At 69.6% G+C, this 56,040-nt stretch carries 51 protein-coding genes (2 of these 51 only partly in view); 22 read left to right on the plus strand and 29 right to left on the minus strand.

Annotated features, from left to right (window positions below):
- The 10 genes from bioA to ASD35_RS12390 form a co-directional block, all read left to right on the plus strand.
- Nucleotides 1-762: the 3' portion of an adenosylmethionine--8-amino-7-oxononanoate transaminase gene (bioA, locus tag ASD35_RS12350; RefSeq protein ID WP_056875237.1), read on the plus strand. Its footprint begins 531 nt before the window's first position; 762 of the gene's 1,293 nt are visible here — the last part of the coding sequence; its start codon lies off the left edge, out of view; its stop codon occupies nt 760-762.
- Complete coding sequence (gene bioF, locus ASD35_RS12355) at nt 749-1,963, plus strand: 8-amino-7-oxononanoate synthase (protein ID WP_056875238.1); 1,215 nt, start codon at nt 749-751, stop codon at nt 1,961-1,963. The genes bioA and bioF overlap by 14 nt, the downstream gene beginning before the upstream one ends.
- Nucleotides 1,960-2,652 (plus strand): dethiobiotin synthase, encoded by a 693-nt coding sequence (gene bioD, locus ASD35_RS12360; protein ID WP_056875239.1) that lies wholly within the window; start codon nt 1,960-1,962, stop codon nt 2,650-2,652. Before bioF ends, bioD begins: the two co-directional genes overlap by 4 nt.
- Nucleotides 2,649-3,689: a biotin synthase BioB gene (gene bioB / locus ASD35_RS12365; RefSeq protein WP_056875240.1), complete on the plus strand. Its 1,041-nt coding sequence runs from the start codon at nt 2,649-2,651 to the stop codon at nt 3,687-3,689. Before bioD ends, bioB begins: the two co-directional genes overlap by 4 nt.
- Nucleotide 3,690: 1 nt before the next feature.
- On the plus strand, nt 3,691-3,897 hold the full coding sequence (locus ASD35_RS12370) for a hypothetical protein (protein ID WP_056875241.1): 207 nt from the start codon (nt 3,691-3,693) through the stop codon (nt 3,895-3,897).
- Nucleotides 3,898-3,989: 92 nt separating this feature from the next.
- On the plus strand, nt 3,990-5,972 hold the full coding sequence (locus ASD35_RS12375; RefSeq protein ID WP_056875242.1) for an acetyl/propionyl/methylcrotonyl-CoA carboxylase subunit alpha: 1,983 nt from the start codon (nt 3,990-3,992) through the stop codon (nt 5,970-5,972).
- Nucleotides 5,973-5,982: 10 nt separating this feature from the next.
- Nucleotides 5,983-6,180 (plus strand): hypothetical protein, encoded by a 198-nt coding sequence (locus ASD35_RS27170; protein WP_157275522.1) that lies wholly within the window; start codon nt 5,983-5,985, stop codon nt 6,178-6,180.
- Nucleotides 6,125-6,577, plus strand: coding sequence for a nucleotidyltransferase (locus tag ASD35_RS12380; protein WP_056875243.1), 453 nt, complete (start codon nt 6,125-6,127; stop codon nt 6,575-6,577). The genes ASD35_RS27170 and ASD35_RS12380 overlap by 56 nt, the downstream gene beginning before the upstream one ends.
- The gene (locus ASD35_RS12385) at nt 6,574-7,482 is read left to right on the plus strand and encodes a hydroxymethylglutaryl-CoA lyase (protein ID WP_056875244.1); all 909 of its coding nucleotides are present in this window, start codon (nt 6,574-6,576) and stop codon (nt 7,480-7,482) included. Before ASD35_RS12380 ends, ASD35_RS12385 begins: the two co-directional genes overlap by 4 nt.
- 133 nt (nt 7,483-7,615) lie before the next feature.
- The gene (locus tag ASD35_RS12390) at nt 7,616-8,074 is read left to right on the plus strand and encodes a YciI family protein (RefSeq protein ID WP_056875245.1); all 459 of its coding nucleotides are present in this window, start codon (nt 7,616-7,618) and stop codon (nt 8,072-8,074) included.
- A 19-nt stretch (nt 8,075-8,093) separates the two neighbouring features.
- On the opposite strand, the gene ASD35_RS27175 is transcribed toward ASD35_RS12390, so the two are convergent.
- The 5 genes from ASD35_RS27175 to ASD35_RS12410 form a co-directional block, all read right to left on the minus strand.
- Nucleotides 8,094-8,264: a hypothetical protein gene (locus ASD35_RS27175; RefSeq protein ID WP_157275523.1), complete on the minus strand. Its 171-nt coding sequence runs from the start codon at nt 8,262-8,264 to the stop codon at nt 8,094-8,096.
- A gap of 7 nt (nt 8,265-8,271) precedes the next feature.
- On the minus strand, nt 8,272-8,739 hold the full coding sequence (locus ASD35_RS27780; RefSeq protein ID WP_056875246.1) for a hypothetical protein: 468 nt from the start codon (nt 8,737-8,739) through the stop codon (nt 8,272-8,274).
- A 3-nt stretch (nt 8,740-8,742) separates the two neighbouring features.
- Nucleotides 8,743-11,067, minus strand: coding sequence for a hypothetical protein (locus tag ASD35_RS12400; RefSeq protein ID WP_157275524.1), 2,325 nt, complete (start codon nt 11,065-11,067; stop codon nt 8,743-8,745).
- Between the two features lie 190 nt (nt 11,068-11,257).
- The gene (locus ASD35_RS12405; protein WP_056875247.1) at nt 11,258-12,484 is read right to left on the minus strand and encodes a 6-phosphofructokinase; all 1,227 of its coding nucleotides are present in this window, start codon (nt 12,482-12,484) and stop codon (nt 11,258-11,260) included.
- Nucleotides 12,485-12,541: 57 nt separating this feature from the next.
- Complete coding sequence (locus tag ASD35_RS12410; protein WP_056875248.1) at nt 12,542-13,105, minus strand: hypothetical protein; 564 nt, start codon at nt 13,103-13,105, stop codon at nt 12,542-12,544.
- 179 nt (nt 13,106-13,284) lie between these two features.
- Between ASD35_RS12410 and ASD35_RS12415 the strand changes: the two genes are divergently transcribed.
- Nucleotides 13,285-14,883, plus strand: a complete 1,599-nt coding sequence (locus tag ASD35_RS12415; RefSeq protein ID WP_056875249.1) for a cell wall metabolism sensor histidine kinase WalK — start codon at nt 13,285-13,287, stop codon at nt 14,881-14,883.
- Nucleotides 14,880-15,593 carry a response regulator transcription factor gene (locus tag ASD35_RS12420; RefSeq protein ID WP_056875250.1) on the plus strand — a complete coding sequence of 238 codons (714 nt, stop codon included), beginning with the start codon at nt 14,880-14,882 and terminating at the stop codon, nt 15,591-15,593. The genes ASD35_RS12415 and ASD35_RS12420 overlap by 4 nt, the downstream gene beginning before the upstream one ends.
- A 6-nt stretch (nt 15,594-15,599) precedes the next feature.
- Here ASD35_RS12420 and ASD35_RS12425 read toward each other — a convergent pair whose 3' ends face one another.
- From ASD35_RS12425 to ASD35_RS12440, 4 genes are all read right to left on the minus strand, one after another.
- Nucleotides 15,600-17,813: a bifunctional diguanylate cyclase/phosphodiesterase gene (locus tag ASD35_RS12425; RefSeq protein ID WP_056875251.1), complete on the minus strand. Its 2,214-nt coding sequence runs from the start codon at nt 17,811-17,813 to the stop codon at nt 15,600-15,602.
- 124 nt (nt 17,814-17,937) lie between these two features.
- The gene (locus tag ASD35_RS12430; protein ID WP_056875252.1) at nt 17,938-20,187 is read right to left on the minus strand and encodes a YgiQ family radical SAM protein; all 2,250 of its coding nucleotides are present in this window, start codon (nt 20,185-20,187) and stop codon (nt 17,938-17,940) included.
- A gap of 84 nt (nt 20,188-20,271) precedes the next feature.
- Nucleotides 20,272-20,478, minus strand: coding sequence for a cold-shock protein (locus ASD35_RS12435; RefSeq protein WP_056875433.1), 207 nt, complete (start codon nt 20,476-20,478; stop codon nt 20,272-20,274).
- A gap of 133 nt (nt 20,479-20,611) precedes the next feature.
- Complete coding sequence (locus ASD35_RS12440; protein ID WP_082580114.1) at nt 20,612-20,833, minus strand: bacterioferritin-associated ferredoxin; 222 nt, start codon at nt 20,831-20,833, stop codon at nt 20,612-20,614.
- A gap of 115 nt (nt 20,834-20,948) precedes the next feature.
- Here ASD35_RS12440 and bfr point away from each other — a divergent pair, with 115 nt between their 5' ends.
- On the plus strand, nt 20,949-21,425 hold the full coding sequence (gene bfr / locus ASD35_RS12445) for a bacterioferritin (RefSeq protein WP_056875253.1): 477 nt from the start codon (nt 20,949-20,951) through the stop codon (nt 21,423-21,425).
- A 53-nt stretch (nt 21,426-21,478) separates the two neighbouring features.
- On the opposite strand, the gene ASD35_RS12450 is transcribed toward bfr, so the two are convergent.
- Both ASD35_RS12450 and ASD35_RS12455 read right to left on the minus strand, forming a co-directional pair.
- On the minus strand, nt 21,479-21,952 hold the full coding sequence (locus ASD35_RS12450) for a DUF1854 domain-containing protein (protein WP_056875254.1): 474 nt from the start codon (nt 21,950-21,952) through the stop codon (nt 21,479-21,481).
- Nucleotides 21,949-24,204, minus strand: coding sequence for an ABC transporter ATP-binding protein (locus ASD35_RS12455; protein WP_082580115.1), 2,256 nt, complete (start codon nt 24,202-24,204; stop codon nt 21,949-21,951). The genes ASD35_RS12450 and ASD35_RS12455 overlap by 4 nt, the downstream gene beginning before the upstream one ends.
- Before the next feature lie 101 nt (nt 24,205-24,305).
- Between ASD35_RS12455 and cphA (ASD35_RS12460) the strand changes: the two genes are divergently transcribed.
- Genes cphA (ASD35_RS12460) through ASD35_RS12475 form a run of 4 tightly spaced genes read left to right on the plus strand, consistent with a single transcriptional unit; the run spans nt 24,306 to nt 31,362 of the window.
- Nucleotides 24,306-26,480 (plus strand): cyanophycin synthetase, encoded by a 2,175-nt coding sequence (gene cphA / locus ASD35_RS12460; protein WP_056875256.1) that lies wholly within the window; start codon nt 24,306-24,308, stop codon nt 26,478-26,480.
- A gap of 13 nt (nt 26,481-26,493) precedes the next feature.
- A complete protein-coding gene (gene cphA, locus ASD35_RS12465; protein ID WP_056875257.1) occupies nt 26,494-29,055 on the plus strand; it encodes a cyanophycin synthetase in 2,562 nt (853 codons plus the stop codon).
- Between the two features lie 2 nt (nt 29,056-29,057).
- A complete protein-coding gene (locus ASD35_RS12470) occupies nt 29,058-30,065 on the plus strand; it encodes an MBL fold metallo-hydrolase (RefSeq protein WP_235538330.1) in 1,008 nt (335 codons plus the stop codon).
- Between the two features lie 43 nt (nt 30,066-30,108).
- Nucleotides 30,109-31,362, plus strand: a complete 1,254-nt coding sequence (locus tag ASD35_RS12475) for an NRAMP family divalent metal transporter (protein WP_056875258.1) — start codon at nt 30,109-30,111, stop codon at nt 31,360-31,362.
- Between the two features lie 12 nt (nt 31,363-31,374).
- Here ASD35_RS12475 and pyk read toward each other — a convergent pair whose 3' ends face one another.
- The 3 genes from pyk to ASD35_RS12490 all read right to left on the minus strand — a co-directional run bounded on the left by pyk (nt 31,375) and on the right by ASD35_RS12490 (nt 33,977).
- Nucleotides 31,375-32,805: a pyruvate kinase gene (gene pyk / locus ASD35_RS12480; protein WP_056875259.1), complete on the minus strand. Its 1,431-nt coding sequence runs from the start codon at nt 32,803-32,805 to the stop codon at nt 31,375-31,377.
- An 82-nt stretch (nt 32,806-32,887) separates the two neighbouring features.
- Nucleotides 32,888-33,367 (minus strand): GNAT family N-acetyltransferase, encoded by a 480-nt coding sequence (locus ASD35_RS12485; RefSeq protein WP_056875260.1) that lies wholly within the window; start codon nt 33,365-33,367, stop codon nt 32,888-32,890.
- Nucleotides 33,368-33,383: 16 nt separating this feature from the next.
- Nucleotides 33,384-33,977, minus strand: coding sequence for a helix-turn-helix transcriptional regulator (locus tag ASD35_RS12490; RefSeq protein ID WP_056875261.1), 594 nt, complete (start codon nt 33,975-33,977; stop codon nt 33,384-33,386).
- Nucleotides 33,978-33,997: 20 nt separating this feature from the next.
- On the opposite strand from ASD35_RS12490, the gene ASD35_RS12495 reads away from it, so the two are divergent.
- The gene (locus ASD35_RS12495) at nt 33,998-34,915 is read left to right on the plus strand and encodes a DMT family transporter (RefSeq protein ID WP_235538331.1); all 918 of its coding nucleotides are present in this window, start codon (nt 33,998-34,000) and stop codon (nt 34,913-34,915) included.
- 199 nt (nt 34,916-35,114) lie between these two features.
- Here the strand turns inward: ASD35_RS12495 and ASD35_RS12500 are convergent, their stop codons facing one another.
- The 11 genes from ASD35_RS12500 to def form a co-directional block, all read right to left on the minus strand.
- Nucleotides 35,115-37,445: an NADP-dependent malic enzyme gene (locus tag ASD35_RS12500; protein WP_056875263.1), complete on the minus strand. Its 2,331-nt coding sequence runs from the start codon at nt 37,443-37,445 to the stop codon at nt 35,115-35,117.
- A 139-nt stretch (nt 37,446-37,584) separates the two neighbouring features.
- Entirely contained in the window at nt 37,585-38,778 is a 1,194-nt protein-coding gene (locus ASD35_RS12505) for a phosphoglycerate kinase (protein ID WP_056875264.1), read from the minus strand.
- 193 nt (nt 38,779-38,971) lie between these two features.
- A complete protein-coding gene (locus ASD35_RS12510) occupies nt 38,972-39,301 on the minus strand; it encodes an AzlD domain-containing protein (RefSeq protein ID WP_056875265.1) in 330 nt (109 codons plus the stop codon).
- Nucleotides 39,294-40,013 (minus strand): AzlC family ABC transporter permease, encoded by a 720-nt coding sequence (locus ASD35_RS12515; protein WP_056875266.1) that lies wholly within the window; start codon nt 40,011-40,013, stop codon nt 39,294-39,296. Before ASD35_RS12515 ends, ASD35_RS12510 begins: the two co-directional genes overlap by 8 nt.
- 25 nt (nt 40,014-40,038) lie before the next feature.
- Entirely contained in the window at nt 40,039-40,791 is a 753-nt protein-coding gene (locus tag ASD35_RS12520; protein WP_162254453.1) for a head GIN domain-containing protein, read from the minus strand.
- 115 nt (nt 40,792-40,906) lie between these two features.
- Nucleotides 40,907-41,260 carry a hypothetical protein gene (locus ASD35_RS12525; protein ID WP_056875268.1) on the minus strand — a complete coding sequence of 118 codons (354 nt, stop codon included), beginning with the start codon at nt 41,258-41,260 and terminating at the stop codon, nt 40,907-40,909.
- Between the two features lie 36 nt (nt 41,261-41,296).
- Nucleotides 41,297-42,142 carry a zinc metalloprotease HtpX gene (htpX, locus tag ASD35_RS12530; protein WP_056875269.1) on the minus strand — a complete coding sequence of 282 codons (846 nt, stop codon included), beginning with the start codon at nt 42,140-42,142 and terminating at the stop codon, nt 41,297-41,299.
- A 76-nt stretch (nt 42,143-42,218) separates the two neighbouring features.
- On the minus strand, nt 42,219-43,400 hold the full coding sequence (locus tag ASD35_RS12535) for an ABC transporter substrate-binding protein (RefSeq protein ID WP_082580117.1): 1,182 nt from the start codon (nt 43,398-43,400) through the stop codon (nt 42,219-42,221).
- A gap of 17 nt (nt 43,401-43,417) precedes the next feature.
- A complete protein-coding gene (locus ASD35_RS12540) occupies nt 43,418-44,458 on the minus strand; it encodes a cytochrome-c peroxidase (RefSeq protein WP_082580118.1) in 1,041 nt (346 codons plus the stop codon).
- 147 nt (nt 44,459-44,605) lie between these two features.
- The gene (gene fmt, locus ASD35_RS12545; protein WP_056875272.1) at nt 44,606-45,547 is read right to left on the minus strand and encodes a methionyl-tRNA formyltransferase; all 942 of its coding nucleotides are present in this window, start codon (nt 45,545-45,547) and stop codon (nt 44,606-44,608) included.
- A 13-nt stretch (nt 45,548-45,560) separates the two neighbouring features.
- Complete coding sequence (def, locus tag ASD35_RS12550) at nt 45,561-46,097, minus strand: peptide deformylase (RefSeq protein ID WP_056875273.1); 537 nt, start codon at nt 46,095-46,097, stop codon at nt 45,561-45,563.
- A 115-nt stretch (nt 46,098-46,212) separates the two neighbouring features.
- On the opposite strand from def, the gene ASD35_RS12555 reads away from it, so the two are divergent.
- The 3 genes from ASD35_RS12555 to ASD35_RS12565 all read left to right on the plus strand — a co-directional run bounded on the left by ASD35_RS12555 (nt 46,213) and on the right by ASD35_RS12565 (nt 49,006).
- Nucleotides 46,213-47,373, plus strand: a complete 1,161-nt coding sequence (locus ASD35_RS12555) for a LysM peptidoglycan-binding domain-containing protein (protein ID WP_235538332.1) — start codon at nt 46,213-46,215, stop codon at nt 47,371-47,373.
- Nucleotides 47,373-48,467 (plus strand): DNA-processing protein DprA, encoded by a 1,095-nt coding sequence (dprA, locus tag ASD35_RS12560; RefSeq protein WP_056875275.1) that lies wholly within the window; start codon nt 47,373-47,375, stop codon nt 48,465-48,467. Before ASD35_RS12555 ends, dprA begins: the two co-directional genes overlap by 1 nt.
- An 86-nt stretch (nt 48,468-48,553) precedes the next feature.
- Nucleotides 48,554-49,006 carry a DUF494 family protein gene (locus ASD35_RS12565; RefSeq protein WP_056875276.1) on the plus strand — a complete coding sequence of 151 codons (453 nt, stop codon included), beginning with the start codon at nt 48,554-48,556 and terminating at the stop codon, nt 49,004-49,006.
- Between the two features lie 27 nt (nt 49,007-49,033).
- Here the strand turns inward: ASD35_RS12565 and ASD35_RS12570 are convergent, their stop codons facing one another.
- From ASD35_RS12570 to yajC, 4 genes are read right to left on the minus strand one after another with little or no spacing between them, the layout of a single operon-like run.
- Nucleotides 49,034-51,490, minus strand: a complete 2,457-nt coding sequence (locus ASD35_RS12570) for a DUF1631 family protein (protein WP_056875277.1) — start codon at nt 51,488-51,490, stop codon at nt 49,034-49,036.
- A 45-nt stretch (nt 51,491-51,535) separates the two neighbouring features.
- Complete coding sequence (gene secF / locus ASD35_RS12575) at nt 51,536-52,570, minus strand: protein translocase subunit SecF (protein ID WP_056875278.1); 1,035 nt, start codon at nt 52,568-52,570, stop codon at nt 51,536-51,538.
- Nucleotides 52,571-52,579: 9 nt separating this feature from the next.
- On the minus strand, nt 52,580-54,460 hold the full coding sequence (secD, locus tag ASD35_RS12580; RefSeq protein WP_056875279.1) for a protein translocase subunit SecD: 1,881 nt from the start codon (nt 54,458-54,460) through the stop codon (nt 52,580-52,582).
- A 43-nt stretch (nt 54,461-54,503) separates the two neighbouring features.
- Nucleotides 54,504-54,827, minus strand: coding sequence for a preprotein translocase subunit YajC (gene yajC / locus ASD35_RS12585; RefSeq protein WP_056875280.1), 324 nt, complete (start codon nt 54,825-54,827; stop codon nt 54,504-54,506).
- A 133-nt stretch (nt 54,828-54,960) separates the two neighbouring features.
- On the opposite strand from yajC, the gene ASD35_RS12590 reads away from it, so the two are divergent.
- Nucleotides 54,961-56,040, plus strand: partial view of a DNA glycosylase AlkZ-like family protein gene (locus tag ASD35_RS12590; protein ID WP_056875281.1) — the 5' portion only. The gene runs 12 nt beyond the window's last position; 1,080 of the gene's 1,092 nt are visible here — the first part of the coding sequence; it begins with the start codon at nt 54,961-54,963; the stop codon falls past the right edge of the window.

The following is a 56,040-nucleotide window of genomic DNA, read 5'->3' on the forward strand; positions in this document are numbered from 1 at the left end:
TCGCCGGACGCGCGGCTGGGCAACGAGGCCGAGGCGCTGGCGGCCATGCGCGCGCTGCTGGCGGAACGCCACGCGCAGATCGCCTGCGTCATCGTCGAGCCGCTGGTGCAGGGCGCGGCCGGCATGGTCATGCACGCGCCGAGCTACCTGAAGGGCCTGCGCGAGCTGACGCGGGAGTTCGGCGTGCACCTCATCGCGGACGAGATCGCCGTCGGCTGCGGGCGTACTGGCACCTTCTTCGCTTGGGAGCAGACGCAAGCCGAATGGCCCGACTTCATGCTGCTGAGCAAGGGCATCACCGGCGGCACGCTGCCGCTGTCGCTGGTGCTGACGACGGACGACGTCTTCGCCGCCTTCTGGAGCGAGGACGTCACGCGCGGCTTCCTGCACTCGCACTCCTACACCGGCAACCCGCTGGCCTGCGCCGCGGCCAATGCGGTGCTGGACCGCTTCGACGCCGGGCAGCTCGAGGACAACCAAGCCCAGGCGGCTCGGCTCTCCCGCGCCTTCGCACCTTTGACCTCGCGCATGGCGCACCTGCGCCAACGCGGCATGATTCTGGCCTTCGACGTGCCAGAGGCGCCACCGCGCTTCGCCGAGCGCTTCCACCTCGCGGCGCGCGCACATGAGCTGCTGATCCGACCCATATCCACAAATTCGGGCAGCACCGTCTACCTGATGCCCCCTTACCTGATCGACGATGCGACCGCGGCCTTCCTGGCCCGGGCCGTGACGGCGACGTTGAACGATGTCCTTGCTTGATCACCTGAGCGCCAAGCTCGCCGCCCTCTCGGCCCAGAGCCTGACCCGCACGCTGCGCCGCGCCGACTCGCGTGCCGCCCCGCGCCAGACCATCAACGGCCGCGAGCTGCTGATGTTCTGTTCCAACGACTACCTGGGCCTGGCGGCCGAGCCGGCCATCGCCGACGCACTGGCCGAAGGCGCACGCCGCTGGGGCGGTGGCTCCGGTGCGTCGCCGCTCGTCAGCGGCCACAGCGCCGCGCACCAGGCTGTCACCGACACGCTGGCGCGCTGGTATGCGCCGCACATCCCGCAGGCCCGCGCCATCGGCTTCTGCACCGGCTACATGGCCAACCTTGCCGTCGTCACGGCGTTGGGCGACGAGCACACCGAGATCTTCTCGGAGCAGCTCAACCACGCGTCGCTGATCGACGCGGCGCGCCTGGCCAAGGCCAAGGTCACGCGCTACGGCCATGCCGACGTGGCCGGCCTGCGCGCGCTGCTGGCCGCCAGCACGGCCAAGGTCAAGCTCATCGTCACCGACGCGGTGTTCAGCATGGACGGCGACCTCGCGCCGCTGCCCGGCCTGCTGGCGCTGGCCGAGGAGTTCGACGCCTGGCTCGTCGTCGACGACGCCCACGGCTTCGGCGTGCTGGGCGACAAGGGCCGCGGCTCGCTGGAGCACTTCGGCCTGAACAGCGAGCGCCTCATCCTCGTCGGCACGCTGGGCAAGGCCGCCGGCCTGGCGGGCGCCTTCGTCGCGGCACACGCCACCATCGTCGAGTACCTGCTGCAGGCGGCGCGCAACTTCATCTTCTCGACCGCCTCGCCGCCGGCCGTGGAGCATGCGCTGCTGACCAGCTTCGAGTTGATCGAAGGGCCGCTCGGCGCCGCGCGGCGCGCCAACCTCGTCGCACTGCAGGCCCGGCTGCGCGAAGGCCTGACGGCGCTGATCGACCGCCACCCGCGCCTGGGCTGGTCGCTGACCGACGCCGCCACGCCCATCCAGCCGCTCATCGTCGGCGGCAACGCCGAGGTCATGGCCCTGGCCGCCGCACTGGAAGGCGCCGGCCTGCGCGTGCCGGGCATCCGCCCGCCCACCGTCGCGGCGGGGACGGCGCGGCTGCGCATCACGCTGTGCGGCACGCACACGGCGGCCGATGTCGACGACCTGCTGGCGGCGCTCGAACGCGCCGCGGCCGCGCAGGAGCAGGCGGCGTGAGGAAGGGCTTCTTCATCACCGGCACCGACACCGAGATCGGCAAGACCGCCGTCACGGCCGGGCTGGCCCATGCATTCGCACAGACCGGCCGGCGCGTCGCCGCGCTCAAGCCCATCTCGGCCGGGCAGGACTTCATCGAAGGCCACTGGCTCAACGACGACGTGGAGCGCCTGCGCGCCGCCGGCAACATGGGCCTCACGTCGGCCGAGGTCGGCGCGCTGCAGCTGCGCACCGCCTGCGCGCCCCACATCGCCGCCCGCATCGAGAACGAGGCCATCGCGCGCGAGCCCGTGCTGCATGCGCTGCGCAGCGTGGCCTTCCGTGCCGACGTGGCCCTCGTCGAAGGCGTTGGCGGTTTCCGCGTGCCGCTCAACGACGACTGGGACACCGCCGACCTCGCCGCCGACCTGGGCCTGCCGGTCATCCTCGTCGTCGGCCTGCGCCTGGGCTGCATCAACCACGCGCTGCTGACGGCTGAAGTCCTGCGCGCCCGCGGCCTCACCTTGGCCGCCTGGGTGGCCAACACCGTGGACGAGCACATGCCCCATGTCGCCGACAATCTGCAGGCGCTGCAACGCGGCCTCGCCGCCCCCTGCCTCGGCCATGTGCCGCGCCTGGCCCACGCCGACCACGCCACGATGGCCCGCCATCTGTCGCTCGAACCCCTGCTTGAACACCTCCCCGCATGAACCAGATCCAGACCCTCACCCCGACCACCGACGCTGAACGCCGCCAGGCCAAGCCCTGGACCGTGGCCGAGATCGCGGCGCTGTTCGAGCTGCCCTTCAACGACCTGCTGTTCCGCGCCCAGCAGGTGCACCGCGAGCACTTCGATGCCAACGCGGTGCAGCTGTCCACACTGCTGTCCATCAAGACCGGCGGCTGCGAGGAGGACTGCGCCTACTGCCCGCAGTCGGCGCACTTCGACACAGGGCTAAAGGCCGAGAAGCTGATCCCGCTGGAAGAGGTCATGGAGGCCGCGCGCGCGGCCAAGCAGAACGGCGCGACGCGCTTCTGCATGGGTGCGGCCTGGCGCTCGCCCAAGCCCCGCCACCTGGAGGCCATCGGCACGATGATTTCCGAGGTCAAGGCCCTGGGCCTGGAGACCTGCCTGACGGCCGGCATGCTGGAAGACGGCCAGGCCGAGCAGTTGAAGGAGGCGGGCCTGGACTACTACAACCACAACCTCGACACCGCGCCCGAGTTCTACGGCCAGATCATCACGACGCGCACGTATCAGGACCGCCTGGACACGCTGGAGCGCGTGCGCCATCAGGGCCTGAAAGTCTGTTCGGGCGGCATCGTCGGCATGGGCGAGACGCGCCGCCAGCGCGCCGGGCTGATCGCGCAGCTCGCCAACCTGGACCCGTATCCGGAGAGCGTGCCCATCAACAACCTCGTGCAGGTGGAAGGCACGCCGCTGGCCGGCACCGCGCCGCTGGACCCGCTGGAGTTCATCCGCACGATTGCTGTCGCCCGCATCACGATGCCGCGCGCCATGGTGCGCCTGTCCGCCGGCCGCGAGGAAATGCCCGAGACCATGCAGGCGCTGTGCTTCCTGGCCGGCGCCAACTCCATGTTCTACGGCGACAAGCTGCTGACGACCAGCAACCCGCAGGCCGAGAAGGACCGCGCGCTGCTGGAGCGGCTGGGCATGCGCTGCTCGACAGAGGCCGAACTGACGCCGTCGGACGCCGCTGCCAAGGTGCAGGTCTGCACGCACTGACATGAAGCACGCCCTCCTGCTGATCGCCGCACTCTCGCTGTCTGGTTGCGCCTTCATCTACGACCAGGTGCAGGACGTCGCCCAGGCCAAGTGCGCTAACAACGGCGACGCCCAGGCACAGCGCGCCTGCGAAAAGCGCGACGCGCCCGCCTACGACGACTACGAGGCGCGCCGCAAGCGGCTGCAGGAAGGCAACAGGCCGGGCTGATCGCCCTCACCTGCTGCTCCCATCAGCGCCAGTGATCCTGGCCATGCCTGAACAACCCTGTAGAAGGTTCACGAGACCGGAGACAAGAAGAAATGTTCAAGAAGATCCTGATCGCCAACCGGGGTGAGATCGCCTGCCGGGTGGCTGCGACCGCGCGTCGCCTCGGCATCCAGACCGTGGCCGTCTACTCGGACGCCGACCACGATGCACAGCATGTGCAGGCCTGCGACGAAGCCGTCCACATCGGCGGCTCCGCGCCGCGCGACTCCTACCTGCAGTGGGAGCGCATCCTGGCCGCGGCGAAGCAGACCGGCGCGCAGGCCGTGCACCCGGGCTACGGCTTCCTCAGCGAAAACGAGGCCTTCGCCCAGGCCTGCGCCGACGCCGGCGTCGTCTTCATCGGCCCGCCGCCCAGCGCCATCCAGGCCATGGGGCTGAAGGCGGAGTCCAAGCGGCTGATGGAAGCGGCCGGCGTGCCGCTGGTGCCGGGCTATCACGGCGCCGATCAAGACCCCGCGCTGCTCAAGCGCGAGGCCGGGCGCATCGGCTACCCCGTGCTCATCAAGGCCAGCGCCGGCGGCGGCGGCAAGGGCATGCGGGCCGTCTACAGCGCCGAGGAGTTCGACGCGGCGCTGGCCTCCTGCAAGCGCGAGGCCATCAGCAGCTTCGGCGACGACGCGGTGCTGATCGAGCGCTATGTGCAGAAGCCCCGCCACATCGAGATCCAGGTGTTCGGCGACACGCAGGGCGACTGCGTCTACCTGTTCGAGCGCGACTGCTCCGTGCAGCGCCGCCACCAGAAGGTGCTGGAGGAGGCGCCTGCGCCCAGCATGACGCCGGAGCGCCGCGCGCAGATGGGCGAGGCCGCCGTCGCCGCTGCCAAGGCGGTGGGCTACGTGGGCGCCGGCACGGTGGAGTTCATCGCGGAGCAGGACGGTCGCTTCTATTTCATGGAGATGAACACGCGGCTGCAGGTCGAGCATCCGGTGACGGAAGCGATCACCGGGCAAGACCTGGTCGAGTGGCAACTGCGCGTCGCCTCGGGCGAGCCGCTGCCGCTCAGGCAGTCCGAGCTGCGCATGCAGGGCCACGCCATCGAGGCCCGCATCTGCGCCGAGAACCCGGACGCCGGCTTCCTGCCCGCCACCGGCTCGCTGGACGTGGCACGCTGGCCCGAGCATGTGGCCTTCCAACGCGGCGACGTGCGCATCGACGCCGGCGTGCGCGAGGGCGACGCCATCAGCCCGTTCTACGACTCGATGATCGCCAAGCTCATCGTCTGGGGCGAGGACCGCGCGCAGGCGCTGTCCCGGCTGGACGCGGCACTGCGCGACACGCACATCGTGGGCCTGCAGACCAACGTCGCCTTCCTGCGGCGCTGCGCGGCTACTGCGTCATTCGCCAATGCAGACCTCGACACGGGGCTCATCGAACGCGAGCGTGCGGCGCTGTTCGACCAGCCGGGCCTGCCGCTGCGCATCAGCGCAGCGGCTGTCGTGGCGCACACGCTGGCGGTTGAAGGCGCAGCGCAGAGCACCGACCCGTGGAGCGCACGCGACGGCTGGCGCCTGTTCGGCTCGGCCACGCGCCGCTTCGACCTGGAAGCCGGCGGCGCGCATCACGAGGTGCTGCTGTCCCGCCACCACCGCGGCGGCATGACGCTGACGTTCGAGGGCGAAGCCATGGACTTCGCCGTGCAGTCGGCCGACATCGAGACGCACGAACTTTTCCTCGACGAGGGCCGCATCCGCGTGAAGACCTATGCCCAGGGCGAACGCGTCGCCGTCTTCACCGCGGACGGCTCGGCCGTGCTGACCGAAGTGGACCTGATCGCCCACGCCGGCGACGGCCCCACCGAGGGCGGGCGCCTCACCGCGCCCATGCCCGGCAAGCTCGTCGCCTTCCTCGCGAAGGCCGGCGACACCGTCACCAAAGGCCAGCCGCTGGCCGTCATGGAGGCGATGAAGATGGAGCACACCATTTCGTCGCCGCGCGACGGCAAGGTGGCGGAACTGCTGTTTGCGGTGGGCGATCAGGTGGGCGACGGTGCAGAGCTTTTGAAGCTGGAAGCGTGACAATCCAGCCATGCTGCGCACGCTGAAGATCACCAACCGCAAGAACCAGGCTGCCGACGACCTGGCCTTCTGGCGTTCGCGTCCGATGGCGGAGCGCATCGCTGCAGTAGAAACGCTGCGCCAGCAAATGCTGCCCCCTCACGAGTCCGGCGATGCTGAACCAAGACTTCAAAGAGTTTGCCGAATTACTCAACGCACGCGGCGTTGAGTATTTGGTGGTGGGCGGCTACGCGTTGGCCGCCCATGGCCACCCACGCTACACGGGTGACATCGACTTCTGGGTTCGGAACACGCCAGACAACATTGCGCGGCTCCTCCACGCTTTGGCCGCGTTCGGTTTTGAGTCGCTGGGGCTGGGTGCCGACGACTTCGGACCCGACACGATCATCCAGTTGGGCCAGCCCCCGCGTCGCATCGACCTGCTGACCGGTATTGACGGCGTGGACTTCGAGACTTGTTTTCAGCGTCGTGAATCGGCCGTACTCGGCGGCGTGCGGCTCGATGTCATCGGTCTGACCGACTTCATTGCCAACAAGAAGGCTAGCGGTCGCTTGAAGGATCAGGTCGATCTCGAAAGCCTGGACTCGCCGAAGGACACCCAGTGACACTTTCCACCCACGTCAAGCTCCTCGACGTCGGCCCGCGCGACGGGCTGCAGAACGAGAAGGAGAACGTCTCCACCGAGCACAAGGCCTGGCTCGTCGCGCTGCTGCAGGACGCCGGCCTGAAGGAGATCGAGGTCACCAGCTTCGTCAGCCCGAAGTGGGTGCCGCAGATGGGCGACAACACCGCGGTGATGGCCGCCATCCCGCGCAAGCCCGGTGTGCGCTACTCGGTGCTGGTGCCCAACCTCAAGGGCCTGGAGCCGGCGCTGGCGTCGAAGCCCGACGAGATCCTCGTCTTCACGGCCGCCAGCGAGGCCTTCACGCAGAAGAACATCAACTGCTCCATCGCCGAGAGCCTGGAGCGCTTTGCGCCCGTCATCGAGGGTGCGCATGCGGCCGGGGTGAAGGTGCGCGCGGCGCTGTCCTGCGCGCTGGGCTGCCCCTACGAAGGCGACATCACGGCCGACCAGGTGGAGGCCGTCGTGAAGCCGCTGCGCGCACTGGGCGTGGACGCCATCGACATCGCCGACACCATCGGCGTGGGCACGCCGCGCAAGGTGCAGGCGGCGATGGAACGCGCGCTCAAGCACTTCCCGCTGGCGGAGGTGTCGGGCCATTTCCACGACACCTACGGCCAGGCGCTGACCAACATCTACGCCAGCATGGAACTGGGCATCCACAGCTTCCACGCCAGCGTGGCGGGCCTGGGTGGCTGCCCCTATGCCAAGGGCGCGACGGGCAATGTCGCGACCGAGGACGTGGTGTTCATGCTCGACGGGCTCGGCATCGACACCGGCATCGCCCTGGACAAGCTGGTGGATGCCGGCGCCTTCATCTCCAACGTGCTGGGCCGCCCGCCGGTGTCGCGCGTGGCGCGGGCGGTGCTGGCCAAGCGCGCGGGCTGATCGGCCGAGCGCCGCCGTCGGCCGCATGACGATGGTTTCGCCATGGCGCCGGGTGGGGCGGGTTTCATCGCGGTCACTCGGGAGCGCGGCCGCGGTTCAATGCGCGCATCCCGACTCCAGCACCGCCAGCACCATGAAACACCTCGCCACCGCCTGCGCCCTCGCCTTGTGCTGCGCCTTCCCGGCCCACGCCCAGGAAGCCCCTGCCGCCTACGACGCCGCCAAGGCCCAGGCCTGGGGCGCCAACGAGCAGGGGCTGCGGGGTTATGTCTTCGTGCTGCTGAAGACCGGCCCCAAGCGCATGCCCGACGGCCCGGCCCGCAATGAGATGTTCCAGGGCCATTTCGCCAACATGACGCGCCTGGCCAAGGAAGGCCTGCTGGTCTATGCCGGCCCGCTGGATGGCAAGGACGGGCTGCGCGGCCTGTTCATCTTCGCGACGTCCGACATGGAGGCCGCGCGCAAGGCGGTGGACACCGATCCCGTCATCGTCAACGGCGAGATGGTGGCCGAGTTGCACAAGCACATGGGCTCGGCGGCGCTGCTGGCCGTCAACGAGTGGCATCCGAAGCTGATCAAGCCCAAGCCGTGAGCGGCGTTGCGAACGCGGCTCAGGCCTGGCGGAAGAAACGCGTCGCCAGCAGCGCCTGCGCGTCGGCCCGCGCGACCGCCTGCACCGGCCGCTCGGCCGAGAACACATAGGCCCGGCCGCTCGCGGCGCCGACCACGCGCACGGGCGAACGCTCGGTGTAGCGCAGCAAGGGCTCGCCGTGCGCATGCACGGCAGGCTCAGGCGCGCGGGCCGTCGAAGCGGGTGGCGGCGTCGGGCTCGGCCGTGGCGGTGCCGCGGCGTAGGGCATGGGATGCGGTGTCGGGCGGCTCAGGCTCGCGGCCTGCGGGCTCGGCGCCGGGGCGCGGGCCTGTCCACAGCAACTCATCGGTTTCTCCTTGAAGGGCTTGCAGGGTGACGGGCGGCTCGGTGGCGCGGTGGGCCAGGCCGGCCGCGCCCGAGAGCGCCAGCCAGACGGCCCACCACAGGCCGGGCTCCGTCGTGACGAAGCAGGCCAGTGGCGCGGCCAGCCACAGGCTGGTGCAGTGGATGCAGTCCAGCGCACGGCCCAGCGCACCGGCGCCAAGGCCGGCGCGCAGCCGCGCAGCGAGGTCGAAAGGCCCGTCCTCGACGACCAGCAGATGCGCCAGCCGCCAGGTGGCGAGCGCGGCCACCAGCAGGCGCCACCAGGCGATCTCGGCGTCCATCGCTCATTGCCCGGGTAGCCTGGCGCACGTGGTCTCGTCGGCCCCTGGCGGGCAGGGCAGGTCGTTGCAGATCTTGATCGGCCAGCTGTCGTGCGCCCAGTGCACGCCGCTGGAAGTGATGGTGCGGTCGTAGACCCACAGGTCGAACTGGTAGACGCAGCATTCCTGGCGGCGCAGCGTGAAGTTGGCCGGCACCGGATAGGGCACCTGGCTGCTGCAGACGGCGTCCAGCGCGCGCAGGTCGAACATCGCCAGCGTGCCGATGGTGGCGCTGGCCGGCAGGCCGTGCGGCACGCAGGGCGTGCAGTCCGCTCCGGGGTTGCCGACGCGCTGGGTGCCGTAGAAGCACGCCCCGCCCGGGCCCATCACCGGCAGCTGCAGCGTGCCGCCGCCCTGCTTGGTGAGGGTCAAGACGTAGTGGTCGAAGTTGTCGTTGGGCCGCGCAAACGGCTGCATCGGGTCGATCAGCTCGTCGTAGGCGATGCCCGAGACCGGCAGCGTCCAGGGCACGCTGCAATCCGGCGGCGTGGCGAACTGGCTGATGAAGAGGTCGGCGCACTTAGGCACCGCGTCGATGCGGATCATGGCGCAGGGGGTCTTGTTGTCGATCCAGACCCGCTGCGTGTCGCAGTAGCTGGAGCCGTCGGTCGCCTCGACCAGCAGGCGCAGCGTGAACAGGCCGCTCAGCCCGCAGGTGGAGACCTTGCTCTGCCAGCAGCTGGCGATGAGCAGCGCATCGGGCACGCTGCGGAAGGGCGGCGGGCCGCACAGCGGCAGCGGCGGCGGCGCCACCATGCAGTCGGCGGCCCAGACGCTGGTGAGGGTGGAGAAATCGGTGCGCCGGTTGATGAAGCGGTTCTGCACCGGCGTGCTGTAGTCGACCGACCAGAAGTTGACCCAGCCGCCGCTGCTGCAGTCGGTCTCGAAGCCGGGCTTGTAGTCCAGCGTGTAGCGCTTCACGGTGCGCTGCTCGCAGCCGCCGACGAAGGCCCCGCCCTGCACCGACAGGCAGCCGCCGAAGGACACCTCGCTCGTCGACGCCGGCCGCGCGCACAGCGCGGGAACGGTCTCGATGAAGCGCGCGCCGGGGTCGACCCAGCTGGTGTCCATGGCCGAGTAGCCGTCGACGCCGAGGATGCGCACGTCCTTCTTGGACAGCTCGAAGGTGTGCGTGGCGACGCAGACGGCGCCGGTCACCGAGCTCACCGTCAGGCGCAGGAAGTACAGCCCCGGGTTGAGCAGCGAGGTGTCGAACAGCGCCAGCAGGCCGCCGAACACGGGTGAATTGCCCTGCACGCCGGCGCCGGGCGGGATGGGCGGGTAGCGGAAGTCGCTGGCATGCCAGGTGATGCCGTTGAGCGACCACTCCAGCACATAGTGGCTGAAGCCGGCGCCCGCGGCCGTGCCCGTGACCGGCACGACGAGGGCGCCGAGCGCCGCCTGGATCTCTTCATCGGTGCAGGCGTTCGGGCCGGTCAGCGCGCAGGTCAGCGGCCGGAAGCATTGGCGCAGGCAGCGCCGGTACCAGGCCAGGCAGCGCGCGATGTCCAGCGAGTTCTTGGCACCGGCCAGGCAGCAGCCCAGCCGCATCGCGCACAGGCACCAGCAGCGGCAGAACCAGAACCACGGCAGGCGGCTGTGCGCAGCGAAGGCCTTCTCGCCCAGCAGGGCCTGGGCGGTCTCGGGCGTGAGCAGGCGCTCGAACACCTCGGCCGCGCCGGCCTCGCCGTCGAAGCAGTCGATCTGGCCGTTCAACACCTCGTCGGGGATGCCGCTGGGGAAGTCGACCGTGGCGAGCTGGTCAGTCAAATAGGGCCGGTAGGCCGCCGCGGCGAGATGGACCAGGGTGTTGAAGTCCTTCACCTCATCGGCGCGCGGCGGCGTGGCCACCGGCTGGCCGATCACCTCGCGCACGCAGCGCCAGTAGCGGTACAGCAGGTAGTTGAAGGCCCTGAAGTTGCGCGGCCGCCGGCACACCAGCCAGCCGAAGATCAGGCAGCAGCGCAGGTGCAGCAGGCACCAGCGCCAGTTCTCGCGCGGTCCCAGCAGCTGCAGCGCCTGTTCGGGCAGCAGGCGGACGGCCACGTCCTCCTTCATGAAGCCTTCGAACAGCCGGTCGGCGAAGGCGAACTCCTGCTCGCAGTCCGGCAGCACCTTGAGCAGCTCGGCCTTGAGCCGCTCCGGGTCCTTGGCCTGCTTGAGGTCGTCTTCGAGCTGGCTCTGGTGCGCGGCCAGCAGCGCGTTCAGCGCGAGCTTGAAGGACTCGTCGCCAATGTCGTCGGGGCTGAGGGGACCGTCGAGGTCCGTGTCGGTGGGGGTGTCGGCCATGTCTGTCTCCCGTTTCAGGACGAGCACGGCCCGGTGCATCGCGCACCTGGTTGCGAGGGTGTCGTCCGTCGCAACCGGTGGCTGCGTGGAACAAACTTAGGCGTCCCTGGGTGGCGCCATCAAATGTCAACTAGGGAGAGTCGGCCGCCAGGCGTCCTCAAGGCGGGGGAAGTGCTTGCGGCCGCGGCGCTCAGCCGCGCTTGAGCACCTTGGGCACCGGGTTGGGCCGCAGGCGGAACGCATCCGGCATGCCGGAGCCCAGCAGCGGGCGCAGGTAGAGGCGGAAGGCGTCGGTCACGTCGGTGCCGGCCTCGTTGATGAAGTGGTCCTCCATCGTGCGGGTCTTGCCGGCCACGGCGGTCAGCGGCAACAGCTCATAGTCGACCGAGTAGTAGCCGACGCGCTGGATCGCGACGGAGCCATCGCGGTCGCCGTGGAAGGCGTATTGCACGGCCTTCTCCCCGACCTCCCTCGCCTCGCGCTGATCCACGTCGGACACGCAGCCGAGGAAGCTGCGCTGCAGGTAGCCGAAGGTGTCGCCACGCACGCGCTTGATGCCAAGCTTCGCCTTGATCTCCTCGCACAGCAGGTCCGCCAGCGCGCCGGTGCCGCTGAGCTGCACGTTGCCATGCGCGTCGCGCTCCAAATCCGAGTTCTGGCCGGCGAGCTTGGACAGCATCGGCGCGCCGGAGGCGTCGTGGATGCCCTCGCTGACGGCGATGACGCAGCGGCCGTAGCGCTCGTGCGCGGCCTTCACGTCGCGCAGGAAGCTGTCGGTGTCGAAGTGACGCTCGGGCAGGTAGATGAGGTGCGGGCCGTCGTCGTCGAACTTCTTGCCCAAGGCGGCGGCAGCGGTCAGGAAGCCGGCATGGCGGCCCATGACGACACCGACGTAGACGCCCGGCAGCGCGGCGTTGTCGAGGTTGGCGCCGGCAAAGGCCTGGGCCACGAAGCGCGCGGCGGACGCGTAGCCCGGCGTGTGGTCGTTGCCGACCAGGTCGTTGTCGATGGTCTTGGGGATGTGGATGGTGCGCAGCGGATAGCCCGCCGCCTGCGCTTCCTCCGACACGATGCGCACGGTGTCCGACGAATCGTTGCCGCCGATGTAGAAGAAGTGCGTGATGCCATGCGCCTTCAGCACGGTGAAGATCTCGTGGCAGTAGGCGGCGTCGGGCTTGTCGCGCGTGGAGCCCAGCGCCGAGGCCGGCGTGTTGGCCACCAGCTCCAGGTTGTGGCTGGTCTCCTGCGTGAGGTCGACAAAGTCCTCGTTGACGATGCCGCGCACGCCGTGCCGTGCACCGTAGACCTTGCCGACACCGGCCTGCCGCCGCGCTTCGAGCACGACGCCGACGAGGCTCTGGTTGATCACGGCGGTGGGGCCGCCCCCTTGGGCGACGAGGATCTTGGCGAGGCTCATGGACGCTCCTGGCTGTGGCGCGGGCGCAGTTTAGGCGCCCCGCCCCACCACCGCGGCTCAGCGTGGCGCGTAAGGCAGCGACGAGTGGTGCACGACGATGCGCAGCTTGCCGGCGTCGTCCTTCACATAACTCCAGGTCTTGTCGACAGTGGTCACCTTGCCGTCCTTGCCGGTGAAGCTGACGTGGCCCTGGCTGCTGGCCGAGTCGCCGGCGATGAACAGCGCGCTGTTCGCCACCTCGCAGCGCGTCCAGCCCTTGAGCGCGAAGCCTTCATCCTTGGGGAACGCCGGGTCGCCGCCGACGAAGTAGGACAGCGCGCCCGCCCGGGTGGTACGGAAGGTCTGCGGCGCGATCGTCAGCGTGGGCTTGAAGAGCACGGGGCCCATCTGGTAGCCGTAGGCGGCGTCGATGACCTTCTCGGCCAGCGCCTTGGCGGCCGGCTGGCCGCCCTGGGCGTTGGCGGCACCGATGTCCAGCAGGGCCTGGCACCAGCCCTTCTGGGCGGCCAGCACGTCGGCCTCGGAGATGGCGCGGTTGGCCACGGCCACGTCGGCCTGGGCAGGCAGGGCGGCGGCCAGCAGCGCGGCGGGCAGGCAGATCAGGGCCAGCGATTTCTTCATTCAATGCTCCTTGGTTGGGGCGGCACGACCGGTGCCGCCGTGCCGCCATTGAGCCCGCCGGCACTGAACCGGTCGTGACGCCCGCATGAGCCGCGCCTGACGGTTTCATGAACGCGCCGGCATGCGTCGTTCATCTGCCGTTCATGTGCGGCCGCCGGGCCCGCCACGACAATCCGCCCATGTTCGGTCGACGCCTCACCTGGGCCCTCGTGGCCCTGGCCGCCGCCGCGGTGGCGGAATGCGCGCTGGCGCTCTGGTCGCTGCGCGTGGCCGAGCGCCAGGTGTTGCGCGGGCGTGTGGCCGCCGACATCCAGCTCGGCTTCGCGCAGCTGGCGGCGGACAAGCAGCGGCTGCGCCTGTGGGCCGCGCAGCGCCAGTTCGACGCGGGTGCCGAGCCGCGCGAACTGCTGGCCCTGGCCGGTTCCATGCGCGGCACGCTGGACCGGTTGGACGCTCTCGCCGCGCAGGCCGTGGCCGTGGATGACCGCCCACCGGCGCGCGCGCGCCAACTGCAGCGCCGCGATGCGCTGGCGGTGCTGCGCAGCAGCGTGGACACGCTGGTGCCCCAGCTGGGCGGGATGCCGGCCGCCCCCGGCGCGGCCAACCCGGCGGCAGCGTGGGCCGCCGCGAGCGAGCGCTTTGCCGTGGCCCACGGCCGCGACCTGCGCCAGCTGCTGGCCGAGAGCATCGCCCGCGAGGACGAGGCCGTGCGCGAGAAGCGCGTCGACACCGACCGGGCGATGGCCCGCATGCGCACGCTGTGGCTGGCCGGTGCCGCGACGCTGGGCGCGTTGGCGTTGGCGCTGGCGCTGTATTTCGCGCGGGCGCTGCGCCGGCCGCTGGCGGCGCTGGGCGAAGCGGCCGTGGCGTTGCAGCGTGGCGAGCTGGGGCACCGCATCCAGCTGCAGGGTAGCGACGAGTTCGCGCTGCTGGCCGGTAGCGTCAATGCGATGGCCGAGGAGCTGTCGCGCCACCGCGAACGCGACGCGCAACGCCGCCACGTGCTGGAGCAGCAGGTGGCCGAGCGCACCCGCGAACTCAGCCAGGCGCTGCAGGCCTCGCAGGCGGCCGAGGAGCGCCGCCGCCGGCTGTTCGCCGACATCAGCCACGAGCTGCGCACGCCCACCACGGTGATCCGCGGCGAGGCGGAGGTGACGCTGCGCGGGCGCGACAAGCCGGTGGACGAGTACCAGGGCACGCTGCGTCGCATCGCGGACACGGCCGGGCAGCTGGGCAAGGTCATCGACGACCTGCTGACCGTCGCGCGCCACGACATCGACGCCATGGACATCCGCCGCGTGCCGCTGGACCTGGCCCAGCCGCTCGCGCAGGCCGTCGAGCAGGCGCAGGCGCTGGCCGCCGCACACGGCGTGCGGCTGGCTCCGGCCGAGCTGCCGCCGCGGGCGTTGCCACTGCAGGGCGACGCGCAGCGGCTGCGCCAGTTGCTCGTCGTGCTGCTGGACAACGCGGTGCGCTACTCGCACCCGGGCGGCACGGTGCGGGTGGCGGTGGAGGTGCCCGGCGGCGCGCCTGCCCGCGCCGAGGTGCGCATCGAGGACGAGGGCATCGGGCTGGCGCCGGACGACCTCGCCCATGCCTTCGAACAGCGCTGGCGCAGCGAGCGCGCGCGCCGCCATCGACCCGACGGCAGCGGGCTGGGCCTGGCGATCGCATTGGCACTGGCCCGCGGGCACGACGGCGACATCCGCCTGGCCCCTCGCGACGGCGGCGGCACCGTCGCCACCGTCGTGCTGCCGCTGACACAGGAATCCTCATGAAGTTGATCGTGGCCGAGGACGACATGCGCATCGCCGCCTTCCTGGAGCGCGGCCTGCGCGCCGAGGGCTATCACGTGCAAGTCGCCGGCACCGGGCCCGAGGCCCTGGCCGCCGCGCAGGACGCCTGGGCGGCCGGCGAGGCCGGCGGTGAGGACACGCTGCTGCTGCTGGACCTGATGCTGCCCGGCCTCAATGGCCTGGAGGTCTGCCAGACGCTGCGCGCCGCGGGCGTGGCGCTGCCCATCCTGATGCTGACCGCGCTGGGCGCATTGGAGGACCGCGTGACGGGGCTGCGCACCGGCGCCGACGACTATCTCGTCAAGCCCTTCGAGTTCGAGGAGCTGCTGGCCCGCATCGAGGCGCTGGCCCGGCGCGGCCGCGGGCTCAAGCCGGCGCGCTCGCCGCAGCTGGTGCTGGACGACCTGGTGTTCGACCGCACCCAGATGCGCGCCAGCCGCGGCGGGCAGCTGCTGTCGCTGACCGCGCGCGAGCTGGCACTGCTGGAACTGTTGATGAGCGCGCCGGGGCGGCTGTTCAGCCGCGAGCGCATCCTCGCCACCGTCTGGGGCACGCATGAAGACCCGCTGACGAATGTCGTGGACGTCTTCATCCGCCGGCTGCGCGCCAAGATCGACGAGGGCCATCCGCGGCCGCTGATCCACACCGTGCGTGGCATGGGCTACCGGCTCGAGGCAGCGCCGCCGCCCTGAAGCCGCTCAGCGCGTCATCCAGGCTTCGAGCTCCTCGGCCGGCATGGCCTTGGCGAACAGCCAGCCCTGCCCTTCGTGGCAGCCCAGCCCGATGAGGTATTGCCGCTGCTCCTCGGTCTCGATGCCCTCGGCGATGACGGTCAGGCCCAGGCCGTGGCCGAGGTTGACGACCATCTGCGCGATGGTGGAGCCGGCCGACGAGGCCTGCGCCTCCTGCACGAAGGCGCGGTCGATCTTGAGGCGGTCCACCTGCAGCTGGCGCAGCTGGCTGAGCGATGAGAAACCGGTGCCGAAGTCGTCGATGGCAACGCTGAAGCCCAGCCGCTTGATGTCGGCCAGCACGCGCAGCACGAGGTCGGCGTCCTCCATGGCCATGGACTCGGTGATCTCGAGCTCGATGTTCTCGCCGATGACGCTGCAGTCGCCCATCGAGCGCGCCAGCATGTCGATGAAGCCGGGGTGGCGGAACTGCGCCATCGAGATGTTGACGGCCATGCGGAACTCGCGATGCCCCAGCGCCTGCATCTTCTTCAGCTGCACGCAGGCGGCGCGCATGACGAACTCGCCGATGGGGATGATCAGGCCGCTCTGCTCGGCCAGCGGAATGAACTGGTCCGGCGGGATGAAGCGCCCTTCGTCGGTGCGCCAGCGCAGCAGCGCCTCGGCACCGATGACGCGGCCGGTGTCGAGGTCGACCTGGGGCTGGTAGACGACGAAGAGCTGGTTTTCCTCGAACCCGGTGCGCAGGCCCTTGAGGAGCTTGAAGCGCTCGCGCGCATCGCTGCCCATCGCGGCCGAGAAATATTGAGATGAGCCACGCTGCTGCTGCTTGGCGCGCTTGAGCGCGATCTGCGCGTCGAGCAGCAGTTCGGAGCCGACCGCCTTGGACTCGCCCAGGCGGACCAGGCCGGTGGTGGCCGACAGCTGCAGGCGCTCGCCAGCCACGATGAAGGGCTCGGCAAAGATGGCCTGCACGGTCTCGGGGCAGACCTTGGCATGCTCGCCGAGCACGCCGAAGGTGTCGGCGCCGACGCGGGCCATCGCGGTGTCGCCGCCCAGCATCTCGCTCATGCGGTGCGTGGCGGCCTGCAGCACCTGGTCGCCGAAGTGATGGCCGAAGGCGTCGTTGATGTCGGAGAAGTCGTCGATGTCGATCAGCGCGAGCGTGACACCGGACGGGTCCTTCAGGTTCTTGTCGAGCAGCTCGACGAAGCGGTTGCGGTTGGGCAGGCGCAGCAGCGGGTCGTTGTAGGCCTGGTCCAGCAGCTGGCTGTACAGCACGACGTTCTCGAAGCCGACCGCGATGTTGGAGCAGAAGGCGCGCAGCAGCTGCTGGTCGAGTTCGTCGAGCTCGCGGCCGACGTCGACCAGCGCCGCCATCGCGCGACCGGGGCCCATGCCGAAGTACAGGCAGGTGACGCCGTCGTAGAGGCTGCGCTGCTCCTGCAGGCAGCGCTCGAGGCGCTCGCGCACGGCCGCGATCTTGACCTGCGCCAGCGGGCGGTCGATGAGGCCGCTGTACTGGCCGGCGGCCGCGACGATGCGCACCTCGTCGGGAGACTCGCCATGCGTCTGCGCGCAGACCAGGCCTTCGGGCAGGATGCCGAGCAGCGCGCAAAGCTGGGTGACGACGCCCTCGGCGAAGCGGGAGAGCCCGCGCATGCGCGACAGCGACGTGCTGCTCTCGACGATCATCTCCAGCCCGCGGCGGTTGGCCTCCAGCGCGCAGATCTGGCGGTAGGAGCGCACGGCCGCGGTCAGCACCGTGTACAACCGCGTGCGCGTCAGCTCGGACTTGGTCTTGTAGTCGTTGATGTCATAGGTCTGCACCGTCTCGATCTCGGGCGCATAACCGGGCTGGCCGGTGCGCAGCACGATGCGCACGGCGTCCAGCCCCAGCTCGTCGCGGATGTGGCGCACCAGCTGCAGCCCGGCGTCCTCGCTCTCCATGACGACGTCGAGCAGCACGACGGCAAGGTCGTCCTCGCTGGCCAGCAGCTGGCGGGCCTGGGCGGCGGACGTGGCGTGCAGGAAGACCAGGGGCTGGCCTTCAACGGTCAGGCCCTGCATGGCCAGTTCGGTGGCCTTGTGGACGTCGCCGTCGTCGTCGACGATCAGAATGCGCCAGGGCCGCTCCGGCGGCCGATGCTCGTCGCTGCCCTGCTCGGGATCGTCGAGCAGTTCGAGCAGGTCGTCGTCAACGGCGGGCGTGTCTTGCATGGGCGGAGCTCGGGACACGGGGGCTGCCACGGCCGCGGCAGCCTCGTCGGTCAAGAGCTGCAAGCGTAGTGCATCCGTCGGTGCGCCGCGGCGAAAAGCACGGGCAAATGTCCCGCACCTCCCCTTAACGTTTGCCGGGTTTGCCCGGACGCGCGGCCGGCGCGCGCGCCGCGCCGGTGACACGAGGCGGCAGGCCGGTGTGCTGGGTCAGGACCTGACCCTGGCGCGGTTTAGCGGCCGATGGCTTGGCAACGGTCGAGTTCTTGCGCCGGGCGCTCTCGTAGCCGCCGTCGGTGAGCGGCTGGTAGCTCGGGATCAGGTGATGCTTGCCGTTGCCGATCAGGTCGGCGCGGCCCATGGCCTTGAGCGCCTCGCGCAGCAGCGGCCAGTTGTTGGCATCGTGGTAGCGCAGGAAGGCCTTGTGCAGCCGGCGACGGCGCTCGCCGCGCACGATGTCGACCTTCTCGCCGCGTGTCTCGTCGCGGCTGATGCCCTTGAGCGGGTTCATGCCAGAGTGGTACATCGCCGTGGCCGTCGCCATGGGGCTCGGGTAGAAGGTCTGCACCTGGTCGGCGCGGAAGCCGTTCTTCTTCAGCCAGACGGCGAGGTTCATCATGTCCTCGTCGCTGGTGCCGGGGTGGGCTGCGATGAAGTACGGGATAAGGTACTGCTTCTTGCCGGCCGCAGCACTCGCCGCCTCGAACATCTGCTTGAAGCGGTCGTAGGCGCCGATGCCCGGCTTCATCATCTTGGACAGCGGGCCGCCCTCGGTGTGCTCGGGCGCGATCTTCAGGTAGCCGCCGACGTGGTGCGTGACGAGCTCCTTCACGTACTCGGGCGACTGCACCGCGAGGTCGTAGCGCAGACCGGAGCCGATGAGGATCTTCTTGACGCCCGGCAGCGCACGCGCGCGGCGGTACATCTTGATCAGCGGGTCGTGGCTGGTGTTGAGGTTCGGGCAGATGCCCGGGTAGACGCAGCTGGGCTTGCGGCAGGCGGCCTCGATCTCGGGGCTCTTGCAACCGATGCGGTACATGTTGGCCGTCGGGCCGCCGAGGTCGGACACGATGCCGGTGAAGCCCTTGACCTTGTCGCGCATCTCCTCGATCTCGCGGATCACGGAGTCTTCCGAGCGGCTCTGGATGATGCGGCCCTCGTGCTCGGTGATCGAGCAGAAGGTGCAGCCGCCGAAGCAGCCGCGCATGATGTTCACGCTGAAGCGGATCATTTCCCAGGCTGGGATCTTGGTCGCGCCGTCGTGGCTGCCGGTCTCGTCCGCGTAGGCGGGGTGCGGGCTCCTCGCATACGGCAGGTCGAAGACGTGGTCCATCTCCGGCGTGGTGAGCGGGATGGGTGGCGGGTTGATCCACAGGTCGCGCTCGCCGTGGCGCTGCACCAGCGCGCGGGCGTTGCCGGGGTTGGTCTCCAGGTGCAGCACGCGGTTGGCGTGGGCGTACAGCACCGGGTCGCTCTTGACCTGCTCATAGGCCGGCAGGCGCACGACGGTGTGGTCGCGCGGCGGCATCTGGATGCGGCCGATCTTGTGGATGGCGATCGGCTTGGGAGCGTCCGGCTCCGTCGCGCAGGCTTCCTGCTTGATCTCTTGGTACGGGCTGATCAGATCGTCGATGCGGCCCGGGCGGTCCACCTCGGTGGAGTCCAGCTCGAACCAGCCCTCGGCCGACGGGTCGGCATCGCGGCGCATGAAGGCGGTGCCGCGGATGTCGGTGAGCTGCTCTATGGGCTCGCGGCGGGCCAGCCGGTGGGCGATCTCCACGATGGCGCGCTCCGCGTTGCCGTAGACGAGCAGGTCGGCCTTGCTGTCCACCAGCACCGAGCGGCGCACCTTGTCCTGCCAGTAGTCGTAGTGTGCGATGCGGCGCAGCGACGCCTCGATGCCGCCGATGACGACGGGCACGTCCTTGAAGGCCTCCTGGCAGCGCTGCGTGTAGACCAGCGTCGCGCGGTCGGGGCGCTTGCCGCCTTCGCCGCCGGGCGTGTAGGCGTCGTCGCTGCGGATTTTTCGATCAGCCGTGTAGCGGTTGATCATCGAGTCCATGTTGCCGGCCGCGACGCCGAAGAACAGGTTGGGCTTGCCCAGCGCCTTGAAGGCATCGGCGCTCTGCCAGTCCGGCTGCGCAATGATGCCGACGCGAAAGCCCTGAGCCTCCAGCGTGCGGCCGATGACGGCCATGCCGAAGCTCGGGTGGTCGACGTAGGCGTCGCCGGTGACGATGACGATGTCGCAACTGTCCCAGCCGAGCTGCTCCATTTCCGCCCGGGACATGGGCAGGAAGGGCGCGGGGCCGAAGCGCTTGGCCCAGAACGGGCGGTAAGCGGTCAGCGCCTTGGGCGGTTGGGGTAAAGCGGACATGGCGAGATTGTCGTTGGGCAGGCCCAGAAAGCACAAAGCCCGCGCAGGGCGCGGGCTTGACTCAACGGCCGAAGCCGTGAGGGATTACAGCGAACGGATGTTCGAAGCCTGCAGACCCTTGGGGCCCTGCTTCACTTCGAATTCAACCTGGGCGCCTTCGGCCAGCGTGCGGAAGCCGCCGTTGTTCTTGATTTCGCTGTGGTGGGCGAACAGGTCCTTGCTGCCGTCGGCCGGCGTGATGAAGCCGAAGCCCTTGCCGTCATCAAACCATTTGACGGTGCCGGTTTGCATGGTGCTCATGGAATTTCCTTACTGTTGTCGTACTGAGTGGCCCGCCCCGGATCGGCTGCGGAATTCACAACGACGTTCAGGAAACAAGACCAACAAAAAGGCGCCGGAAGTCGGCGCCGGGGAGCATTCTAGTTCAAGCCGCCATTCGCTGCTTGACAAGCATCACGCCGTGGGCCCGCGGCGCACTGCCCTCGACGCGGCTTTCCTCGAAGACGGCGCAGGCGCAGTCGCGACAGGCGCCGCAGGCTGTCGCCACGCGCAGGTCGTCCTGCAAGGCCTCGAAGTTCGGGCAACCGGACGACGCCGCGATGGCGATGTCACGGTCGGAGACGCGGTGGCAGACACAGACGATCATGGTGACGCGAAGTTTAATGCGAATCGGTCTCATTTGCAGAAAGACCGGTTTTGACCGAGGGGTTTGGCTGGGGATACTTCGGTACATCTTCACGAACACAACAAGGACAGGCCCCATGAAAGGCGACCCGCAAGTCATCGCGCACCTCAACGCCCAGCTCAAGCTCGAACTGACCGCCATCAACCAGTATTTCCTGCATGCCCGCATGCTGAAGAACTGGGGCTTGATGAAGATGGCCAAGCACGAGTACGAGGAATCCATCGAAGAGATGAAGCACGCCGACAAGCTCATCGAGCGCGTGCTGACGCTGGACGGCCTGCCCAACCTGCAGGACCTCGGCAAGCTCTACATCGGCGAGAACGCCGTCGAGACGATGAACTGCGACCTGATCATCGAGAGAGCCTCGCACTTGCACCTGAAGGAGGCCGTGGCGTACTGCGAGAGCGTGCGCGACTACGTGTCCCGCGAGCTGTTCGTAGAGATCCTCGATGACACCGAGGAGCACATCGACCACCTCGAAACCCAGCTGGAGCTGGTCACCACCGTCGGCGAGCAGAACTATCTGCAATCGCAGATGGGCGACGCGAGCTGATCAGCAGCCGCAACCGCGCGCCGAGCCGCCTCCCGAGGCGGCTTTTTCATGCCTCAGAGGAAGCGTTCGAGCAGCCGCTTGGAGTGCTTGTCCAGGGCCCACCGGTCGGGCACCTGCAGCTGCACGCCGTGGCTGGAGGTGATCAGCAGCCGGCCTTCGTCCAGGCGGCGGATGTCTTCCTCGCTCTTCAGCACGAAATCGATCTCGCCGCGGTCGGTCTCGATGCGCCAGGTGCTGGGCGTCCCGAACGTATTGACCGAGACCAGGCGCTGCAGCGTGGGATGGAACTCCCGCGCCGCCAGTTCGGCCTCCAGCAACCGGCGCGGGCCTTCCGGCAGCGCGGACAGGCGTGGCACCCACGCCAGCTCATGGCCATGCATGCCCACCAGCGACAGGCCCTCGTCCGGCGCCGAGAGGGGATGGGCGCGCACCGGCGTCACGCCGGCATGGGTGTCGCCGTTCAGGTCGGTCAGCAGCAGCTTGCCGAAGGCATCCAGCTGAAGGTCGCGGAAAGGCAGTGTGCTCATGCGTTCACCGTGTGGGCATTCGGGTTGGGCGCCACGACCATCAGGCCACCGTCGTCACCGCCCTCGGCATCGACGCGCCGGGCCTGGGCTTCCCACAGCCGCCAGTAGTGGCCCTGCTGGGCGATCAGCTCGTCATGCGGCCCCAGCTCGACGATCTCGCCGCGGTCCATGACGACGAGGCGGTCGGCCTTGCGCAGCGTGGACAGGCGGTGGGCGATGGCGATCGTCGTGCGGCCCTTCACGAGGTTGTCGAGCGCGCGCTGGATTTCCTTCTCGGTCTCGGTGTCGACCGCGCTGGTGGCTTCGTCGAGGATGAGGATGGCCGGGTCGATCAGCAGCGCGCGGGCGATGGAGATGCGCTGGCGCTCGCCGCCCGACAGGCCCTGGCCGCGCTCGCCCACCAGGCTGTCGTAGCCGTGCGGCAGGCGCAGGATGAACTCGTGCGCATGCGCCGCGCGGGCGGCCGCGACGATCTCGTCGCGGGTCGCGTCAGGCTTGCCGTAGGCGATGTTCTCCGCAATGGTGCCGAAGAACAGGAAGGGCTCCTGCAGCACCAGGCCGATGTGGCGACGGTAGTCGGACACCTTGATGCGGCGCAGGTCGACGCCGTCGACCTTGATGCTGCCTTCGGTCACGTCGTAGAAGCGGCAGATCAGGTTCACCAGCGTGCTCTTGCCCGAGCCGCTGTGGCCCACCAGGCCCACCATCTCGCCGGGGCGGATGTCCAGGTTGAGGTTGCGGATCACCGAGCGCGAGCCGTAGCGGAAGTTCAGGCCCTGCATGGAGATCGCGCCGGTCACATCGTGGAAGGGCAGCGGCTGCACCGGGTCGGGCACGTTGGAGACGTGGTCCAGGATGTCGAAGATGCGCTTGGCGCCGGCCGCGGCCTTCTGCGTGACAGAGACGATGCGGCTCATCGAGTCCAGCCGGCCATAGAAGCGGCCGATGTAGGCGAGGAAGGCGGTCAGCGTGCCAACGGTGATGCTCTGGTGCGCGATCAGCCAGATGCCCACGCCCCAGACCACCAGCAGACCCATCTCGGTCAGCAGTGCGACGCTGGGCGTGAACAGGCTCCAGGTCTTGTTGAGCCGGTCGTTGACCTCCAGGTTCTTCTGGTTGGCCTCGCGGAAGCGCCGCGCCTCGCGCTTCTCCTGCGCGAACGCCTTGACGACGCGGATGCCGGGGATGGTGTCGGCCAGCACGTTGGTGATCTCGCCCCAGACGCGGTCGATCTTCTCGAAGCCGGTGCGCAGCCGGTCCCGCACGAGGTGGATGAGCCAGGCGATGAAGGGCAGCGGCACCAGCGTGGCCAGTGCCAGGCCGGGGTGGATGCTGAACAGGATCACCGAGGTCATGCCCAGCATCAGCACGTCGGTGATGAAGTCCAGCGCATGCAGGCTGAGGAACACCGAGATGCGGTCCGTCTCCGAGCCGATGCGCGCCATCAGGTCGCCGGTGCGCTTGTTGCCGAAATACTCCAGCGACAGGCCCAGCAGATGCTCGAAGGTGGCCGTGCGCAGGTCCGCCGCGATGCGCTCGGACACCAGCGACAGCAGGTAGGTCTTGGCCCAGCCCAGGCCCCAGGACACCAGCGCCGCGCCGAACAGCCCGCTCAGCAGCAGGCCTACCAGGCCGGGGTCGATCTGCTGGCCGTTCTGGAACGGGATGAGCACCCGGTCCATCAGCGGCATGGTCAGGTAGGGCGAGACCAGCGTCGCACCGGTCGCCCCCAGCATCAGCGCGAAGCCGAGCAAGAGCTGACCCTGGTAGGGCCGCGCGAAGCGCCACAGGCGCAGCAGCACCCAGGTGCTGGGCGGTTTGCCGGCCTCGCCGAAGTCGAAGTTGTTGTCCTCGCCGTCGTCCTCCACCTCGGCCGGCACCTGGCCGGCCAGGCGCTGCACCTCGCGCTCGAAGGCGTCGACCAGCCGCACGGCCGCCGGGTTGCTCGCCAGCGTGAAGCGCCAGCGCGCCAGGCGGCGGTGGGCGTCGAACAGCTCCATGAAAGCCAGGCCGCCGTGGTCGCTGAGCTTGAGCGCCAGGCCGGGCGCGAGATTGAAATCGCTCCAGGCACCGCTGCCCGGCTCGAAGGCCAGCAGCCGTGAATTCGTCAGCGCAATGAGCCCCTGCGCGAAGCGTCCAGAGGCGTCCAGGTCAACCTCCAGCGTGGCCACCACGTTCTCGCCAGCCTGGAGCCGCCCTTGCAAGGCGGCCATTTGCGGATGCGGCGCGGCGACGGGAGGAAGGTCTTGCATGCTGTTGTGGGCTCCTACGGACTGTCGCAATTCTGTCCGATGACTTCGGCGCACAATTCCACGGGCCTGCACTGCGCACAACCCCTTACTCGATACGCTCCATGAGCAAGAAGAACGACATCCGCCTGCTGCGCGTCAATTACCTGCGTGGACCGAACATGTGGACCTACCGGCCGGTGCTGGAGGTCTGGCTCGATCTCGGCGAGCTGGAGGACCATCCCAGCCACCAGCTGCCGGGCTTCAACGACCGCCTGACCGCCGCCCTGCCCAACCTCATCGAGCACCACTGCGGCGTCGGCGAGCGCGGCGGCTTCATCGAGCGCCTGCAGGGCGGCACCTGGATGGGCCATGTGCTGGAGCATGTCGTCATCGAGCTGCTGAACCTGGCCGGCATGCCCACCGGCTTCGGCCAGACCCGCAGCACCAGCCAGCGCGGCGTCTACCGCATGGTGTTCCGCGCCCGTGACGAGCAGGTCGCCCGCGCGGCGCTGGCCGAGGGCCATGCCCTGATCATGGCCGTCATCAACGACCAGCCCTTCGACGTGCCCGCCGCCGTGGCCCGTGTGCGCGACAAGCTGGACGACTGCTACCTCGGCCCCTCCACCGCGGCCATCGTCGCGGCCGCGACCGATCGCCGCATCCCGCACATCCGCCTGAACGACGGCAACCTCGTGCAGCTGGGCCATGGCGCGCGCCAGCGCCGCATCTGGACGGCCGAGACCGACATGACCAGCGCCATCGCCGAAGGCATCGCCGGCGACAAGGACCTGACCAAGACGCTGCTCAAGGCCGTCGGCGTGCCGGTGCCCGAGGGCGAGGAAGTGAAGAGCGCCGCCGAGGCGTGGCGCGCCGCGCAGGACCTCGGCCTGCCGGTCGTCATCAAGCCCAGCGACGGCAACCATGGCCGCGGTGTCACGCTGGACATCGCCAGCGAGGCCGACTGCGAGGCCGCCTTCAAGCTGGCCGACGCGGAAGGCTCATCGGTGCTGGTGGAGCGCTACATCCGCGGCAACGAGCACCGCGTGCTGGTGGTCGGCGGCCAGGTCGTGGCGGCCGCGCGCGGCGAAGCCGCCTGGGTGCACGGCGACGGCACGCACACCATCGCTGAGCTGATCGACCTGCAGATCAACACCGACCCGCGCCGCGGGCTGACCGAGGATTTCCCGCTCAACCGCATCACGCTCGGCGAAGACCCCGTCGTGCTGCTGGACCTGCAACGCCAGGGCTTCACGCCCGAGTCCGTGCCCCCCGCGGGCAAGGCGGTGCTCATCCAGCGCAACGGCAATGTCGCCATCGACTGCACGCCCGAGGTCCATCCGGAAGTTGCCCACGCCGTGTCGCTGGCAGCACGCACCGTGGGCCTGGACATCGCCGGTGTCGACCTCGTCACCGAGGACATCTCGAAGCCCTTGAGCGAGACCGGCGGCGCCATCGTCGAGGTGAACGCCGGCCCGGGCCTGCTGATGCACCTCAAGCCCGCCGGTGGCGCGCCCCAGCCGGTGGGCCAGGCCATCATCGACCACCTGTTCGCCGAGGACGAGAACGGCCGCATCCCCATCGTCGGCGTGGCCGGCTCGCGGGGCGGCCAGCAGGTCTCGCGCCTGGTCGCCTGGCTGCTGCACCTGAACGGCCGCCACGTCGGCCTGGCGTGCCGTGACGGCCTGTTCCTCGGCACCCGCCGTGTCGAGAAGAAAAACAGCGCCCGCTGGGACGCCGCGCACCGCCTGCTGATGAACCGCGGCGTCAACGCCGTCGTCGTCGAGAACGACCCCGCCTCCATCCTGCGCGACGGCCTGGCCTATGACCGCGCCCTGGTGGGCGTCGTGACCGACATGGACGGCATCGCGGCGCTGGCCGAGTTCGACGTGCAAGACGCCGACCAGCTCTACAAGGTGCTGCGCACGCAGGTCGACGTGGTGCTGAGCGACGGCGCCGCCGTGTTGAATGCGGCCCATCCGCGCCTGGTCGACATGGCCGAGCTCAGCGACGGTGAGGTCGTCTTCTACGCCGAGGACGGCGGCCTGGAGGCCATCCAGCGCCATCGCGACAACGGCGGCCGCGCCGTCTTCCTGCGCGGCGGCGCCGCCGTGCTGGCGCAAGGCCCGGCCGAGACGCCCGGCGCCAACATCGAGGCCCTGCTGCGCCGCTTCGGCAGCGAAACGGCCGACGCCTCGACATTGCTTGCCGCCGTTGCCGCCGCCTGGGCGCTGGGCATCTCGCCCGAGCTGATCGCCGCCGGCCTCGACACGTTCGTCCCCACCTTGCACCTCGCTTAAAAGAAAACGACTCATGGACGTTTCCCGCACCCGCGCGCTGCGCGGCCCGAACATGTGGAGCCGCCACACGGCCATCGAGGCCGTCGTGCATTGCACCGACGTCGAGCGCTCGCTCGAACGCCTGCCCGGCTTCGAGCCGCGCCTGCGCAAGCTCTTCCCCACCATCGGCGAGCTGCGCGCCGACGCCTCGCTGGCGCAGGTGCTGGAGCAGGCGACGCTGGCGCTGCAGGCCCAGGCCGGCTGCCCGGTCACGTTCAGCCAGACGCATGTGACGCCCGAGGCCGGCACCTACCAGCTCGTCATCGAGTACAGCGAGGAAGACGTCGGCCGCCTGGCCTTCGAGCATGCCCTCAAGCTCGTGCTGGCGGCGCAGAGCGGCGGCGAGTTCGATGCCGATGCGGTGCTGGCCCAGCTGCGCGAGCTGGACGAGGACATCCGCCTCGGCCCCTCCACCGGCTCCATCGTCAACGCGGCCATCGCCCGCGGCATCCCCTACCGCCGGCTCACACAGGGCAGCCTGGTGCAGTTCGGCTGGGGCGCCAAGCAGCGCCGCATCTGGGCCGCCGAGGTGGACGCGACCAGCGCGGTCAGCGAGTCCATCGCGCAGGACAAGGACCTCTGCAAGCGCCTGCTGCAGGCGGCCGGCGTGCCCGTGCCCATCGGCCGCCCGGTCGATTCGGTGGACGACGCCTGGGCCGTGGCGCAGGAGATCGGCCTGCCCGTCGTCGTCAAGCCGCAGGACGGCAACCAGGGCAAGGGCGTCACCGTCAACGTGACGACGCGCGAAGGCATTGCCGCCGCCTACAAGGCCGCCGACGAGATCGGCCAGGTCATGGTCGAGAAGTTCCTGCCCGGCGGCGACTACCGCCTGCTCGTCATCGGCGACAAGCTCATCGCTGCGGCCCGCCGCGACCCGCCGCACGTCATCGGCGACGGCACGCACACGGTCAAGCAGCTGGTCGACAAGGTCAACGCCGACCCACGCCGCGGTGATGGCCATGCCACGTCGCTGACCAAGATCCGCTTCGACGACATCGCCGTCGCACGGCTCACGCAGCAAGGCCTGACGCCGGAATCCGTGCCCGAGAAGGGCCAGCGCGTCATCCTGCGCAACAACGCCAACCTGTCCACCGGCGGCACCGCCACCGACGTGACGGACGACGTGCACCCCGAGGTGGCGGCCCGCGCGATCGCGGCGGCCCAGGTCGTGGGCCTGCATGTCTGCGGTGTCGACATCGTCGCCGAGAGCGTGCTGCGGCCGCTGGAGGAGATCAACGGCGGCATCGTCGAGGTCAATGCCGCCCCTGGGCTACGCATGCACCTGAGCCCGAGCTATGGCAAGGGCCGCAACGTCGGCGAGGGCATCATCGGCCACCTGTTCGGCACGGGACCGAAGGCCGAGGACGGCCGCATCCCGGTCGTCGCCGTCACCGGCACGAACGGCAAGACGACGGTCACGCGGCTGATCGCCCACATGTTCGCCAGCTGCGGCCTGAAGGTCGGCATGACCAACACCGACGGCGTCTACGTCGACGGCCGCCAGATCGACAGCGGCGACTGCTCGGGCCCCCGAAGCGCGCGCAACGTGCTGATGCATCCCGACGTCGAAGCCGCCGTGCTGGAGACGGCCCGCGGCGGCATCCTGCGCGAGGGCCTGGGCTTCGACCGCTGCCAGGTGGCCGTCGTCACCAACGTCGGCGCCGGCGACCACCTCGGCATGAACTTCCTGCACACCGCGGAGGACCTGATCCTCGTCAAGCGCGTCATCGTGCAGAACGTGGCGCCTACCGGCTACGCGGTGCTGAACGCGACCGACCCGCTGACGGCCGGCATGGCCGCCGTCTGCCCCGGCCAGGTCATCTACTTCGCCGCCGACCGCCACCACCCGCTGATGGCCACGCACCGCGCACAGGGCAAGCGCTGCGTCTACGTCGACGGCGACCAACTCGTCGCCGCGCAAGGCGTGTGGCGCGAGAACATCCCGCTGCGCGACATTCCCATCACCCGCGGCGGCCTGATCGGCTTCCAGGTCGAGAACGCCATGGCGGCCGTGGCCGCCGCCTGGGGTGTGGGGCTGGACTGGGACACCATCCGCCGCGGCGTCGGCAGCTTCGCCAACGATGCCGACAACGCGCCAGGCCGCTTCAACGTGATGGACTACCGCGGCGCCACCGTCATCGCCGACTACGGCCACAACGGTGACGCGATGAAGGCGCTGGTCGGCGCCGTCGCGGCGCTGCCGGCCAAGACCCGCAGCGTGGTCATCAGCGGCGCCGGCGACCGCCGCGACGAGGACATCCGCGTGCAGACCGAGATCCTCGGCGGCGCGTTCGACGAGGTCATCCTCTACGAAGACGCCTGCCAGCGCGGCCGTGCGGCCGGCGAGGTCGTGGCGCTGCTGCGCGCCGGACTGGAAGGCGCCGCGCGCACCAAGCATGTCGAGGAGATCGTCGGCGAGTTCGCCGCCATCGACCGCGCGCTGGCGCGCCTGCAGCCGGGCGACTTGTGCCTGGTGCTGGTGGACCAGGTGGAAGAGGCGCTGGCCCACCTGGCCAAGCGGATCGCCGAAGGCTGAGGGTGAGCCGCCCGCCGCACCACCGCGATGGCGGCTTCCAGAACAACCACGGCGACTTCGAGCCCAAGTCGCTGGCCGACTTGCTGCGCTGGCGCTGGAACGCCGCGCGCCAGGGGCTGCCGCCCCGGCCGCAGATCCCGACGCCGACACAGCCAGCCGACCTCGGCTTCATCCGCGCCAACACGGGTACGGTCCAGCAGCCGGCCGTCACCTGGATCGGCCACGCGACCGTGCTCGCCCAGCTCGGCGGCCTGAACCTGCTGACCGACCCCATCTTCTCGGAGCGCGCCTCGCCGCTGTCCTTCGCGGGCCCGAAGCGCGCGCAGCCACCCGGCGTGGCCCTGGCCGAGCTGCCGCACATCGACGCCGTGCTCGTCTCGCACAACCACTACGACCACCTCGACCTCGCCTCTTGCCGCGCGCTGGCGGCCCAGGCCGGCGGCAGTCCGCTGTTCATCGTGCCGCTGGGGCTCAAGGCCTGGTTCCAGGCCCGCGGCATGGCGCGCGTCGCCGAGCTGGACTGGTGGCAGGGCGAACGCCTGGGCGGCGCCGACATCGTCCTCGTCCCAGCCCAGCACTGGTCGGCCCGCGGTCTGAACGACCGCATGAAGACGCTGTGGGGCGGCTTCGCCGTGTTCGCGCCGGACTGCCAGCTGTTCTTCGCCGGCGACACCGGCTACTCGCGCGACTTTGCCGACATCCGCGCGCGCTTTGCCGAACGGCAGCAGGACGGCGGCTTCGACATCGCGCTGATTCCCATCGGCGCCTACGAGCCGCGCTGGTTCATGCAGGACCAGCACGTCAACGTGGAAGAGGCGCTGAAGATCCACGCCGACCTGGGCGCCAAGGCGTCGCTGGGCGTGCACTGGGGCAGCTTCGAGCTGACCGACGAGGCGCTGGACGAACCGCCGCGCCAGCTGCAGCGCCAGCGCGCCGAACTGGGCCTGCCGGAAGAAGCCTTCTTCACGCTGGCCATCGGCGCGACGCGGCGCCTGCCGCGCCGCCGCTAGCCCGCACGGCGGCGCAGGCACCATTCTTGCCAAGCCGCCAGCCATGAAGAAGCCCACCGACTACCTGCGCCAGCTCGGCCCCGGCCTCATCACCGGCGCGGCGGACGACGACCCCAGCGGCATCGCCACCTATTCGCAAGCCGGCGCGCAGTTCGGCTTCGGCATGTTGTGGAGCCTCGTCTTCACGCTGCCGCTGATGACGGCCATCCAGATCGTCAGCGCCCGCATCGGCTACGTCTCCGGCCGCGGCCTGGCCGCCAACATGAAGAAGACCTTCCCACGGCCGGTGCTGATCGTCCTGGTGGGTCTGCTGTTGCTGGCCAACATGCTCAACATCGCCGCCGACATCGCCGCCATGGGCGCCGCACTGCACCTGTTGCTGGGCGGCCCGACGCAGCTGTATGCGCTCGGCTTCGGCATCGTCAGCGTCATCATGCAGGTCTTCCTGGCCTACGAGAGCTATGTGCGCTGGCTGAAATGGCTGACGCTCGCGCTGCTGGCGTACGTGGGCGTCGTCGCGGTCATCGGCCTGGACTGGGGGGAGGTGCTGGCGCGCACGCTGCACCCCAAGCTGACCTGGAACCGCGACACGCTGCTGATGCTGGTGGCCCTGCTGGGCACGACGATCAGCCCTTACCTCTTCTTCTGGCAGGCCAGCCAGGAGGTCGAGGACCGCCACGCCACCAACGGCGGCCGCCACCACCTCAGCCCCGCCGAGGTGCGCGAGCACCTGCGCCACATCAAGCTGGACACGCACATCGGCATGGGCTTCTCCAACTTCATCGCCTTCTGCATCATGCTGTCCACGGCCGCGACGCTGCACCGCATCGGCGTGCACGACATCGAGACGTCGGCGCAGGCCGTCGAGGCGCTGCGGCCGGTGGCCGGTGACCATGCGGCGCTGCTGTTCAGCCTGGGCATCATCGGCACCGGCCTGCTCGCGGTGCCGGTGCTGGCCGGCTCGGCGGCCTATGCAGTATCTGAAGTGGCGGGCTGGCGCTCCAGCCTCAGCCTCAAGCTGGAGAAGGGCCAAGGCCGCGGCTTCTATGCCGTCATCGCGGTCGCGACGCTGGGCGGCGTGGCGCTGTGCTTCGCGCCGGTGGACCCGGTCAAGCAGCTGTTCTGGGCGGCCGTCTTCAACGGCATCACGGCCGTGCCCATCATGGCCGCGATGATGGTGCTGGCCACGCGGCCCGCCGTCATGGGCCCGCACGTCATCGGTACCAAGCTGCGCCTGCTCGGCTGGGCCGCCACGGCGGTCATGGCGACCGCGGTGCTGGCCCTGGCCTGGGCCTGAGAGCAGAGGCGGTCAGCCGACGCGGCAGACCTTGAGCATGTTGGTGCCGCCCGGGTAGCCCATGGGCTCGCCGCAGGTGATGGCATAGGTGTCGCCCGGCATCAGCACGCCGCGCTCGACGAGGATCTTCTCGGCCGCGGCCAGCGCCGTGTCGCGATCGCTGAAGGTGGGCATCAGCAGCGGCGTGACGTTGCGGTACAGCGCCATCTTGCGCTGGCTGACCGGCTGGGTCGTCAGGCCGAAGATGGGCACCTGGATGCGGTGGCGGCTCATCCACAGCGCCGTCGAGCCCGACTCGGTCAGCGCCAGGATGGCCTTGCAGCCGAGGTGGTGCGCAGTGAACAGCGCGCCCATGGCGATGGACTGGTCGATGCGGCCGAACTGGCGGCCGGCGAAGTCGGTGTCCAGCGTGACGAACTCGGCGCGCTCGGCCTCCAGCGCGATGTTGGCCATCTGCTCGACGGTCTCGATCGGATAGCGGCCGGCGGCCGTTTCGGCGGACAGCATGACGGCGTCGGTGCCGTCCAGCACGGCGTTGGCCACATCGCTGACCTCGGCGCGCGTGGGCACCGGGTTGACGATCATGGACTCCATCATCTGCGTGGCCGTGATGGACACCTTGTCCAGCTCGCGGGCCATCTTGATCATGCGTTTCTGCAGCGCCGGCACGGCGGCGTTGCCCACCTCGACGGCCAGGTCGCCGCGCGCGACCATGATGCCGTCGCTGGCCTTCAGGATGGCTTCGAGGTGGGGGATGGCCTCGTAGCGCTCGATCTTGGCGATCATCGCGGGCTTGTGGCGGTAGGGCTCGCCGGCGACGTTGGCCAGTTGCCGCGCCATCTCCATGTCGGTCGCGTTCTTCGGGAAGCTCACCGCCAGGTACTCGCACTGGAAGGACATCGCGGTCTTGATGTCCTCCATGTCCTTGCCCGTCAGCGCCGGCGCCGTCAGGCCGCCGCCCTGCTTGTTGATGCCCTTGTTGTTGGACAGCTCGCCGCCGAGCTTCACCGTCGTGTGGACCTGCGCGCCGCGCACATGGTCGACGGTCAGCACCAGCAGGCCGTCGTTGAGCAGCAGCGTGTCGCCGGGCTTCACGTCGCGCGGCAGTTCCTTGTAGTCGAGGCTCGCGATGTCCTGGTTGCCGAGCTCGGTGCGGTCGGCGTCGAGGATGAACTTGGCGCCGGGAACGAGTTCGATCTTGTTGTTCTCGAACTTGCCGACGCGGATCTTGGGACCCTGCAGGTCCGCCATGATGGCCACCGACTTGCCGACGCGCTCGGCCGCGGCGCGGACCATGTCGGCGCGGGCTATGTGGTCCTGCGCCTTGCCGTGTGAGAAGTTCAGCCGCACGACATCGACGCCGGTGCGGATCATCTTCTCCAGGATCTCGGGCGTGTTGGATGCAGGGCCGAGGGTGGCGACGATCTTGGTGGCGCGGGTCATGGCTTGTCTCAACTGTTCTGGGGGCGCGGAATTATGGTCCGCCACGGCCCATCGAAGTTTCGCCACGTTTCAGTGCGCGCGGCTACAGCGCCTTCTCCAAGAAAACACTCAGCGGGTCGAGCGCGTAGTCGCCGAAGGGCGGGCGCTCGACATAGCCCAGGCGCCGGTACAGGCCCAGCGCCTCGGGCTGGTGGATGCCGGTCTCCAGCCGCGCCAGCATCACGCCGCGCTCGCGCAGCCCGGCCTCCAACTGCGCCATCAGCTGCTTGGCGACGCCGCGGCCACGCGCGCTGTCGAGCACGAAGAGCCGCTTGATCTCCCCATAGGCCGGCTCGCCAGCAGGTGCGTGGCACTTGACCCCGCCGCAGCCCACGAGCTGCTCGCCCAGCCACAGCCCCCAGAACTCGCCGTTAGGCGGGCGCAGCCCGTCGGCCGGCTCGAAGTGGTTGCTCTCGCTCGGGTACAGGGCAGTCATCAGCGCCTCGGACCGGGCGATCAGCGCCTCGGCGTCGGGCTGGCCGGGGTCGAGGGGTGCGAGGCGGGTGGGCAGTTCTGGGCTCATCGAGGTTAGCGGGCGGTTACAGGCTGGGCACCGTCATCGCGAGCAGATAGCGCGCGGGCTGGGAGCCTGGGTTGGCAAAAACGCTGCGGCCGAGCACGCGGAAACTGATCGAGTCGCCCGCCATCAGCGCGAAGAGCTGGCCTTGCAGCGTCAGGCTGACGGTGCCCTCAAGCAGGCACAGGTGGTGTTCCAGCCGCGCGACGGTCGGTTCGTCATAGGCCAGCTCGGCGCCGGGCGCCAGAACCGCCTCGATGACCTCGGTGGCAAAGCCGGCCAGCGGCGGGCAGCACATGCGACGCTCGAAGCCGCTCTGCTGGTCGTGCCAGCGCGGCTGGTCGGCGGCGCGCAACAGCCGCACGGGCAGCGCCTCGGCGTCGGCCAGCAGCCGGCTGAGCGGCAGCCCATGGGCGCGGGCCAGGCGCGACAGCAGCGTCGCCGTGGGACTGGTCTCGGCGCGCTCCAGCCGCGACAACGTCGCGCGGCTCACGCCGCTGCGCGTGGCCAGTTCGTCCAGCGACCAGCCGGCCGCCAGGCGCAGCGCGGCCAAGCGCTCGGCCAGCTGGCGCTCGAACCGGCCGTCGTCGCTCGAATTTGAGAATTCTTCTCTCATACGGGAATATGCTAGCCGATATGAAGGACCCCGCCACCGCCCCGTTGCTGGCCGCCCTGGCCGTCGTGCTGACCTGGGGCTTGAACTTCCCGTTGCAGAAGGCGCTGTTCGTCGAGGTCGGGCCGCTCGCCTTCCTGGGGCTGCGCTACCTGCTCGTGCCGTTCTGCGCGGTCGCCCTGCTGTGCTGGCGCTTTGGCAGCCGCTGGCCGCGGCTGGACCGCGGCGAGGTCTGGCCCTTGATCCGCCTGACGCTGATCGGCCAGGGCCTGCATCTGCTGCTCTCGGCCTACGGGGTGGACGGCTCCACCGCCTTCAGCGCCAGCGTGCTGCTGGCATGCGGCCCCGTGTTCACGCTGCTGATCCTGCGCCTGAGCGGCGTGGAGAGGCTGTCAAACGGCCAGGTCGCCGGCGTCGCCACAGCGGCGACCGGCGCACTGCTGTTCACGTCGGACAAGCTGCTCGCGGCCGACTGGCATGCCGGGCTGGGCGACCTGACGCTGCTGGCCGCCGCTGCGTTGTTCAGCTATTACACCGTGGCGGCCAAGCCGCTGATCCAGCATCACGGCGGCGTGACGGTGCTGGGCTATGGCAGCCTGGTCTGCACGCTGCCGATGCTGCTGTGGTGCGCGCCCGCACTGGCCGCGCTGGACTGGCGCGCCCAGCCCGGCTGGGTCTGGGCCGGCACCGCCTGGCAGGTCGCCGGCGGCGGCTTCATCGGCTGGCTGGCCTGGGGCTGGGCCAACGAGGCACGCGGCGTGGCCCGCACCGCGCCGCTGATCTACCTGATGCCGCTGGTCGCCGGCACCGCCGCCTGGCTTTGGGGTGGCGAGCAGTTCAGCGCCCACAAGCTGCTGGGCGCCGGCGTCATCCTGGCCGGCGTGGCGCTGGCGCAGTTCAGTCCAGGCAACAGCGCCCCTCGCCCAGTCTCGCGTCGCTGAACGCGAGCGAGGCTGGTCGGTCCCCCGAGGGGACGAAGCCGCTGGCGGCATTGAGCCGCCAGCGGCTCCTGACGGGCCGGCTTGGCGAACTGGAGTCGGACACAAGCAGTCCCTGCGGACTGCTTGTGCCTACGGAAGGCCATGAGCCTCTGGCTCATGGCAGGCCCGGCGCTCGGCCCGGACAACACGCGAGCCTCGGTCACGCCACTCGCGTTCCCTTGGCCTCACGGACGTCCGCCACCGCCAGAGCCGTCATGTTGACGATGCGGCGCACCGTTGCCGACGGGGTCAGGATGTGCACCGGCGCGGCGGCGCCGAGCAGGATGGGGCCGATCGTCACGCCCTGGCTGGCGCTGATCTTGAGCACATTGAACAGGATGTTGGCGGCGTCCAGCGTCGGCAGCACCAGCAGGTTGGCCGCGCCGCTGAGCTTGCTGTCGGGCAGGAAGGCCTGGCGCACGCTCTCCGACAAGGCCGCGTCGCCGTGCATCTCGCCGTCGCACTCCACCTCGGGATGCCGGGCCGCGAACAACTCGTGCGCGCGGCGCATCTTCACGGCCGACGGGCGCGTGCTGGAGCCGAACATCGAGTGGCTCACAAACGCCAGCTTGGGCGGCAGGCCGAAGCGGCGCAGCTCGTCGGCGGCCATCGCGGCGATGTCGGCCAGCTCCTCGGCGTCCGGGTCGTCGTTGACGAAGGTGTCGGTGATGAACAACGTCATCTTGTCCAGCATCAGCGCGTTCATCGCCGCGAACTGGCGCGCGCCTTCGCGCAGGCCGACGAGGTCGCGCACCTGCTCCAGGTGGCGGTCGAAGCGGCCCACCATGCCGCAGATCATCGCGTCCGCGTCGCCCAGCTCGATGGCCAGCGCACCGATGGCCGTGTTGGAGCGCCGCACGGCCGACTTGGCCATCTCTGGCGTCACGCCGTTGCGCTTCATGCGCGCGTGATAGGCCTCCCAGTACAGGCGGAAGCGCGGGTCGTCCTCGGGGTCGATGACGGCAACGTCGTCGCCCAGCTTCAGGCGCAGGCCGGCGCGCTGGATGCGGGCGGCCAGCACCTCGGGGCGGCCGATCAGCGTCGGTTTGCACAGGCCTTCGTCCAGCGCCACCTGCACCGCACGCAACACTCGCTCGTCCTCGCCCTCGGCGTAGATGACGCGGGCCGGGGCGGCCTTGGCCGCGGCGAACACCGGGCGCATGAACATGCCGGTCTGGTAGACGAAGCGCTCCAGCGACTGGCGGTAGGCGTCGAGGTCGGTCACCGGCCGGGTCGCGACGCCATCGGCCGCCGCGGCCGCCGCCACCGCCGGTGCGATGCGCAGGATCAGGCGCGCATCGAAGGGCTTGGGGATCAGGTAGTCGGGCCCGAACGCCAGCTCCTGGCCGGCATAGGCCGCCGCCACTTCATCGCTGGTCTCGGCCTTGGCCAGCGCCGCGATCTCGCGCACGCAGGCCAGCTTCATGCCCTCGGTGATCTTGGTCGCGCCGCAGTCCAGCGCGCCGCGGAAGATGTAGGGGAAGCACAGGACGTTGTTGACCTGGTTCGGGTAGTCGCTGCGGCCGGTGGCGATGATGCAGTCCGGCCGCACTTCCTTCGCCAGCTCGGGGCGGATCTCCGGCTCCGGGTTGGCCAGCGCCAGGATGATGGGTTGCGTGCCCATGGTCTTGACCATGTCGGCGCTGAGCACGCCGGCCGCCGAGCAACCCAGGAACACATCGGCGCCCGCGCACACGTCGGCCAGCGTGCGCGCCGTCGTCACCTGGCAGTAGCGCTGCTTGGACTCGTCCAGCTTGCCGGCCTTGGCGTCCTCGCGCTCCGACTGGATGACGCCGCGCGAATCGCAGACGAACACGTTCTCCCGCTTCACGCCCAGGCCCACCATGACGTCCAGGCAGGCGATGGCCGCCGCGCCCGCGCCAGACACGGCGACCTTGACGGTGGCGATGTCCTTGCCCACCAGCTCAAGCCCGTTCAGCAGCGCGGCCGACGAGATGATGGCCGTGCCGTGCTGGTCGTCGTGGAAGACGGGGATGTTCATGCGCTCGCGCAGCTTCTTCTCGACGTAGAAGCACTCGGGCGCCTTGATGTCCTCCAGGTTCACGCCGCCCAGCGTGGGCTCCATGGCGGCGATGATCTCGACCAGCTTGTCCGGGTCGCGCTCGGCCAGCTCGATGTCGAACACGTCGATACCGGCGAACTTCTTGAACAGGCAGCCCTTGCCTTCCATCACCGGCTTGGCGGCCAGCGGGCCGATGTCGCCCAGGCCCAGCACGGCGGTGCCGTTGGTGATGACGCCTACCAGGTTGCCGCGCGACGTGAACTCGGCCGCCAGCGACGGGTCACGCTCGATATCCAGGCAGGGATAGGCCACGCCCGGCGAGTAGGCCAGCGACAAGTCGCGCTGGTTGGACAACGCCTTGGTCGGCGTGACGGAGATCTTGCCGCGCGTGGGGCTGCGGTGGTAGTCGAGGGCGGCGTCGCGAAGCGCGGCTTCGGCGGGCGACAGGGGAGCGTTGTTCTTTTCCATGGCGGCGGGTCTCCAAAGCGGAACCCGCGAGATTACGCCGCGTTTCAGCGCCCGCCGATGCAGGTTTCTTGGCGATCTATGCCGAAGCGAATATCACCCGGCCCCGGCGGCCCGTGCCCGGGCCGCCGCCCGCCACCGCTCAGCCCGCGGCGCGCTTGCTCAGGATCTCGAACGCCGGCAGGGTCTTGCCTTCCAGTACTTCCAGGAAGGCGCCGCCGCCGGTGGAGATGTAGCCGACGTCCTTCTCGATGCCGTACTTGGCAATGGCGGCCAGCGTGTCGCCGCCGCCGGCGATGCTGAAGGCGATGCTCTCGGCGATCGCGCGGGCGATCGCCTCGGTGCCGTGGGCGAAGGCCGGGAACTCGAACACGCCGACCGGGCCGTTCCAGACGATGGTGCCGGCCGCCTTGAGCTTCTCAGCCAGCTTGGCGGCCGTCTTGGGACCGATGTCGAGGATGAGGTCGTCATCTTCCACGTCGGTGGCAGCCTTGACGGAGGCCGTCGCGCCGGCCGCGAAGGCCTTGGCTGTGACGACGTCCTCGGGGATGGGCACCTCGGCACCGCGCGCGGCCATCGCGGCGATGACGGACTTGGCCTGGTCGACCAGGTCCGGCTCGGCCAGCGACTTGCCGATCTTCAGGCCCGAGGCCAGCATGAAGGTGTTGGCGATGCCGCCGCCGACGATGAGGCCGTCGACCTTGTCGGCCAGGCTCTGCAGGATGGTCAGCTTGGTCGAGACCTTGGAGCCGGCGACGATGGCCACCAGCGGGCGGCGCGGGTTGGCCAGCGCCTTCGTGATGGCGTCGATCTCCGCCGCCAGCAGCGGGCCGGCGCAGGCGATCTTGGCGTACTTGGCGATGCCGTAGGTGGTGGCTTCGGCGCGGTGGGCGGTGCCGAAGGCGTCGTGCACGAAGATGTCGCACAGGCCGGCGAGTTTCTTCGACAGCTCCTCGTTGCACTTCTTCTCGCCCTTGTTGACGCGGCAGTTCTCCAGCAGCACCAGCTGGCCCGGCGCGACGGAGACGGCGTCGACCCAGTCGCGCTGCAGCGGCACCGGGCGGCCCAGCAGCTCGGCCATGCGCTCGGCGACGGGCGCCAGCGAGTCCTCGGGCTTGAACTCGCCCTCGGTCGGCCGGCCCAGGTGGGAGGTGACCATGACGGCGGCGCCGGCGTCCAGCGCCATCTTGATGGCGGGCAGCGAGGCGCGGATGCGGGTGTCCTCGGTGATCTTGCCGTTGTCGTCCTGCGGCACGTTGAGGTCGGCGCGGATGAAGACGCGTTGGCCGGCCACCTTGCCGGCGGCGATCAGGTCTGAGAAGCGGATGACGTTCATGGTCGGGCGGTGCAGTTGAGAAAACTGCCGCGATTCTCGCCGCTGCTCTGCACGTGCTGCGCGTGAACTGCGAACCGGCGCCGGGCCGCAGGCGATGTGCTTGCGGCTCGACGCCGCAAGCATCGCCGTCCCCCAGGGGAACCGGCCGGGTTCGCCCGCGTTCAGCGGTGCGGAACCGGGCGAGGGGCAGCATTCACCAGCCGAGGCCGAGCTTCAGCGTCAGCATGACGGCCATGCCGCTGACGATGGTGCCGAGGATGTCGCGGCGCCAGAAGAAGTAGCCGGTGGCAATGACGGCCGCTGGCCAGCGCGCGTCCTGCCAGGTCGTGATGAGCTGGCCCTTAGTCATGAAGATTTCAGGCGCCACGACAGCGACGAGCGCCGCCAGCGGCGCCACCTTCAGCAGCTCGCGCAGCCAGCCGGGGATGGGCAAGGGCTTCTCGCCGATCATGAAGAAGCTGCGCGTCAGCACGGAGATGCCGGCCAGGCCGAACAGCGCGACCCAGGTCAGCCACTCACTCATGGCGCGCCTTCCGCATGTCCAGCCACCAGCCCACCGCGCCCGCCGCCACGATGGCGCACAGGATGTTGAGCTTCAGCGGCAGCGAATACGTCGCGATCGACACGCCGGCTGCGGTCACGGCCACCCACCACAGCATCCTCTCGGTCAGCAGCGCGTACGACAGCCCCAGCAGCGCCAGCACGCCCGCAAAGCCTATGCCCCAGTGCGGTGGGATGCGGTCGGCCAGCAGGATGCCGGTGAAGGACGCGATCTGCCAGGTCGGCCAGTTGACGGCGACGCCACCCCAGAAATAGCGCTGCTGGCCCCGCTGCGGCACGGCGTCGGGGTAGCGCTTGACGAAGTAGACGAAGTTCAGGTCGGCCGACAGGTAGCCGTTCAGCAGCCGCCGCCACCTTGGCAGGTGGGCCCAGTAGGCGCGCCACTGCGCGCTGAAGATGACGAAGCGCAGGTTGACGCAGAAGGCCGTGGCCAGCAGCACCCACAGCGGCGCGCCCGAGGCGATCAGCGGAAGGGCCGTCAGCTGCGCGCTGCCGGCGAACACCAGCAGCGACATGCCCATGGCCAGCGGGATGCTGAGGCCGCTCTTGACCATGGTGACGCCGGTCACCAGGCCCCAGGCGGCCAGCCCCAGGGAGGGCGAGGCCATGTCGCGCGCGCCGGCTCTGAAATCGGGATCGGCCGCGAGCGCGCGCAGCCTGGCAGACAAACTCATGCCGCCATTGTCGGCGGCATGCGAATCACTTCTCGAGACGGCGGACTTTGCCGCTGCCGGCGATCGACGAGCTGATCTCCGGCGAACCGGCGTACTTCACGTCGCCCGAGCCGGCGATGGAGACATTGAGCTTCTTGGTCGCCTGCACCTGGGCGTCGCCACTGCCGGCGATGGTGACCTTGACGTCCTCGGCGACCAACTCCGCCGCCTTCACGTCGCCGTTGCCGGAGATGGCGACGCTGGCGTTGCCGCAGCGGCCGGCCGCGACGATGTCGCCGCTGCCGCTGACCTTCATCGCCAGGCGCTCGGCATCGAGGTTGGCGAAGCGGATGTCGCCCGAGCCGGCGATGGCAGCGTCGACGCCGCCGGTCTTCATCGCCTCGACCTTGACGGTGCCCGAGCCGGCCACCGCGACGGCGCGCAGCGACGGCATCTCGATGACGAAGCTGGGGTTGGTGGACGTGGAGATGTTGATGCCCTTCCTGGGCCCGATCTCCAGCGTGCGGCCCTTGCCACCGTCGACGACGCGCGTCTCGATATGGGGCAGCAGGTTGCGGTCGGCCTTGACCTCGACCTTGTTGCCCGCCCCCTGGCGGATGACGACGTTGAAGCCGCCGCTCAGCGAGACGGCGTCAAAGGCGCCGGTGTCGCGGGCCTCGGTGGCGATGTCGCCGTTGCCAGTGACGCGTTCGCCCTTGTTCCAGCTCCAGGCCTGGGCCGAGCCGCAGAGGGCGGCGCTGACGAGACCGAGGGCGAAGAGGCGGCGGGGGGTGTTCATGGCGGGCTCCATCGAGGTTGTGATGGCCCGCATCTTGCCGGCCGGCGCCGATACGGACGACGGCGGCGCGACGATGCGCAGGATCAAAGGCGCGAAATGCCGCTGAGCGCGCTGGTCAGTGCGCCTTGGCCTTCTCTGCCGGCTTCTCTGCCGGCTTCTCCACAACCTCCTCGGCCGGCTGCGCAGGCCTGGCACCCGGTCGGGGCACGACGGGGGCGACGCCCTCGAGCTTGTTCTCCCGCATGTACTCGTCCATCTCGCGCCAGCCGGCGTAGATCGCGGCCTTCTGCGCCTTGGGGTTCAGCACGTAGCAGTCCTCGATGGCGCGCATCGCGTGGCGGCAGGCGCTGCCGATGGCCTTGCCTTCGGCCTCCTTCAAGGCCGCCGTCTTGGCGGGGTCGTCGATGCCCAGTTGCTCGCAGGCCGACAGGGCCGCGAGCAGGGGCAGGGCAAGGAGGAGACGCTTCATCTGTTCAGGTATCGGCGGCGTGGCGGCGAACTTGAGTCAGCGCCTGACCATCGCCATCAGGCGCGCGACACGCTCCTCGGTCGACGGGTGCGTGGAGAACAGCCCGCGCAGCCCGCCACCGGACAGCGGGTTCATGATCATCATCTGCGCCGTCTCCGGATGCGCCTCGGTCGTGGGCAGCGGCGTGCCCTGGGCGTAGCGGTGGATCTTGTCCAGCGCCGACGCCAGCGCCGCCGGGTCGCCGGAAATCTCGGCGCCGCCGCGGTCCGCCTCGAACTCGCGGGCGCGGCTGATGGCCATCTGGATGACGCTGGCCGCGAGCGGCGCCAGCAGCGCGATGGCGATGCCGGCAATCGGGTTCATCGGCCGGCCGTTCTCGTCGCGGCCGCCGAAGAACGCCGCGAAGTTGGCCAGCATGGAGATCGCACCGGCCATCGTCGCGCTGACGGTGCTGATGAGGATGTCGCGGTGGGCGACGTGGGCCAGTTCGTGGGCCATCACGCCGCGCAGTTCGCGCTCGGACAGCACGCGCAGGATGCCGGTCGTCGCCGCCACGGCCGCGTGCTCGGGGTTGCGGCCGGTCGCGAAGGCGTTGGGCGCGGCCTCGTCGATCAGGTAGACGCGCGGCATCGGAAGGCCGGCCTTCTGGGCCAGTTCCCGCACCATGCCGTAGAACTGCGGCGCCGAGCTCGCGTCGACCTCGCGGGCGTTGTACATCTTCAGCACCATGTCCGCGGAGAACCAGTAGCTGAAGAAGTTCATCGCGATGGCGACGGCCAGCGCGATCAGCATGCCGGTCTGGCCGCCGATCATGGCGCCCACCGCCATGAACAGCGCCGTGATGGCGGCCATCAGGATGGCGGTTTTCAGCAGATTGAACATCCCAGGCGTCCTTGGAGAACAAAAGCCGAACATGCGGCGCCGCGGCTGGAAATCAAGCGGCAGCCAATCGCCATGATCAGAACACCAGCCGGCCGTCTCCGTTGATGACGCCCAGGTCGACGAAGCGCGAGCCGTTGTGATTGTCCCTGGACAGGCGGATCAGGTAGCCCCCCAGGTCGAGACTGCCCAGCGATTCCAGCCCCGCGACCAGCGAGGCGCGGGTGGGCGCGGGGCCGGCGCGCCTGAGCCCCTCGATCAGCACCCGCCCGGCGATGAAGCCTTCCAGCATGGTGTAGTTGGGCTGGGCATCGGCCGCCAGGCGGCGCAGGCTGGCGTGGAAGTCGCGCTGGAACTGCAGGTGGTCCTTGCGCGGCTGGGGCAGCACCTGAATCATGATCAGGCCGCGGGCATGCTGCTTGAGGTCGCCCGCGAGGCGCGAGCCCGCGAAGGAGCTGGTCGCGAACTGCCCGCCATACCCGCGCTCGCGCAGGCCCTTGACGATCGCGGCGATCGGCTTGGCATTGCTGATGAAGACGACGAGCTGGGCATCCGCCTTGGCCAGGGCGTCGATCTGCGGCGTGAAATCGGTGGCGTTGCGGTTCAACCCCACCACGGCGACGGCGCTCAGGCGTTCGGCCGCGAGCGCATCCTGCATCGAGCGCAGGTTGGCCGGGCCGACGTCGTCCAGGTAGGCCAGCGCGATGCGGGTCAGCCCCAGCGAGGCGACGTGGCGAATGATGCGAGCCATCTCGTCGCCATAGCCCGCCCGGGTGTGGAAGAGATAGGGGTTGAAGGCGGCGCGGATGCCCATGTTGCCGGTGGCCGGCGACAGCATGGGGATGCGGGCCTTGGTGATAGTTTCCAGGCTGGCCTCGGTGCCTGCACCGCTGGTGTAGCCGATCAGGGCCAGCGTCTTGTCCGACTCGGCCAGCTTGCGGGTGTTGGCCAGCACGGCGTCACGCTTGCCGCCGTCGTCGACCGTGACCAGCCGCAGCGGCCGGCCGTTGATGCCGCCCGCGGCATTGGCCAGGCTGAATGCCGCCTCGATGCCCAGGCGCACGTCCTTGGCATATTCCGCCTGGCCGCCGGTGAAGCCGGCGCTCTGCCCGATCAGCAGCGGCTCGCCGGCCTGCGCCATGGCGGCACCATTGCCGAGCAGTCCGGTGGCCAAAGCCAGGGCGAATGTGGCCCGCCGCTGCCAGCGGCGCGCGAGGGAAAGCAGCCTCGCCCGGCCGGGCGATGGGTTGTGGTTCTTCATGCAGGATGTGATTGGTATCAGCGGTTGGCCGCCACCGCCGGCCAGGCGGCTGGCGCGGCGTAGTGGGCCGGCACCTGGCCGGTCAGGCTGCCGAGGAAGGCGACGATGTCGCCCACGTCCTCGGGCGACAGCGTCTGGCCCAATTGCACCTCGGCCATCACCCGCACCGCCTCTTCGAGCGTCGCGACGGAACCGTCGTGGAAATAGGGCGCCGTCTTGGCGATGTTGCGAAGCATCGGCACGCGGTAGACGTACTTGTCGCTCTCGATCTTGGTGCTCGTGAACCGGCCCTCGTCGATGGTCTTCGAGCCGGTCGCCAGCCAGTAGTTCTTGGTGACGCCGAACTTCTGGAAGGAGTTGCCACCCAGCAGCGGGCCGTTGTGGCAGGCCACGCAGCCCTTGCCGACGAACTTCTCCAGCCCCACGCGCTGCTGCGCGTTCAAGGCGCCGGCATTGCCCTGCAGGAAATCGTCGAGCGGCGCCGGCGTGCGCAGCGTGCGCTGGTAGGCCGCCAGCGCCTTGGCGTAATTGGCCGCCGTGATCGCCTCACCCTCGGTGCCGAAAGCGCGCCGGAACAGGTCCTCATAGGCCAGGCTGCGCAGTGCCGCGACCAGGTCGGCCGTGTTGCCGTAGCCCATGGAGCCGGTGATGGAGCGCTCCGCCTGGTGGGCACCGTCCTTGCGGTCGCCGTACCAGCGCAGGGCGACCTGGTCCTGCGCCATGAACATCGCCTGCGAATGCAACGTCGTGAATTGACCCTTGGCATTGACCGACAGCGGGCGGCGGTCGGAACTCCAGTCGGCCGGGCTGTGGCAGCTGACGCAGGCGGTCTTGCCGTCCAGCGACAGGCGGGTATCCCAGAACAGCGCCCGCCCCAGCACCGCCTGCGGTGCGGAGGCCTCCTCCGGCGTCACCGGCTTGACGACACCGAACAGGGCCTGGGCCTGCAGCAGCAGCGCATCGCTGCCGCCCGCGAGGGTCGGCGTGGCGACGGCCCAGGCCAGCCCCAGCAACAGGGCGGGGGCCGAGGCGACCCGGCAAAGCAAAGTGAGTGTCATGGCGAGCTCGATGACGATGAGGGGCGGTCCTCCACAAGGGGTCCGGATCGTGCGGCCCGGCCCGCAAAATCGTGCGCATTCTGTCGCAGCCCAGATGACGCGCAATGCCTAAAAGTACCGCTATTGGCGCCCGTCGGGCGCTCTGACCTAACCGGTTATCAGCGCGAAGCGCTCGCCCGCGGCCACCGGCCGCGCCTGCATGAAAGCGGCAGCCGGGCCGCGCTTGCCCCCCGCACGCTGCAGCTCCGTCAGCCGCAGTGCGCCCTCGCCGCAGGCCACCACCGGCCCGGTGGCGATCACGACGCCCGGCTCGCCATCACCGTCGACGAGTTCAGCGCGCCAGACCTTCAGCGGCTCACCGGCCAGCATCGCCACGCCGCCCGGGAATGGGTCGAAGGCGCGCAGGCGGCGCTCGATCTCGGCGGCCGGCCGGCGCCAGTCGATGGTGCTCTCGGCCTTCTCGATCTTGTGGGCGTAGGTCACGCCCTCGGCCGGCTGCGGCGTGCGCGTCAGCGCGCCGGCCTGCAGGGCCTCGACGATCAGCCGGCCGCCCAGCGCGGCCAGGCGGTCGTGCAGCGTCGCGGTCGTGTCGTCGGCGCGGATGGGCTCGCGGCCGACGAGCAGCATGTCGCCGGTGTCCAGGCCGGCATCCATCTGCATGATGGTGATGCCGGTCTCGGTGTCGCCGGCCTCGATGGCGCGATGGATGGGGGCGGCGCCGCGCCAGCGCGGCAGCAGCGAGGCATGGATGTTCAGGCAGCCCTTGCGCGGGAGGTCCAGCACCCACTGCGGCAGGATCAGCCCATAGGCGGCGACGACCATCACGTCGGCCTCCGCCGCCAGCAGCGCCTCGCGCGCCGCGGCCGCGTCGGCGGCGTACTTGCCGTCCAGCTTGAGGCCCTGCGGCTGCGCGACCGGGATGCCCGCCGCAACGGCGCGCTGCTTCACGCTTGACGCCTGCAGCTTCATGCCGCGCCCGGCCGGGCGGTCGGGCTGGGTCAGCACCAGCGGCACCGTGAAGCCGGCGCCCAGCAGCGCATCCAACGCGACGGCGGCGAACTCCGGCGTGCCCGCGAAAACGACTTTCATGACGCAATGCGCATCAGAACCTCTGGTTGCGCTTCTTGGCCTCGGCCTCTTCCTCGCGCGCCTTCTTGACCATCTTGGTCTTGATGCGGTCGCGCTTGAGCGGGCTCAGGTACTCGACGAAGACCTTGCCCAACAGATGGTCCATCTCATGCTGCACGCAGACCGCCAACAGCCCGTCGGCGTCGAACTCGTACACCTCGCCGTCACGGTTGGTGGCGCGCACCGTCACCTCCGCATGCCGCGGCACCTTGTCGTAGATCTGCGGCACCGACAGGCAGCCCTCCTCACCCTCCACCATGCGCTCGCTGGTCTTGACCAGCTCCGGGTTGATCAGCACGCGCGGCGTGTCACGGTCTTGCGAGGTGTCGATGACGATGACGCGCTCGTGCACGTCCACCTGCGTCGCGGCCAGGCCGACGCCGTCGGCGGCGTACATGGTCTCCAGCATGTCGTCGATGAGCCGGCGGATGCGTTCGTCCACGGCGTCCACCGGCTTGGCGATGGTGTGCAGACGCGGGTCGGGATAGCGAAGGATGTCGAGTCGGGCCATGGCGCCTTGTAAGCACTCGCAAGCGAGCGCTAGCGGTTGTTGGTTGCCCCCGGTGAATGCGGGCAGAATGACCCGGATTTTCGCCGATCCGGCAATCCCCCTTCGGAGACCGCGCTTGAAGCCTGCTGCCCGCCCTGTCCACTTTTCAGTCCTTGCGGCCTGCCTGACCCTTGCGACGACCTCGGCCTGGGCCCAAGCCAGCAAGCTGCCCGTCACGCCGGAGCAACGCCGCGTGGCCGAGCAGGTCGCCAGCGCCGGCGTGCCGCTGGCCGAACTGGCGCCGAATGCGCCCGACAGCCACACCGTGCAGCCCGGCGACACGCTCTGGGACATCTCCAAGCTCTTCCTGAAGAGCCCCTGGCGCTGGCCCGAGCTGTGGGGCATGAACCGCGACCAGATCCGCAACCCGCACCTGATCTACCCCGGCCAGGTGCTGATGCTCGTCAAGGTCGACGGCCGCGCCCGCCTGCAGTTCGGGCAGCGCGTCGGCGGCGCCGGCGACACCGTCAAGGTCAGCCCGCAGATGCGCGTCTCGGCGCTCGACGCCAACCCGATTCCCGTCATCCCGCTGGCCCTGATCCAGCCCTTCCTGACCGACACCGCCGTCTTCGACACCGACGCGCTGGCCACCGCGCCGCGCATCGTCGCGACGCAGGAAGGCCATGTGCTGCTGGGCAAGGGCGACCTGGCCTACGCCCGCGGCGATTTCGCCGGCGCGACGGACTTCCGCGTCTTCCGCACCGCGCGCGCGCTCCGCGACCCGGCCACCAACGAGATCCTCGGCTACGAGGCGCCGTATGTCGGCACCGCCGACCTGATACGCCCGGGCGAAAACCGCGCCCGGCCCGATGGCAAGACCGACATCGTCCCGGCGACGCTGCGGATCAGCCAGGTCAAGCAGGAGGTCGGCATCGGCGACCGCCTCGCGCCGGCGCCGCAGCGCGACCTGGAACGCTACGTGCCTCACGCGCCGGACCAGCCCATGGCGGGTCAAATCGCCGCCATCTACGGCGACGCGCTGAACGCCGGCCAGAACCAGATCGTCACCCTGAACCGCGGCAAGCGTGACGGCGTCGAGCGCGGCCATGTGTTTGCGCTGTGGCGCGATGGCGAGGCCGCCGTGGACAAGACGCAAGGGAAGGCGCAAGCCATCAAGCTGCCCGACGAACGCCACGGCGTGCTGTTCGTGTTCGAGGTCTACGAGCGGGTCTCGTATGCGCTGATCATCTCGGTCAAGGAACCCGTCAAGGCCGGCGACCGCTTCACGCAGCCCTGATGCTTTCTTCGGCCGAGCTGGCCGCGTGGCTGCGGCTGACCGAGAGCGTCGGCCCCGGCGCTGCCCGGCGTCTGCTTGCGATGGCCGGCAGCCCGCAGGCGGTCTATGAACTGCCCACGGTGGCGCTGGACCAGGCCCTGCCGCCCAAGCAGCGCGAGGCCTTCAATCAGCCGCCCGCGCACCTCGACGAGCTGGTCACCCACGCGCAGGCCTGGCTGGCCGAGCCCGGCCACGACCTGCTGGTGCTGGGCGATGCCGACTATCCGCCCCGCCTGCTGGCCACGGCCGACCCGCCGCTGCTGCTGTGGCTGCAAGGCCGCCGGGAGCTGCTGGGCATGCCTTCGCTGGCCATTGTCGGCAGCCGCAACCCGACCGCGCAGGGCGGCGACAACGCCCGCGCCTTCTCGCGGGCGCTGGCACACGCCGGCTACACCATCGTCTCCGGCCTGGCGCTGGGCGTGGACGCCGCAGCCCATGAAGGCGCGCTGGACGCCGAAGGCGCCACCATCGCCGTCGTCGGCACGGGGCTGGACCAGGTCTACCCGCGTCGCAATGCGGGCCTCGCCGCCCGGCTGCTGGCCGCCGGCGGCCTGATCGTCAGCGAGTATTCGCTCGGCACGCCCATCACGCAGGCCAACTTTCCGCGCCGCAACCGCATCATCGCGGGGCTGGCCCAGGGCTGCCTGGTCGTCGAGGCGGCGGTGCAGTCGGGGTCGCTGATCACCGCGCGGCTGTCGGTGGAGGCCGGCCGCGAGGTGTTCGCGATTCCCGGTTCCATCCATTCGCCGCAGGCGCGGGGCTGCCATGCGCTGATCCGCCAGGGCGCCAAGCTGGTCGAGTCGGCCGAGGATGTGCTGGAAGAACTGCCGCCGCTGGGTTCGCGGCCTGCCGCAAGCCCCACGCTGCCCGAGACGCCCCACGAACAGCAAGCACTGCTCGATGCCATGGGTTTCGACCCCGTCAGCCTGGACGCGCTGATGGCCCGCAGCGGCTGGGCCGCGGCCGAGCTGAGCGCGGCGCTGCTGGAGCTGGAACTCGACGGCCACGTGGCCCGTCTGGCCGGCCAGCTGTTCCAGCGCCGCAGGCAGGGCTGAGCAGCTTAACCGCGGATATCAGAGGGCGATCCGGGGGGTTATTCGCAGCCGGAGCCCCCGGATCGCTGGGCTATCATCCCCTCACGATGTTCGATGTCCTGGTTTATCTCTACGAGACCTATTGGCGTCCGGACGCCTGCCCCGACCATGCGCAGCTGACGCGCAAGCTGACGGCGGTGGGCTTCGAGAACGATGAGATCCAGGAAGCCCTCTCCTGGCTGGACGGCCTGGCCGCGGCCGGTGAGTCCTACCAGGGCGAGCAGAGCGAGAGCGCCATGCGTGTCTACTCGCCCGCGGAGATCGAGCACCTGGGCGAGGCCTCGGTCGGCTTCGTCAGCTTCCTGGAATCCGCCGGCGTGCTGCCGGGACCGATGCGCGAGATGGTCATCGACCGCGCGATGGCGATCTCGGGCGCACCGATGGACCTCGAAGATCTGAAGATCATCGTGCTGATGGTGTTCTGGAGTCTGGGCGAGGAGCCCGATGCGCTCATCCTCGACGAACTCTTCGTCGCGCCGGAAGACCGGCTGATCCACTGATGCAAAACGGCGCCTTGGGCGCCGTTCTCATTTCAGCAGCTGGTCGGGGTCGGCATCCAGCTTGGCAAGCGCCTTGCGCGTGGCCTGCACGGTCAGCGCCTCATCCTGCGCCGGCAGCAGCAGGCCGGCCTGCAGGAAGGCCGCCATGCGGTTCAGCGAGAACAGCACGCCGCGGCCCTTGGGCGTGACGAACAGCGCCAGCTGCTTGCGCAGGCCGCGCCAGGCCAGCTGCACCTGCTCGTTGCGGCCGCGGTAGTCCAGCATGAACCAGCCGCCGACCTGCAGCTCACGCGCCCAGGCGACCATGGCCGGCGTGGGCGCCGAGCCGCCTTCGGCCACGACCTCCATGCCGTCGGACTCGTGCCCAGACAGGTCGCGCACCAGCATCTCGTCGACATGGCTGTCGCCCTCGATGTCCTCGGGCAGCATGGCCTCCAGCGTTTCCAGCTGGTCCATCAGCTCGTCCAGGCGCTCGCGCGGGATGGCGGCCGTCTTGGCGGTGAAGGCCGCGGCCAGCGCGTTGTTGAGCTGGCGCACATGTTCGTCCTGCTTGTCGATGGCCAGGCCGGCGTGGCTCATGCCGTCGCGCAGCGTCTTGAGCAGCGGCGGCAGGCGACGGATGACGTCGGCACGGTCTTCGCGCGAGGACTTGGCGCTGGCCGACCAGATCAGGTCCGCGGCGGCACGCTTCATGGACTTGGTCACGTCGGCCTGGGCGCCCGAGCGCACGGCGGTGACCGCCAGCACGTCGGCCCAGACGTGGAAGAGGAAGTCGCGCACACCGTCCTGCACCGGCACCTCGGACAGCATCTTGCGCAGCTCGATGGTGTACTGGATGGCCAGCGTCTCGCGCTGCTCCACCTGCTGGGCGAGCGACACGCCACGCTTGGAAGCCTGGTTCTCGTTCTCGAAGTAATGGTCGAGGAACTTCTCGAATTCGGTCAGCACGGTCGTGAAGACGCGTCGGCCGGTGTCCGGGTAGGCCTCGACGACCTGCACGACGCGCTTGATCTCGCGCTCCAGCGCGTCGTTGCTGGCGCGTTCGGCGCCCGGGCCGGTGGCCTGGGTGGCGTTGAAGCCCATCACGCAGGCGCCCATGCGGTCGATCAGGCGGCGCGCCGGATGGTCGGCGGCGGCGAAGAAGTCGGGCTCGCTGACCGCCACGCGCAGCACCGGCATCTGCAGCCGCGCGAACCAGACCCGCACCGTGGCCGGGATGCGCTCCTCGGTCAGGATGCTCTGGAACATCATCGCGACGATCTCGATGGTCGCCCGTTCCGCCGGCGTGCTGGCGGCCTGCTTCAGGACCTGCTTGAAGGCCTGGTTGCGGGCGCCGATCTCCTCGAGCTGGCGCGGTGCGCTCTGGCCGGTATCGACGCCGACACCACCGGCCGGCGCGCCCGGGCGGCGCTGCAGCGACTCCTGCGCATGCTTGATCGCGCCCATCAGCCGTGGCGAGGCGGCTGCCACCGGCGCATCGGCCAGCGAAGGCCGCGGGCCGCCTTCCGCACCCGCACCCTGGCCGGGACCCGGGCTCGGCCCGCCCGCTCCACCCAGGCCGGCCAAGCTGGGCTTGCCGCCGCCGGGGCGGGCGGGGACCTGGCTCTTGGTGACCGGGAAGCCGGGCACATGGCGGGCCAGCACGCGTTGCAGCTGGGCCATGACTTCATCGGCCTGCGAGCTGACCTTGCTGCGCGGGGCAGGCAGGTCGCCACTGCCGGAGGGCGTCGACAGCGGAGCCAGGCCCGACGACACGGGCGCGGCGGCTGGGGGCGCGGGCACGGCCGGTGCGCCGGCCGCAGCGGCGGTGGCCGCAGCGGCGGCCTGGGCCGTGCGCCGGATGAAGGGTCGCAGGTCGACCTCGGGCAGCACCTTCTGCGCGATCAGCCAGCGGTTGGTCTCGTGATAGGCCTCGCTGATGAGCTGGGCGAACTCCTCATGCAGCTCGTGGTGAAGCAGCTGCCAGACCTGGGCGTCCAGGCCGACACGGGTCCAGGCGTCCAGCGCGATGCGCGCGATGACATGGGCACGCAGCAGGTCCAGCGGCTCGAGGTCGTCATGCGCCTCCAGCGCCTGCATGCGGGTGCGCAGGTCGGTGAATTCCCAGGTCGCCCGGTCCATCATGACGAGGGACAGCCGCGAGCTCGTGATCTCGCGCTCGATGGTCGAGTCGTCGACCAGGCTCATCTTGCGCGACTGCGATTGCGCGGTCGTCTCGTGCTCGCGGGCGTTGTCTGACACGCCATGCACGGCCGCGTGGCGCAGCGCGCCCACGACGGCCATCTGCCAGTTGGGGCCCAGCTTCTGCCAGGCGTGCACCGCATCGCGCCGCGCCGTCATGACGGCATGCGGCGCGCCTTGCGACAGCAGCTGCGTCGCCCCCTGGCCGACCGCGGCGACGAGTGGCGTCATGCCGCGCACCAGGGCCTCCAGATAGACACGCCGAGCCTGGGTGGCCAGGGCCTGGTTGCGAGCGGCGGTCATGGAGGCGTGAGGGCGGCGCGTCGAGAGTCGGGGGTCTCGTTCACTCTACACGACGGCCCCGGCGTTCGGGTCGTTGGGATCGTCACGGTTGCCGGCGGTTTTCACCAAATCCTCGCGCTTGACGCCCAGCCACATCGCGATCGCCGCGGCGACGAACACCGAGGAGTAGATGCCGAACAGGATGCCGATGGTCAGCGCGACGGCGAAGTAATGCAGCGTCGGGCCGCCGAACAGCAGCATCGAGACCACCATCAGCTGCGTGCAGCCGTGGGTGATGATGGTGCGGCTCATCGTCGAGGTGATCGCGTGGTCGATGACCTCGTGCGTGTTCATCTTGCGGAACTTGCGGAAGGCCTCGCGCACCCGGTCGAAAATGACGACGGACTCGTTCACCGAATAGCCCAGCACCGCCAGGATGGCCGCCAGCACCGCCAGCGAGAACTCCCACTGGAAGAACGCGAAGAAGCCCAGGATGATTACCACGTCGTGCAGGTTGGCGATGATGCCGGCGACCGCGAACTTCCATTCGAAGCGGATGGCCAGGTAGATCATGATGCCCAGCACCGTCACGGCCAGCGCCTTGGCGGCGTCCTGGGCCAGCTCGGCGCCGACGGCCGGGCCGACGACCTCGGAGCGCGACAGCTTCAGCGGCTCGGCACCATCGGCCTTCTTGCAGATCTGCTTGCTGACCTGCTCGCCCTGCGGCGTGATCTCCTGGTGTTCGCTGACCGTGCCGGCCTCGGCCTTGCACAGCTCGCCGAAGACCTTGCCGACCAGCTCGGTCTGCTTGATGTCGCCGCGCACGGGCAGGCGGATCATCACGTCGCGCGAGGAGCCGAAGTTCTGCACCTGGACTTCGCCGAAGCCCATCTGCTCGATGACATGGCGGGTCTTCTCGATCTCGGCCGCCTTCGGATAGGCCACCTCGATGACGGTACCGCCGGTGAATTCGATGGAGAAGTGCAGGCCGCGCGTGACCAGGAAGAACACGGCGGCGGCGAAGGTGATGAAGGAGATGGCGTTGAAGATCAACGCATGCTTCATCAGCGGCAGGTCGCGCTTGATGCGAAAGAGTTCCATCTTCTGTCCTTAAGCCTTGGCGGCCACGTCGGTCGTCTCGCCAGGCTTGTCGTCCTGGGGCTTCCAGATCTGCCCGATGGACACGCTCTTGAGCTTCTTCTGGCGGCCGTACCAGAGGTTCACGAGGCCGCGCGAGAACACGACGGACGAGAACATCGAGGTCAGGATGCCCAGGCAGTGCACGACCGCGAAACCCTTGATCGGGCCGGAGCCGAACACCAGCAGCGCCACGCCGGCGATCAGCGTCGTCACGTTGGAGTCCAGGATGGTGGCCCAGGCGCGCTCGTAGCCGAGGTGGATGGCCTGCTGCGGCGAGGCCCCGCCGCGCAGCTCCTCGCGCACACGCTCGTTGATCAGCACGTTGGAGTCGATGGCCATGCCCAGCACCAGCGCGATGGCCGCGATGCCCGGCAGGCTCAGCGTGGCCTGCATCATCGACAGCACCGACACCAGCAGCAGCAGGTTGAAACCCAGCGCCAGCGACGAGAACACGCCGAACAACAGGTAGTAGACGCACATGAAGGCGGCCACCGCGGCGAAGCCCCAGGTGACGCTGGCGATGCCCTTTTCGATGTTCTCCTTGCCGAGGCTGGGGCCGATGGTGCGCTCTTCGATGATCTCCATCGGCGCGGCCAGCGAGCCGGCGCGCAGCAGCAGCGCCGTGTCGGCGGCCTCCTGCGTCGTCATCGCGCCGGAGATGCGGAAGCGGTTGCCCAGCTCGTCGTTGATGGTGGGCGCCGTCACGACTTCGCCCTTGCCCTTCTCGAACAGCAGGATGGCCATGCGCTTGCCGATGTTCTCGCGCGAGATCTCCTTCATGATCCGCGCGCCCTTGGCGTCGACGGTCAGGTGCACGGCCGGGTTGTGGTTCTCGTCGAAGCCGGGCTGCGCATCGTTCAGGTTGTCGCCGGTCAGCAGCACCTGGCGCTTGACGATGATGGGGCCGAAGCCGCGGTCGATGAAGCGCTCAGTGCCGAAGGGCACGGGGCCATTGCCCTTGAGCGCCTCCATCGCCTCGGCGCTGCTGTCGACCATGCGCAGCTCCAGCGTCGCCGTGCGGCCGATGATGTCCTTGGCCTTGGCCGTGTCCTGCACGCCGGGCAGCTGCACGACGATGCGGTCCAGACCCTGTTGCTGGACGATAGGTTCAGACACGTTCAGCGCATTGACGCGGTTGTGCAGCGTCGTGATGTTCTGCTTGATGGCCGCTTCCTGCACCGCGGCCTGGGCCTGCGGCGACAGCGTGCCGGCCAGGTCGTCGCCCTGCGGCGTCCAGGTCACGTCGGCCAGCTGGTTCTTCAGCAGCTCGGTGGCCGCCGCGCGCTGCTCGGCGTCGCGGAAGGCGATCAGCACCGTGTTGCCTTCGCGGCTGATGCCGGCGTGGCGGATGCCCTTCTCGCGCAACAGCAGGCGCACGTCGCTGGTCAGCGCCTCGGCCTTCTTGGTCAGCGCGGCCTTCATGTCGACCTGCATCAGGAAGTGCACACCGCCGCGCAGGTCCAGGCCCAGGTACATCGGGTTGGCGTGCAGCGCCGACAGCCATTGCGGCGAACGCGACAGCAGGTTGAGCGCGACGATGTACGTCGGCTCGGCCGGGTCGGCGTTCAGCGCCTTGCTGATCGCGTCCTTGGCCTTGAGCTGCGTGTCGGTGTCGCCGAAACGGGCCTTGATCGAGGTGCCGTCGAACTGCACGTAGTCCGGCTGCACGCCGGCTTCCTTCAGCACGGACTCGATGCGGGCTTGCAGCGCGGTGTCGACCTTGACGGTGACCTTGGCGCTGGAGACCTGCACCGCCGGCGCTTCGCCGAACAGGTTCGGCAGCGTGTAGAGGGTGCCGATCAGCAGCGCGACGAGCAGGATCGCGTACTTCCAGAGCGGATAGCGGTTCATGAGACTTCCTGGTTAGCGCCCCGGGAGGTGGCGCCGGGCCGGCTTACTTCAAGCTGCCCTTAGGGAGAACCTGGGTGATGGCGCTGCGCTGCAGCTGCAGCTCGACGCCGTTGGCCACTTCCAGATGAACGAAGTTGTCGCCCAGCTTGCTGACCTTGCCGATGACGCCGCCGGCGGTGACCACCTCGTCGCCCTTGGCGATCGCCTCGATCATGGCCTTGTGCTCCTTCTGGCGCTTCATCTGCGGCCGGATCATGACGAAATAGAGCACCACGAACATCAGCACCAGCGGCAGCATGCCGAGGAGACCGGACTCGGGACTGGCAGCGGCCGGGGCGGCCTGGGCGTAGGCGTTGGAGATGAACACGTTGAATTCCTAGGTAAACCGGCGGCTGTGGCCGCCGCAAAGCAACCTTGAATTCTAGTGCCGGCCGCCGAGCGGGCCGGCCAGCCGCCATCGGGCTGCTAATCTCGCGCGCCGTCGCCTCTCCCGCTGCGCCATGCCGACGCAACCCGACCTCGCCACGCTGCGCCGCCACGCGGTCGCGCGCAGCCTTTTTGCCCCAACGACACTCCTGGCCGCCGTGCAGCGGCTCGGTGGCTTCGTGCAGGCCGACCCGCTGCGCGCCCCCGCCCGCGCGCAGGACCTGACGCTGCGCCACCGCGTCAAGGGCTACCGCGCCGGGGACCTGGAGCGGCGCTACCCGCGCCTGCCGTTGCAGGAAGACTTCTTCATCAACTATGGTTTCGTCACACCCGAGCTGCGCGCGCTGATGCACCCGCGCACCACGCGGCGCGTCTGGGATGCGGCGCGCTGGAGGCTGGCCGAGGCGGTGCTGGCCGAGGTCGAGCGGCTGGGCGAGGCGCACCCAGCCGACGTCGACGCAGCGCTGGGCCACGGGCCGGTGAAGAACTGGTTCGGCGGCAACAGCCGGCTGTCCACCGAGCTGCTCGACGGCCTGCACTACCGCGGCCGGCTCGATGTCGTGCGACGCGACAGCGGCACCCGCGTCTACCGGCTGGCGCAGGCGTGGGAGGCGCACCCCGAACCGCAAACCGCCATGGACGCGCTGGCCGACGCGCTGGTGCAGAAGTACGCGCCGCTGCCGGCCAACAGCCTGTCACTGGTCATCCGCATGCTGTTCCACGGCGCCCACCAATGGCGCGACCTGGCCGCGACAACGATCGCCCGTGCGAAGTCGCGCCTGGCGCATGCCCGGGTCGACGGCGTCGACTGGTACTGGCCGGCCGACGAGGACCCGGCACGCGGCTGGCGCATCCCGAGCCAGGTGCGGCTGCTGGCGCCGTTCGACCCGGTCGTTTGGGACCGCCGCCGCTTCGAGCTGCTGTGGGGCTGGCCCTATCGCTTCGAGGCCTACACACCGGCGGCCAAGCGGGTGCGCGGGCATTACGCGCTGCCGCTGCTGTGGCGAGACCAGGTCATCGGCTGGGCCAACGCCGGCGTGCGCGGCGGGCAGCTTCAGGTGGACTGCGGCTATGTCAGCGGCCGCGCGCCGCGGGACGCCGCGTTTCGCGCCGCGCTGGATGAAGAGATAACGCGCCTGGCCGTGTTCCTCGGC

This window comes from Pelomonas sp. Root1444, from assembly GCF_001426885.1.
GTDB lineage: Bacteria > Pseudomonadota > Gammaproteobacteria > Burkholderiales > Burkholderiaceae_C > Pelomonas.

Bases quoted from the DNA above. Each gene is read 5' to 3' on its own strand.
- bioF (WP_056875238.1), top strand. From the start codon at position 749: ATGTCCTTGCTTGATCACCTGAGCGCCAAGCTCGCCGCCCTCTCGGCC.
- bioB (WP_056875240.1), top strand. From the start codon at position 2,649: ATGAACCAGATCCAGACCCTCACCCCGACCACCGACGCTGAACGCCGC.
- ASD35_RS12370 (WP_056875241.1), top strand. From the start codon at position 3,691: ATGAAGCACGCCCTCCTGCTGATCGCCGCACTCTCGCTGTCTGGTTGC.
- ASD35_RS12375 (WP_056875242.1), top strand. From the start codon at position 3,990: ATGTTCAAGAAGATCCTGATCGCCAACCGGGGTGAGATCGCCTGCCGG.
- ASD35_RS27170 (WP_157275522.1), top strand. From the start codon at position 5,983: ATGCTGCGCACGCTGAAGATCACCAACCGCAAGAACCAGGCTGCCGAC.
- ASD35_RS12380 (WP_056875243.1), top strand. From the start codon at position 6,125: ATGCTGAACCAAGACTTCAAAGAGTTTGCCGAATTACTCAACGCACGC.
- ASD35_RS12390 (WP_056875245.1), top strand. From the start codon at position 7,616: ATGAAACACCTCGCCACCGCCTGCGCCCTCGCCTTGTGCTGCGCCTTC.
- ASD35_RS27780 (WP_056875246.1), bottom strand. From the start codon at position 8,739: ATGGACGCCGAGATCGCCTGGTGGCGCCTGCTGGTGGCCGCGCTCGCC.
- ASD35_RS12400 (WP_157275524.1), bottom strand. From the start codon at position 11,067: ATGGCCGACACCCCCACCGACACGGACCTCGACGGTCCCCTCAGCCCC.
- ASD35_RS12405 (WP_056875247.1), bottom strand. From the start codon at position 12,484: ATGAGCCTCGCCAAGATCCTCGTCGCCCAAGGGGGCGGCCCCACCGCC.
- ASD35_RS12410 (WP_056875248.1), bottom strand. From the start codon at position 13,105: ATGAAGAAATCGCTGGCCCTGATCTGCCTGCCCGCCGCGCTGCTGGCC.
- ASD35_RS12415 (WP_056875249.1), top strand. From the start codon at position 13,285: ATGTTCGGTCGACGCCTCACCTGGGCCCTCGTGGCCCTGGCCGCCGCC.
- ASD35_RS12420 (WP_056875250.1), top strand. From the start codon at position 14,880: ATGAAGTTGATCGTGGCCGAGGACGACATGCGCATCGCCGCCTTCCTG.
- ASD35_RS12425 (WP_056875251.1), bottom strand. From the start codon at position 17,813: ATGCAAGACACGCCCGCCGTTGACGACGACCTGCTCGAACTGCTCGAC.
- ASD35_RS12430 (WP_056875252.1), bottom strand. From the start codon at position 20,187: ATGTCCGCTTTACCCCAACCGCCCAAGGCGCTGACCGCTTACCGCCCG.
- ASD35_RS12435 (WP_056875433.1), bottom strand. From the start codon at position 20,478: ATGCAAACCGGCACCGTCAAATGGTTTGATGACGGCAAGGGCTTCGGC.
- ASD35_RS12440 (WP_082580114.1), bottom strand. From the start codon at position 20,833: ATGATCGTCTGTGTCTGCCACCGCGTCTCCGACCGTGACATCGCCATC.
- bfr (WP_056875253.1), top strand. From the start codon at position 20,949: ATGAAAGGCGACCCGCAAGTCATCGCGCACCTCAACGCCCAGCTCAAG.
- ASD35_RS12450 (WP_056875254.1), bottom strand. From the start codon at position 21,952: ATGAGCACACTGCCTTTCCGCGACCTTCAGCTGGATGCCTTCGGCAAG.
- ASD35_RS12455 (WP_082580115.1), bottom strand. From the start codon at position 24,204: ATGCAAGACCTTCCTCCCGTCGCCGCGCCGCATCCGCAAATGGCCGCC.
- cphA (WP_056875256.1), top strand. From the start codon at position 24,306: ATGAGCAAGAAGAACGACATCCGCCTGCTGCGCGTCAATTACCTGCGT.
- cphA (WP_056875257.1), top strand. From the start codon at position 26,494: ATGGACGTTTCCCGCACCCGCGCGCTGCGCGGCCCGAACATGTGGAGC.
- ASD35_RS12475 (WP_056875258.1), top strand. From the start codon at position 30,109: ATGAAGAAGCCCACCGACTACCTGCGCCAGCTCGGCCCCGGCCTCATC.
- pyk (WP_056875259.1), bottom strand. From the start codon at position 32,805: ATGACCCGCGCCACCAAGATCGTCGCCACCCTCGGCCCTGCATCCAAC.
- ASD35_RS12485 (WP_056875260.1), bottom strand. From the start codon at position 33,367: ATGAGCCCAGAACTGCCCACCCGCCTCGCACCCCTCGACCCCGGCCAG.
- ASD35_RS12490 (WP_056875261.1), bottom strand. From the start codon at position 33,977: ATGAGAGAAGAATTCTCAAATTCGAGCGACGACGGCCGGTTCGAGCGC.
- ASD35_RS12495 (WP_235538331.1), top strand. From the start codon at position 33,998: ATGAAGGACCCCGCCACCGCCCCGTTGCTGGCCGCCCTGGCCGTCGTG.
- ASD35_RS12500 (WP_056875263.1), bottom strand. From the start codon at position 37,445: ATGGAAAAGAACAACGCTCCCCTGTCGCCCGCCGAAGCCGCGCTTCGC.
- ASD35_RS12505 (WP_056875264.1), bottom strand. From the start codon at position 38,778: ATGAACGTCATCCGCTTCTCAGACCTGATCGCCGCCGGCAAGGTGGCC.
- ASD35_RS12510 (WP_056875265.1), bottom strand. From the start codon at position 39,301: ATGAGTGAGTGGCTGACCTGGGTCGCGCTGTTCGGCCTGGCCGGCATC.
- ASD35_RS12515 (WP_056875266.1), bottom strand. From the start codon at position 40,013: ATGAGTTTGTCTGCCAGGCTGCGCGCGCTCGCGGCCGATCCCGATTTC.
- ASD35_RS12520 (WP_162254453.1), bottom strand. From the start codon at position 40,791: ATGAACACCCCCCGCCGCCTCTTCGCCCTCGGTCTCGTCAGCGCCGCC.
- ASD35_RS12525 (WP_056875268.1), bottom strand. From the start codon at position 41,260: ATGAAGCGTCTCCTCCTTGCCCTGCCCCTGCTCGCGGCCCTGTCGGCC.
- htpX (WP_056875269.1), bottom strand. From the start codon at position 42,142: ATGTTCAATCTGCTGAAAACCGCCATCCTGATGGCCGCCATCACGGCG.
- ASD35_RS12535 (WP_082580117.1), bottom strand. From the start codon at position 43,400: ATGAAGAACCACAACCCATCGCCCGGCCGGGCGAGGCTGCTTTCCCTC.
- ASD35_RS12540 (WP_082580118.1), bottom strand. From the start codon at position 44,458: ATGACACTCACTTTGCTTTGCCGGGTCGCCTCGGCCCCCGCCCTGTTG.
- fmt (WP_056875272.1), bottom strand. From the start codon at position 45,547: ATGAAAGTCGTTTTCGCGGGCACGCCGGAGTTCGCCGCCGTCGCGTTG.
- def (WP_056875273.1), bottom strand. From the start codon at position 46,097: ATGGCCCGACTCGACATCCTTCGCTATCCCGACCCGCGTCTGCACACC.
- dprA (WP_056875275.1), top strand. From the start codon at position 47,373: ATGCTTTCTTCGGCCGAGCTGGCCGCGTGGCTGCGGCTGACCGAGAGC.
- ASD35_RS12565 (WP_056875276.1), top strand. From the start codon at position 48,554: ATGTTCGATGTCCTGGTTTATCTCTACGAGACCTATTGGCGTCCGGAC.
- ASD35_RS12570 (WP_056875277.1), bottom strand. From the start codon at position 51,490: ATGACCGCCGCTCGCAACCAGGCCCTGGCCACCCAGGCTCGGCGTGTC.
- secF (WP_056875278.1), bottom strand. From the start codon at position 52,570: ATGGAACTCTTTCGCATCAAGCGCGACCTGCCGCTGATGAAGCATGCG.
- secD (WP_056875279.1), bottom strand. From the start codon at position 54,460: ATGAACCGCTATCCGCTCTGGAAGTACGCGATCCTGCTCGTCGCGCTG.